Annotated in this window: 47 protein-coding genes, 1 pseudogene and 1 riboswitch (1 of these 49 running past the window's edge); of the genes and pseudogenes, 24 read left to right on the top strand and 24 right to left on the bottom strand. The window is 54.1% G+C overall.

Translation table 11 applies throughout. From position 1 onward, the window contains the following. Positions 1 to 97: 97 nt before the first annotated feature. Positions 98 to 385 (bottom strand): annotated as a pseudogene (locus tag JUJ53_RS19290) (serine/threonine protein kinase); the annotation flags it as partial. Positions 386 to 1,104: 719 nt separating this feature from the next. Between JUJ53_RS19290 and JUJ53_RS19285 the strand changes: the two are divergent. After that, positions 1,105 to 1,329 carry a hypothetical protein gene (locus JUJ53_RS19285; RefSeq protein ID WP_204153669.1) on the top strand — a complete coding sequence of 75 codons (225 nt, stop codon included), beginning with the start codon at positions 1,105 to 1,107 and terminating at the stop codon, positions 1,327 to 1,329. A 105-nt stretch (positions 1,330 to 1,434) separates the two neighbouring features. Here JUJ53_RS19285 and psaB read toward each other — a convergent pair whose 3' ends face one another. Continuing rightward, entirely contained in the window at positions 1,435 to 3,663 is a 2,229-nt protein-coding gene (gene psaB / locus JUJ53_RS19280) for a photosystem I core protein PsaB (protein ID WP_204153668.1), read from the bottom strand. Positions 3,664 to 3,688: 25 nt separating this feature from the next. Then, complete coding sequence (gene psaA / locus JUJ53_RS19275; RefSeq protein ID WP_204153667.1) at positions 3,689 to 5,944, bottom strand: photosystem I core protein PsaA; 2,256 nt, start codon at positions 5,942 to 5,944, stop codon at positions 3,689 to 3,691. 902 nt (positions 5,945 to 6,846) lie between these two features. Between psaA and JUJ53_RS19270 the strand changes: the two genes are divergently transcribed. The 5 genes from JUJ53_RS19270 to JUJ53_RS19250 all read left to right on the top strand — a co-directional run bounded on the left by JUJ53_RS19270 (position 6,847) and on the right by JUJ53_RS19250 (position 11,278). Beyond that, positions 6,847 to 8,496 carry a hypothetical protein gene (locus JUJ53_RS19270; RefSeq protein WP_204153666.1) on the top strand — a complete coding sequence of 550 codons (1,650 nt, stop codon included), beginning with the start codon at positions 6,847 to 6,849 and terminating at the stop codon, positions 8,494 to 8,496. 59 nt (positions 8,497 to 8,555) lie between these two features. Further along, a complete protein-coding gene (locus JUJ53_RS19265) occupies positions 8,556 to 8,735 on the top strand; it encodes a hypothetical protein (protein ID WP_204153665.1) in 180 nt (59 codons plus the stop codon). 164 nt (positions 8,736 to 8,899) lie between these two features. Next, positions 8,900 to 9,406 carry a hypothetical protein gene (locus JUJ53_RS19260; protein ID WP_204153664.1) on the top strand — a complete coding sequence of 169 codons (507 nt, stop codon included), beginning with the start codon at positions 8,900 to 8,902 and terminating at the stop codon, positions 9,404 to 9,406. Then, positions 9,384 to 9,842 carry a hypothetical protein gene (locus tag JUJ53_RS19255; RefSeq protein WP_204153663.1) on the top strand — a complete coding sequence of 153 codons (459 nt, stop codon included), beginning with the start codon at positions 9,384 to 9,386 and terminating at the stop codon, positions 9,840 to 9,842. Before JUJ53_RS19260 ends, JUJ53_RS19255 begins: the two co-directional genes overlap by 23 nt. 80 nt (positions 9,843 to 9,922) lie before the next feature. Continuing rightward, positions 9,923 to 11,278, top strand: a complete 1,356-nt coding sequence (locus JUJ53_RS19250; protein ID WP_204153662.1) for a hypothetical protein — start codon at positions 9,923 to 9,925, stop codon at positions 11,276 to 11,278. Positions 11,279 to 11,345: 67 nt separating this feature from the next. On the opposite strand, the gene JUJ53_RS25585 is transcribed toward JUJ53_RS19250, so the two are convergent. Further along, on the bottom strand, positions 11,346 to 12,920 hold the full coding sequence (locus tag JUJ53_RS25585; RefSeq protein ID WP_204153661.1) for a GUN4 domain-containing protein: 1,575 nt from the start codon (positions 12,918 to 12,920) through the stop codon (positions 11,346 to 11,348). Positions 12,921 to 13,123: 203 nt separating this feature from the next. Continuing rightward, positions 13,124 to 13,642, bottom strand: coding sequence for a 5-(carboxyamino)imidazole ribonucleotide mutase (gene purE / locus JUJ53_RS19240; protein ID WP_204153660.1), 519 nt, complete (start codon positions 13,640 to 13,642; stop codon positions 13,124 to 13,126). Positions 13,643 to 13,721: 79 nt separating this feature from the next. Between purE and nagA the strand changes: the two genes are divergently transcribed. Further along, entirely contained in the window at positions 13,722 to 14,894 is a 1,173-nt protein-coding gene (gene nagA, locus JUJ53_RS19235) for an N-acetylglucosamine-6-phosphate deacetylase (RefSeq protein ID WP_204153659.1), read from the top strand. A 15-nt stretch (positions 14,895 to 14,909) separates the two neighbouring features. Here the strand turns inward: nagA and JUJ53_RS19230 are convergent, their stop codons facing one another. Continuing rightward, positions 14,910 to 17,486, bottom strand: coding sequence for a tetratricopeptide repeat protein (locus JUJ53_RS19230; RefSeq protein WP_204153658.1), 2,577 nt, complete (start codon positions 17,484 to 17,486; stop codon positions 14,910 to 14,912). 331 nt (positions 17,487 to 17,817) lie between these two features. Further along, on the bottom strand, positions 17,818 to 19,101 hold the full coding sequence (locus tag JUJ53_RS19225) for a hypothetical protein (RefSeq protein ID WP_204153657.1): 1,284 nt from the start codon (positions 19,099 to 19,101) through the stop codon (positions 17,818 to 17,820). Positions 19,102 to 19,492: 391 nt separating this feature from the next. On the opposite strand from JUJ53_RS19225, the gene JUJ53_RS19220 reads away from it, so the two are divergent. Further along, a complete protein-coding gene (locus JUJ53_RS19220) occupies positions 19,493 to 20,479 on the top strand; it encodes a DUF4931 domain-containing protein (protein WP_204153656.1) in 987 nt (328 codons plus the stop codon). Between the two features lie 209 nt (positions 20,480 to 20,688). Here JUJ53_RS19220 and JUJ53_RS19215 read toward each other — a convergent pair whose 3' ends face one another. From JUJ53_RS19215 to JUJ53_RS19190, 6 genes are all read right to left on the bottom strand, one after another. Continuing rightward, positions 20,689 to 20,898: a hypothetical protein gene (locus JUJ53_RS19215; RefSeq protein WP_204153655.1), complete on the bottom strand. Its 210-nt coding sequence runs from the start codon at positions 20,896 to 20,898 to the stop codon at positions 20,689 to 20,691. Between the two features lie 192 nt (positions 20,899 to 21,090). Further along, entirely contained in the window at positions 21,091 to 26,079 is a 4,989-nt protein-coding gene (locus JUJ53_RS19210) for a PAS domain S-box protein (protein ID WP_204153654.1), read from the bottom strand. A gap of 54 nt (positions 26,080 to 26,133) precedes the next feature. Further along, positions 26,134 to 26,790 carry an imidazole glycerol phosphate synthase subunit HisH gene (gene hisH / locus JUJ53_RS19205; RefSeq protein WP_204153653.1) on the bottom strand — a complete coding sequence of 219 codons (657 nt, stop codon included), beginning with the start codon at positions 26,788 to 26,790 and terminating at the stop codon, positions 26,134 to 26,136. Between the two features lie 168 nt (positions 26,791 to 26,958). Next, on the bottom strand, positions 26,959 to 28,755 hold the full coding sequence (typA, locus tag JUJ53_RS19200) for a translational GTPase TypA (protein WP_204153652.1): 1,797 nt from the start codon (positions 28,753 to 28,755) through the stop codon (positions 26,959 to 26,961). Positions 28,756 to 29,826: 1,071 nt separating this feature from the next. Next, positions 29,827 to 30,060, bottom strand: coding sequence for a hypothetical protein (locus tag JUJ53_RS19195; RefSeq protein WP_204153673.1), 234 nt, complete (start codon positions 30,058 to 30,060; stop codon positions 29,827 to 29,829). A gap of 113 nt (positions 30,061 to 30,173) precedes the next feature. Next, positions 30,174 to 30,371: an electron transporter gene (locus JUJ53_RS19190; RefSeq protein ID WP_204153651.1), complete on the bottom strand. Its 198-nt coding sequence runs from the start codon at positions 30,369 to 30,371 to the stop codon at positions 30,174 to 30,176. Between the two features lie 435 nt (positions 30,372 to 30,806). Then, positions 30,807 to 30,888: riboswitch (Glutamine riboswitch) on the top strand. Positions 30,889 to 30,918: 30 nt separating this feature from the next. Here JUJ53_RS19190 and JUJ53_RS25210 point away from each other — a divergent pair. The 5 genes from JUJ53_RS25210 to JUJ53_RS19170 all read left to right on the top strand — a co-directional run bounded on the left by JUJ53_RS25210 (position 30,919) and on the right by JUJ53_RS19170 (position 34,508). After that, on the top strand, positions 30,919 to 31,047 hold the full coding sequence (locus JUJ53_RS25210) for a hypothetical protein (RefSeq protein ID WP_275415807.1): 129 nt from the start codon (positions 30,919 to 30,921) through the stop codon (positions 31,045 to 31,047). A gap of 695 nt (positions 31,048 to 31,742) precedes the next feature. Continuing rightward, a complete protein-coding gene (locus tag JUJ53_RS19185; RefSeq protein WP_204153650.1) occupies positions 31,743 to 32,159 on the top strand; it encodes a hypothetical protein in 417 nt (138 codons plus the stop codon). A 156-nt stretch (positions 32,160 to 32,315) separates the two neighbouring features. Further along, a complete protein-coding gene (rsmA, locus tag JUJ53_RS19180; protein ID WP_204153649.1) occupies positions 32,316 to 33,152 on the top strand; it encodes a 16S rRNA (adenine(1518)-N(6)/adenine(1519)-N(6))-dimethyltransferase RsmA in 837 nt (278 codons plus the stop codon). 34 nt (positions 33,153 to 33,186) lie between these two features. Next, positions 33,187 to 34,140, top strand: a complete 954-nt coding sequence (gene ispE / locus JUJ53_RS19175; RefSeq protein WP_204153648.1) for a 4-(cytidine 5'-diphospho)-2-C-methyl-D-erythritol kinase — start codon at positions 33,187 to 33,189, stop codon at positions 34,138 to 34,140. A 32-nt stretch (positions 34,141 to 34,172) separates the two neighbouring features. Beyond that, positions 34,173 to 34,508 (top strand): DUF3082 domain-containing protein, encoded by a 336-nt coding sequence (locus JUJ53_RS19170; RefSeq protein WP_204153647.1) that lies wholly within the window; start codon positions 34,173 to 34,175, stop codon positions 34,506 to 34,508. A 203-nt stretch (positions 34,509 to 34,711) separates the two neighbouring features. Here the strand turns inward: JUJ53_RS19170 and JUJ53_RS19165 are convergent, their stop codons facing one another. Beyond that, positions 34,712 to 36,286, bottom strand: coding sequence for a SagB/ThcOx family dehydrogenase (locus tag JUJ53_RS19165; protein WP_204153646.1), 1,575 nt, complete (start codon positions 36,284 to 36,286; stop codon positions 34,712 to 34,714). A gap of 200 nt (positions 36,287 to 36,486) precedes the next feature. Here JUJ53_RS19165 and JUJ53_RS19160 point away from each other — a divergent pair, with 200 nt between their 5' ends. From JUJ53_RS19160 to gshA, 9 genes are all read left to right on the top strand, one after another. Then, positions 36,487 to 36,933: a thioesterase family protein gene (locus JUJ53_RS19160; RefSeq protein WP_204153645.1), complete on the top strand. Its 447-nt coding sequence runs from the start codon at positions 36,487 to 36,489 to the stop codon at positions 36,931 to 36,933. Positions 36,934 to 37,121: 188 nt separating this feature from the next. Further along, positions 37,122 to 37,640, top strand: a complete 519-nt coding sequence (locus JUJ53_RS19155) for a hypothetical protein (protein WP_204153644.1) — start codon at positions 37,122 to 37,124, stop codon at positions 37,638 to 37,640. Between the two features lie 773 nt (positions 37,641 to 38,413). Next, positions 38,414 to 40,456: an elongation factor G gene (locus tag JUJ53_RS19150; protein ID WP_204153643.1), complete on the top strand. Its 2,043-nt coding sequence runs from the start codon at positions 38,414 to 38,416 to the stop codon at positions 40,454 to 40,456. A 158-nt stretch (positions 40,457 to 40,614) separates the two neighbouring features. Beyond that, positions 40,615 to 41,238, top strand: a complete 624-nt coding sequence (locus JUJ53_RS19145) for a TenA family transcriptional regulator (RefSeq protein ID WP_204153642.1) — start codon at positions 40,615 to 40,617, stop codon at positions 41,236 to 41,238. Positions 41,239 to 41,274: 36 nt separating this feature from the next. Then, complete coding sequence (gene thiD, locus JUJ53_RS19140; RefSeq protein ID WP_204153641.1) at positions 41,275 to 42,105, top strand: bifunctional hydroxymethylpyrimidine kinase/phosphomethylpyrimidine kinase; 831 nt, start codon at positions 41,275 to 41,277, stop codon at positions 42,103 to 42,105. Positions 42,106 to 42,238: 133 nt separating this feature from the next. Beyond that, the gene (locus JUJ53_RS19135; protein WP_204153640.1) at positions 42,239 to 42,718 is read left to right on the top strand and encodes a flavin reductase family protein; all 480 of its coding nucleotides are present in this window, start codon (positions 42,239 to 42,241) and stop codon (positions 42,716 to 42,718) included. 267 nt (positions 42,719 to 42,985) lie between these two features. Continuing rightward, positions 42,986 to 43,339, top strand: a complete 354-nt coding sequence (locus JUJ53_RS19130) for a phenylpyruvate tautomerase MIF-related protein (RefSeq protein ID WP_204153639.1) — start codon at positions 42,986 to 42,988, stop codon at positions 43,337 to 43,339. Positions 43,340 to 43,656: 317 nt separating this feature from the next. Then, positions 43,657 to 44,331: an HAD-IA family hydrolase gene (locus JUJ53_RS19125; protein ID WP_204153638.1), complete on the top strand. Its 675-nt coding sequence runs from the start codon at positions 43,657 to 43,659 to the stop codon at positions 44,329 to 44,331. 181 nt (positions 44,332 to 44,512) lie between these two features. Next, the gene (gene gshA, locus JUJ53_RS19120) at positions 44,513 to 45,652 is read left to right on the top strand and encodes a glutamate--cysteine ligase (RefSeq protein ID WP_204153637.1); all 1,140 of its coding nucleotides are present in this window, start codon (positions 44,513 to 44,515) and stop codon (positions 45,650 to 45,652) included. A gap of 41 nt (positions 45,653 to 45,693) precedes the next feature. Here gshA and JUJ53_RS19115 read toward each other — a convergent pair whose 3' ends face one another. The 9 genes from JUJ53_RS19115 to JUJ53_RS19075 form a co-directional block, all read right to left on the bottom strand. After that, positions 45,694 to 45,918: a ribbon-helix-helix protein, CopG family gene (locus JUJ53_RS19115; protein ID WP_204153636.1), complete on the bottom strand. Its 225-nt coding sequence runs from the start codon at positions 45,916 to 45,918 to the stop codon at positions 45,694 to 45,696. Beyond that, positions 45,899 to 46,168, bottom strand: coding sequence for a BrnT family toxin (locus JUJ53_RS19110; RefSeq protein WP_204153635.1), 270 nt, complete (start codon positions 46,166 to 46,168; stop codon positions 45,899 to 45,901). The genes JUJ53_RS19115 and JUJ53_RS19110 overlap by 20 nt, the downstream gene beginning before the upstream one ends. Before the next feature lie 222 nt (positions 46,169 to 46,390). Then, positions 46,391 to 46,588 (bottom strand): type II toxin-antitoxin system RelE/ParE family toxin, encoded by a 198-nt coding sequence (locus JUJ53_RS24800; RefSeq protein WP_343327992.1) that lies wholly within the window; start codon positions 46,586 to 46,588, stop codon positions 46,391 to 46,393. Positions 46,589 to 46,728: 140 nt separating this feature from the next. Next, a complete protein-coding gene (locus JUJ53_RS19100; RefSeq protein WP_204153634.1) occupies positions 46,729 to 46,968 on the bottom strand; it encodes a hypothetical protein in 240 nt (79 codons plus the stop codon). A gap of 153 nt (positions 46,969 to 47,121) precedes the next feature. Beyond that, positions 47,122 to 48,699 (bottom strand): B12-binding domain-containing radical SAM protein, encoded by a 1,578-nt coding sequence (locus JUJ53_RS19095; RefSeq protein ID WP_204153633.1) that lies wholly within the window; start codon positions 48,697 to 48,699, stop codon positions 47,122 to 47,124. 134 nt (positions 48,700 to 48,833) lie between these two features. Next, positions 48,834 to 49,934, bottom strand: a complete 1,101-nt coding sequence (locus JUJ53_RS19090) for a tetratricopeptide repeat protein (protein WP_204153632.1) — start codon at positions 49,932 to 49,934, stop codon at positions 48,834 to 48,836. Between the two features lie 201 nt (positions 49,935 to 50,135). Beyond that, positions 50,136 to 51,785 (bottom strand): DUF3352 domain-containing protein, encoded by a 1,650-nt coding sequence (locus JUJ53_RS19085; RefSeq protein WP_204153631.1) that lies wholly within the window; start codon positions 51,783 to 51,785, stop codon positions 50,136 to 50,138. A gap of 160 nt (positions 51,786 to 51,945) precedes the next feature. After that, positions 51,946 to 52,170 (bottom strand): ferredoxin-thioredoxin reductase variable chain, encoded by a 225-nt coding sequence (locus JUJ53_RS19080; protein ID WP_204153630.1) that lies wholly within the window; start codon positions 52,168 to 52,170, stop codon positions 51,946 to 51,948. 230 nt (positions 52,171 to 52,400) lie between these two features. After that, on the bottom strand, positions 52,401 to 54,461 hold the full coding sequence (locus tag JUJ53_RS19075) for a protein phosphatase 2C domain-containing protein (protein ID WP_204153629.1): 2,061 nt from the start codon (positions 54,459 to 54,461) through the stop codon (positions 52,401 to 52,403). A gap of 612 nt (positions 54,462 to 55,073) precedes the next feature. Between JUJ53_RS19075 and JUJ53_RS19070 the strand changes: the two genes are divergently transcribed. Both JUJ53_RS19070 and JUJ53_RS19065 read left to right on the top strand, forming a co-directional pair. Then, the gene (locus JUJ53_RS19070; protein WP_343327991.1) at positions 55,074 to 55,508 is read left to right on the top strand and encodes an NfeD family protein; all 435 of its coding nucleotides are present in this window, start codon (positions 55,074 to 55,076) and stop codon (positions 55,506 to 55,508) included. 51 nt (positions 55,509 to 55,559) lie between these two features. Then, entirely contained in the window at positions 55,560 to 56,540 is a 981-nt protein-coding gene (locus tag JUJ53_RS19065; RefSeq protein ID WP_204153627.1) for an SPFH domain-containing protein, read from the top strand. A gap of 168 nt (positions 56,541 to 56,708) precedes the next feature. Here the strand turns inward: JUJ53_RS19065 and JUJ53_RS19060 are convergent, their stop codons facing one another. Then, a protein-coding gene (locus JUJ53_RS19060; protein ID WP_204153626.1) for a PD-(D/E)XK nuclease family protein crosses the window boundary here: on the bottom strand, positions 56,709 to 56,956 show its final stretch. Its footprint extends 445 nt past the window's final position; only the last 248 of its 693 coding nucleotides appear in the window; its start codon lies off the right edge, out of view; it ends in the stop codon at positions 56,709 to 56,711.

The following is a 56,956-nucleotide window of genomic DNA, read 5'->3' as shown; positions in this document are numbered from 1 at the left end:
GGCTGTTCATCCATGACTACAATCGCCAAATCAGACAAAAGCTGGCGGAGCAAGGTAACCTCGTTTTTTCCTTTGTCCTGCAATAAAATGCACTACCCATCACATAAAAAGGAACTTCGTCGTCTTCTCGAACACCATAGTCTGTCACGCGGACAATATGAATGCTTTTTTGACCCAACAGGGCGCAGGTTGTTGCTTCTCGCTCGAAGCGATCGCGCATTTTACGGTTTAACAACGTTTGAGACAGTAGTTTCACCGCAACCGGCACGCCACCCAGAACGATGTCTTTAGCCGCATAGACGCGCCCCATGGAGCCGCGCCCAAGTAAATCGGTCAGCAGATAGCGATTTGCAAGTTTGGAACCAATGTTATAGTCCGATGTCATTGCTAAAGTGCGCTCCAATGGATCATTGCCCATCGCTCAACGGCTGGTTGAGGATCTTAGGCGTCCCTGTTATGAGGAATTGCATCATATAAAACGGTATGGCTACAGGATGCCATTGCTTGCAAAAGGGAATGAACTGTACAGAAGAAACATGTTTGTAAAGAAACCATGAGCCATGGGTTGAAGGCAGTCAGATTCCTAGCGTTTTACATCAGATGCTGTCTTGTCATACTGCTCCCGCCCTTGAGATGTTTAACGCCTAGGACGTAGCTGTGAAAAAACAGGAGCGATCGCTCATGCTCTAGAGAATCTACGGACAACTCACCCATAACTAGGTGAGCATAGGTCGCGAGCAGGTGATACAAGCTACTTAGCCATAGACCAAGCCAACTAGTCCTCAGCCCCATGGATCGTCCTGATGCCCATCCTAATGAAAATCACGTCGAATCGTCAGCACCAGCTTTACAATATCCACACAATAACTTCATGAACACTTCTAATATAATCGCCCTTAGTCCCTGTAGTCTCGATGTCTTGAAACTGTAACGGCGTGGACGTTGTCTACTCGTTCTAGCCAGATTGCTTCTAGCCACGCAGAGAGCTTTCTGAAGTAGGCTCAGTGAGTGCTTTTCGGTCACAATCCTTAGAGTGCCCTTCGATGGTTTCAGCTCAGATCTTACCTCCAACCCAACAATCAGCCGTAACCATGCGTTGAGACAATGTCTGTATATATTCCGTATATTTACAGATGTAGGTCTCAAGGGCGATCGCTGCCTCCTCCCAAGAAATACGGCTACTCCCTAGCTATCCATACCCCCTTAGTATTCCCAGCCCAATCGGAATCTACACAATATCAACAGCCCAAGCAACCAGCGATCGCACAGATTTCACCTGCCATGGATGAAATCTGTGCGGCTTCCAGAGCGATCGCCAAGGGTTCCTGATTCAGAGCGATTTCAGGGGGACGCCGATCGTAGATCCAGATCAAACATGAAAAAGAACCCCCCGACCAGCGGGAGGTTCTTCAGGCTAATTTAAGCTAGCAGCGGTTATCCAAATCGACTTGCAGTGGATGCAATCAAGAAGGCCGCATAGGTGAGGACATAGCCAACCGTGAAGTGAGCCAAACCTACCAAACGAGCTTGAACGATTGAGAGAGCAACGGGCTTGTCCTTCCAGCGAACTAGGTTAGCTAGAGGCGTGCGCTCGTGGGCCCACACAATGGTTTCGATCAGCTCTTGCCAGTAACCCCGCCAAGAGATCAGGAACATGAAGCCGGTTGCCCAAACCAGGTGTCCAAAGAGGAACATCCAAGCCCAGACCGACAGGTTATTCATGCCGTAGGGGTTGTAGCCGTTGATCAACTGGGAGGAGTTGAGCCACAGGTAGTCCCGCAGCCAGCCCATGATGGTGACAGAGGTATCGTTGAACTGAGCCACGTTACCTTGCCATACCGCCAAGTGCTTCCAGTGCCAGTAGAAAGTGACCCAGCCGATGGTGTTCAGCATCCAGAACATAGCGAGGTAGAAGGAATCCCATGCAGAGATATCGCAGGTACCGCCCCGTCCAGGACCGTCACAGGGGAAGCTGTAGCCGAAGTCTTTCTTGTCGGGCATCAGCTTGGAACCACGGGCATCCAACGCACCCTTGACCAAGATCAAGGTGGTGGTGTGCAGACCGAGAGCGATCGCGTGGTGAACCAAGAAGTCGCCAGGGCCAATGGTCAAGAACAAGGAGTTCGCGCCACTGTTGATGGCATCAAGCCAGCCACCCAGCCAGACGTTGCCGTAGTTCGGCCAAGCCGTGGTCGCAATGCTATCGGGGTTAGACAGCAGGGTATCAAACCCGTACAGTGCCTTACCGTGAGCGCCTTGAATCCACTGTGCGAACACAGGTTCAATCAAGATTTGCTTCTCAGGCGTGCCAAAGGCTTGCATGACGTCGTTGTGGACGTACAGACCAAGGGTGTGGAAGCCCAAGAACAGAGACACCCAGCTCAGGTGAGAGATGATTGCCTCTTTGTGCTCCAGAACCCGACCCAGCACGTTGTCTTTGTTGGCAGCGTGATCGTAATCCCGTACCAAGAAGATCGCACCGTGAGCAAACGCCCCAACCATGATGAAACCGGCGATGTACTGGTGGTGGGTATAGAGCGCCGCCATGGTGGTGTAGTCCTTCGCCATGAAGGCGTAAGGAGGCAGCGAATACATGTGCTGTGCAACCAGAGAGGTGACCACACCCAAGGAGGCGAGGGCCAGCGCTAGCTGGAAGTGCAGCGAGTTGTTCAGAGTGTCGTACAGACCTTCATGACCCTTACCCAATGCACCGCCAAAAGGAGTGCCTTCGGGGGGACGGTGAGCCTTCAAGATTTCCTTGATGCTGTGACCAATCCCGAAGTTGGTGCGATACATGTGACCTGCAACGATGAAGATCACAGCGATCGCTAGGTGGTGGTGGGCAATGTCCGTCAGCCACAGAGACTCGGTTTGAGGATGGAAGCCACCCAGGAAGGTCAGGATTGCCGTGCCTGCCCCTTGAGACGTACCAAATACATGGCCCGCCGTATCAGGGTTTTGGGCATACACACCCCAGTTACCGGTAAAGAAGGGCATGAGCCCAGCCGGGTGAGGAGGCGTGGATAGGAAGTTATCCCAACCCACGTGTTGACCCCGAGCTTCGGGAATCGCCACGTGAACCAAGTGCCCCGTCCAAGCCAAGGAGCTAACCCCAAACAAACCAGCCAAGTGGTGGTTCAAGCGAGATTCAGCATTCTTAAACCAAGACAGGCTCGGGCGGAACTTAGGCTGCAGGTGCAACCAACCAGCAAACAGGAAGACCGCCGCCAAAAGGAGGAGGAACACTGCGCCAGAATACAGTTCGCCGTTGCTGCGCATCCCGATGGTGTACCACCAGTGATACACACCGGAATAGGCGATGTTAACAGGGCCAGATGCACCTGCTTGGGTGAACGCATCCACCGCAGGCTGACCGAAGTGAGGATCCCAAATTGCGTGGGCAATGGGACGCACGTTTAGCGGATCTTGGATCCACTGTTCGAAGTTACCTTGCCAGGCGACGTGGAACAGGTTGCCAGACGTCCAAAGGAAGATGATTGCCAGGTGACCGAAGTGGGAGGCGAAAATCTTCTGGTAGAGATTTTCCTCCGTCATGCCGTCATGGCTCTCAAAATCGTGGGCCGTGGCAATCCCGTACCAGATCCGACGAGTTGTCGGATCCTGGGCCAGATCCTGGCTAAATTTTGGGAATTTAGTTGCCATAAGTCCTAATGAGTTCTCCTCGTGCTCATCCGACTGAAATGATTCGAGCCAGGAAGAATGCCCAAGTCGTGACAATTCCTCCTAGGAGGTAGTGAGCGACCCCCACAGCCCGTCCCTGAATGATGCTCAGAGCGCGAGGCTGGATTGCTGGGGCAACCTTGAGCTTATTGTGGGCCCAAACAATGGACTCGATCAACTCTTGCCAGTAGCCACGACCACTGAACAAGAACATGAGGCTGAATGCCCATACAAAGTGAGCGCCTAGGAACAGCAAGCCGTAGGCAGACAGTGCTGAACCGTAAGAACCAATCACCTGAGACGCCTGAGCCCAGAGGAAGTCACGCAACCATCCGTTGATGGTGATGGCGCTCTGTGCAAAGTTACCGCCTGTGATATGGGAGACCGAACCATCAGGTGACACGGTACCCCACACATCCGACTGCATCTTCCAACTGAAGTGGAAAATCACAATCGAGAGGGAGTTGTACATCCAGAACAGACCAAGGAAGACGTGATCCCAACCAGAAACTTGGCAGGTACCACCCCGACCGGGGCCGTCACAGGGGAAGCGGAACCCTAGCTCGCTCTTATCTGGCACTAGGCGAGAGTTGCGAGCGTAGAGAACACCTTTCAGCAGAATCAGTACGGTGACGTGAATCGTGAAAGCGTGAATGTGGTGAACCATGAAATCTGCCGTGCCTAGGGCAATGGGCATCATGGCAACCTTGCCGCCAACTGCAACCACGTCTCCACCAAAGGCAACACTAGCAGTCGCTAGAGCGTTGGGCGCGGTGCCCCCCGGAGCCAAGGTGTGAATGTTTTGCAGCCATTGAGCAAATACAGGCTGTAGCTGAATAGCAGTGTCTGAGAACATGTCTTGAGGACGTCCCAGAGCACGCATGGTGTCGTTGTGGATGTATAGACCGAAGCTGTGGAAGCCTAGGAAAATACAAACCCAGTTGAGGTGAGAGATCAGCGCATCCCGTTGACGGAGCACGCGATCAAGCAAGTTGTTAACGTTCTTGGCGGGATCGTAGTCACGCACCATGAAGATGGCGGCGTGAGCACCTGCCCCAACAATTAGGAAGCCACCGATCCAGATATGGTGCGTGAACAGCGAGATCTGGGTGGGGTAGTCCGTTGCCAAGTAGGGGTAGGGCGGCATCGCATACATGTGGTGGGCCACGATGATGGTCAGAGAACCGAGCAGGGCTAGGTTCAACGCCAGTTGTGCGTGCCAAGAGGTCGTGAGAATCTCGTACAGACCCTTGTGTCCTTCACCGGTGAAGGGACCCTTATGAGCTTCGAGAATTTCCTTCATGCTGTGACCGATGCCCCAGTTCGTGCGGTACATGTGACCGGCAATGATGAACAGGACAGCGATCGCCAAGTGATGGTGCGCCGTGTCAGACAGCCAGAGGCCGCCGGTGACCGGGTTGAGACCACCCTTGAAGGTGAGGAAATCTGCGTATACGCCCCAGTTCAGAGTGAAGAAGGGGGTCAGCCCTTGAGCAAAGCTGGGATACAGCTCTGCCATCAAGCTTTTATCGAGGATGAATTCGTGGGGGAGCGGAATATCTTGCGGTGCAACCCCAGCATCCAGAAGCTTGTTGATGGGCAACGAAACGTGGATTTGATGACCAGCCCAACCTAGGGAGCCAAGTCCAAGGAGACCGGCGAGGTGGTGGTTCATCATGGATTCCACGTTCTGGAACCACTCTAGCTTCGGAGCTTTCTTGTGGTAGTGGAACCAGCCAGCAAATAGCATCAGACCAGCCATTACCAAGCCACCGATGGCGGTGCAGTAAAGCTGAAACTCATTGGTGATGCCAGATGCGCGCCAGAGCTGGAAGAACCCAGAGGTAATTTGAATCCCCTGGAAACCGCCACCTACATCTGCATTCAAAATTTCTTGACCAAAGATTGGCCAAACCACTTGTGCACTGGGCTTGATCCCAGTCGGATTGGTCAACCAAGCTTCATAATTCGAGAACTTAGCGCCATGGAAGTACATACCGCTAAGCCAAACGAACACAACGGCCAAATGCCCGAAGTGCGCGCTAAAAATTTTACGAGATATATCTTCTAGGTCGCTGGTATGACTATCAAAATCGTGAGCGTCGGCATGAAGGTTCCAAATCCAAGTTGTAGTTTTGGGCCCTTTCGCCAAGGTCCGATCAAAATGACCTGGCTTGCCCCACTTCTCAAATGAAGTAGGAACGGGATCGGTATCGACTACAACTTTCACCTTTGCCTCTCGCTCCCGCGGGGTAGTTGTCATCAGAGACTCTCCTCTCTCTAGACAAGGAACGAGTGAAATGTCCGTTTCCCTGGAACGACCCTGAGTTGTTGCTGCCTAACCAATCAATGAATGTACAAGGACTGACTCACGGTGCGGCGGCGATCGCCCCGACTGATATCTCAGACATGGGGAAAACCCTTAGCAAACGTGACACAAAGCAACAAAACCAAGGCCACAAAACGAAACAAGCTAACGAGGTAGCTTACTTCATACAGGTAGTACGGCTCTGTTGTGCATTATAGAGCCGCATTTCCACCGACTTTAACGCTCGTTAACAATAATTCAAAATGATCAAACAATGAGTGGGTCTAGTGTGTGGACTATAGAGACACACATACAAAGGGGTACGAGATCTATCTATCTCAATAAAACGAAATATTTCGTGTTGCATCGTTCAGAATTGCTAAGAGGATGAGTCTGTATAGCTTCGAACAGTATGGTTTTATGTCGTTTGCTTGACATCCTATCTATAGAAGCCTGAGAAATGACCCAAAATCCAGGCAATGAAGGGGATAGAGGCCTTAAAACTGGATGCAATCGATTGGGAAAGTATCATAGATTGTCGTATTTATGATAGCCATATAGATTAGTTTTACTTAGTACATCCGTTGGGTATTTCTATGGTCAACCAACGTGACGTAATGTTGCGTTTCAACACAGTTTTGATGGAATGGCTCCATTCACGTCGAGCAATCCTAGCGATCGCTCTCTGTAGACAAGAAAACAACCCTCAATCTATAGATAGTTTCCAAAGGATTCTATAAACAACTCTTCAATGTCTACGAATTTTGTATCAGACATAACCCTAGAGACCCTGTATCGACTGGGCAGCAGCCGTAGAGCTGACATTATGCAAGGATGTCAGAGGTCAGGCAATCCTCATGCCCTGGTTTTCCTGGAATGTGAAGCGATATAGTGCCTATGACGATCAATGCGAAGGACACAACGAATTGATGATGGTGTGGCAACGACTTCTCCAACGGATGGGTATGGGTGGGCTAGCGATCGCCCTATCGGTGGGATTAATGGCCTGTGGGGGCGATCGCTCTATCGATCGTCAACAATCGATGGCCGCTACCGCCATCGTCAACATTTCCGAGGTGGCTCCTCCCATTGCCCTAGAGGAACTGCGTCAAAAGCTGGATGGTTATCAGCCCCAGGTGACGATTGTGTCTCCCCAGGCCGATGCTGTCCTAGAGAGCGATCGCGTTTCGGTGCAATTTTCGGTGCAGGATCTGCCCCTATTTAAAGATGAGCAGCTTGGCCTTGGCCCCCACCTGCATGTCTTTTTGGATGACGGCCCCTACACAGCGGTGTATGACCCCGCCGTTCCCCTGGTGTTCGAAAACCTAGCCGTTGGCAGCCACACCCTTCGGGCCTTTGCGTCCCGCCCTTGGCATGAGAGCTTCAAAAACAATGAAGCCTATGCCCAAGTCACCTTCCATGTGTTCACCAAAACCGATGAGCATCGTCCGAGTGCTGCCCAGCCCCTGCTCACCTACAGCCGCCCCCAGGGTAGCTACGGCGCAGAGCCGATCATGCTCGACTTTTACCTCACCCATGCGCCGCTCCACTTGGTTGCCCGTCAGGACACAACCGACGACATTAAAGACTGGATGATTCGCTGCACCGTGAATGGTGAGTCCTTCCTGATTGACGATTGGCAACCTATCTATTTAGAGGGATTTAAGCCAGGGCAAAACTGGGTGCAGCTTGAGCTATTGGATGAAGACGGGCAGGCGATCGCCAATGCCTTTAACAACACAGCTCGGCTGATTACCTACGAACCCGGTGGACAAGACACCCTTTCTCGCCTAGTACGAGGGGATTTAAATGCCGATCAGGCCTTGAAGATTGTGGATCCCACCGCCATCCTCCCCAGCGATGAGGTTATCCCTCCAGCACGTTCTACCCAAGAACCGGCCGAGACAGCCACCGAAGCACCGGCAGCCTTCGACGATGACGCCCCGGCACCCAACAGTTCCCAACCCGACGCCACAAGCCCCGACGAGGATGAGGTTCAGGAGCCCGATCTGGAGACAGTGCCCACCGTTGAACCTAACGACGTACCAGATCCTGTGGAATCTGCACCAGAGCCTACAGACGATCCAGAGCAAGCTTCAGAGCAGGCTTCAGGGCAAAAATCTGATACCGCCAGCCCCAATACCACCAAGCTAGAAACGGTCGAAAAAGCTCAACCTCAACCGGAGCCTGAGGAGACAGCCGCCGAGGAGGATACGCCAGCGATCGCCCCAGAGGCGGCCGATCAGCCAGAGCCCAGCAGTTCACCCTCTAAAGATCGAGCAGAGCATGGGCCAGCAGAGCATAGGTCAGAGGATCTAAACGATCCAGCCGACGATACTGCCTCCAAGCTGGCCCCAAGCAGCCCAGACGCGATCGCCCCAGAGGCACCCGATCAGCCAGACAACAGCACCGTGGAACCGCCCAGCCCCTTAGCTGATCCGGTGGAACAGTCCTTAGTTGATCGTGCCAGTGATGATGCCGTAGAGGATGGTGTGCTCATTCCCTAGACGCCCCACCTTTTGCACGGCATGAATCAAGCAGCTATCTCGGCTGCATACCTACCCCGATGGTCTCCAACCCCCAAGCTGGAAACCGTCGGGGTTTTTACTGGGATAACGGTGGGGCGATCGCCATCCCCATGACCCGTACTGCCCTGAGCCACCAACAGTCTTTAAGAAAAGCCATCATTCATGAAGTACAGATGAACTATATCGCTTGTCGTTATCGTACATATGTACTATATTAAGGTAACTCCTGTCAGTCCCCTAGGCTGCGGGAGTTCATGGATTGCAAGAGCATCGTAGGTCAGCATTCTGACTGCGGCGTTCTTGTACTCGGCATCCTAATCACCGCTGTGCGGGGAACTGGGATGCTTCATGTTGCCTAGTTATCATTCGGCATGAACAGACCATGACCACCCATCCCCAGAACGTTCATTCTCCCCCACAGAGCAAGCCACGACGGTCGCGCCAGACTGCCCATACCAGAGTCAACCACTCTAGTACAACCTCCAGCCGGATCAAGGGCGATCGCTCTGCACCACCGTTTAACTTAGTCGCGGCGTTGATCAGCAGTGCTGTCATCCTCGGTGCAGTCGGACTGCTAGGCAGCATCACCGACCGCTGGCAAACCCAGGCACCTCCACTTCCCCATACCTGCAGCAGCACACCTCGCCCCCATCAAGCGCTTTCCCGTGAAACCCTGCTGCAGCTTTTGGCCATTCCCGAGCGGCAGGAGGCTAGCACCGTACGCCAACTCCTCAGCGAGCCCTACTGCCAACTACCAGCGATTGAAATTCGCGCCGGAGTATCGGCAGAGCGATCGCTCTATACCTTGGAGTTTGATCCCAAAACCTGGTTGGTGATTCTCTATGAAGAGGAGGAATATGCGGGCTATGCCTTTGATATTCAACCCTAGACTCTGGCTCTGGGTCATAGGGCTTGTCCTTGTATCTTGCGGTAGCCGCGATCGCCCCATCGCTCCCCGAGCCTTCACCATTCAACAGGCCTGGCAGCTTGAGCCAGGTAGTCAGATCGGGACGTATCCGGTTGTTGCAGGACTAGGAGATATTTCTATTCAGCTCAAGGGCGATCGCGTCTATGCCCCCTTTGATGGCCAGTTGCAGCCCCATGCCGAGAGTGATTGCCTGATTTTTTCGAGTCCGGAGGTGCCCGCTTATCTACTGCGACTGTGCGGCTTGCACAATCCTCGACTAGGCGCTGTGAAGCAAGGAGAGGCGATCGGCACGGGGCAACTGCTGCACTTTGCCGCGTTACGCAAACAGCCCGATGGCACATGGGCCCTAGTGGAACCCGCTAGCAGTCTCATTGAAGGACTGTTTCAAGATCGTTAAGGGCGATCGCTCGACCATTCCGAGACGTTTTCGGACTTGACCCAAGACATCGTCCAGCTCAAGTTGAGCGTCCAACCTTGATGCAATCGCGTTCACGATCGACAATCTCCCACCGGAGCGATCGCCTCGTGCCCCGTCTACCGTTCTGTTCTCTCAAGCTAGTGTCATCCATGATTGCCGGACTCACACCCACTCCACCATCATCTCGCGCAGCCTTCATAGCGATGCCAGCTCACGCCAACCCTGACGACTGGGATCAGCCCAGGCTGCAGATCACGATTCCCGCAGGTTTAAAGGACTGGATCCATCGCTGGCCCACCATAGCCATGGGTTTCCTAAACTACCTCCCCTCCTTCCTGCTCTCCATCGTCATTGTTCACCTAGCATTCACCGACATCTCCTCCCGCGATCGCCCGGTGGTCGTGCAGGTCGACGTCAGGGTCGTTCAACCGGTCAGCCCCCATCCCAAGGCGATCGCCCTCGACCTCAGCCAACCCCGCCTCACGCCTGCCCCCTCGACCTTAGCCGATGCTAGCGCCAACCCTGGAAGCCGGGAAGCCGCAGGCACAGATATGGGCGAGATTGTGGCCAAAACCCTACGCCTATTCAGCCGTCCCGAGACAGATGCACCGGAGGCCGAACCGCGATCGCCCCATCCAGATCTCCACCCCAGCGGCCTCTATGCCTGGATTTCTGGCGAACCCTGGGAGGGCGATCGCCTCTTTCAAGGCGGCACCGATTCGATTATTGCGAAGGCGATCGGCGCGGCAGAAGGAACCCGTACCGTGACAGGCGATCGCACCCCAGCTTATTACGGTCATCGCGATCCAGGGAATGGCGTTTGGAATCTTGGTACATTCTCCTACCAGCACGGTGCCCAGTCTCCCGAGGAGGCCGATCAAAAGCAACTAGAGCGGCTGTATAGGCAAACGCAACTGCTGCGATCGCTGGCCAGTCGTCGCAACCTAGACCTCACCCAAGAGGTGATCATCAACGGCATTGACCTAGCCAACCAAGCCCCGCTTGCGGCCCTGAGTGACGAAGGCGGCTATGTGGATCGCCTACAGGAAGCCTATCGCCAGGGCCACCGCGGCTCGGATGCTGTCCTAGAGGCGCGGGTGTATTCCTACCTCAATCCATCCACCAACCGCTGGGATGCACCGGGGCTGGGCAATACCTATCAGGGCATCAAAGCTGACCAACTGCGCCGCCAGCAAGCGATCGCCCGAGTCCTCGACCATAGCGGCATCATTGCCCACCAGCCCATTTCCAACCCTGAGCCTGCCACTCCTTTGCCCCAAGAGATTGAGCCTCAGCCTGCCCATGCTGCTCCAGCTCCTATCCCCACCTACGATATTGCGGCCGTGCCTTCAGCCGAGCGATCGCCCCACCCTGATCTAGATCAGCAGGGCGTCCTAAGCTTTGGCCTCCTATAGGTATCCGTACCTTTTTCCGGATCAAATAGATATCTGTACCTTTTTTCCGGATCGATAGGTATTGTCGTCACAAAGGGGGAGCTACATCGTCATGAACCTCATACACCCCGAGGCACGCCATAAACGTACTCAACGTTCCTGGATCCGTATCGCAAAACCCGCGCCCAGTGCCAAAGCCCCCAGCCAAAATTGATTCTAGAAAGGGAAGCTGCCAAAACCATAGGGCAGGCAGGTGCCCTGACTGGGCCCGAGCATCATCAAAATCGAGCCAGGTGTAGACCTTGAACACCCGCAACGACGTTGACCACCAACCCACCTCCTTGGCAAAGGCGATCGCCCGCCTAGGAAGCTTTTGATGATCCGGCACCAACTCTTGGTAGATGCTACGCTGAGCCAAAAATCCAAACTTACCTTGGCTATTGACACTCCACAGGCGATCGATGTCGCATAAATCCTGAAACTGCAGCTCACGGATCGACGATGGATCCAGACATTTCTGATCCTCCCGCTGCGTTAGCTTGAGTAAGATCACGAGCGTTTGCCGATCAGCATCTTGCCAGCGTTTCTGGGCTAGGGCAATCTCCAAGGCTTTGTAGTCGTCTGGAAAATCATTGATATGTGGAACTGAGGGCAAAGAGGGACTAACTTTGGTCTGTCCATCCTCATCCTTATAGCTAAAGGCCGCACTGGGTCGTCGCACCTCAACAGACGGCTCCTGGTTCGACGATTCGGGAGACGCCTCTTCCCCATCCCTCGCCTCCCCATCAGCAGAAGGCTGGTCAGAAGGAGGGGGCTGGCCTTCCGTTCGCACAGCGCTCACAATCGGATCTGTCAACATCGACAGATCCTTATCGTGGATACCCAAGTCCTGTTGTCGCTGTTTGAGATAGTGCTCGGCATAGGCTCCGGGGGGCCATTCAACCGCGCAGATCTCTCTCACCACATCTTGATACTGCTGACAACGATGTTGATACTCATCTTCCTCCTCTTTAACCTGGGCAATCACCTCCGCCTCAAAGCGAGTTGCTTCATCTAAGGTGAGGCCGAGTTCCTGCCGCTGAGACTCTAAATGATGCCGATCCTCATCGCGAATCGGCAGGGCCCGCTGGGTGGCATCCCAAACCGCTTTTTTATAGCGCTCCACCCAGTCTGGTTGAGGATCCGTCGGTTCTACGGAAAAGTCTTCTTCTGGCGGCAACTCCGGTTGCGATCGCTCCTCTACCTCTGACGATACCTCTGGCGATACTTCTGGCGATACCTCTGGCGATCGCCTCTCTTGCACCCCAGGGGTCGAGGGAGATGGATCGGCGGTCGGGAGGCGATCGCTCGGGGGTGGGGGCGTATCTTGGGGCTCGGGCGATCGCTCCTCAGCCAATACCACAGGGCGATCGCTTGGAGACTGGGGCGTGTTGCGGGGCACCAGATCACCCAGCCCAGCCGGATCAGCGGCAGACAGATGATCTTGGATGATACTCTGCTCCAGCTCACCCACGGTTAAAGGATTGAGATCCAAGGTTTGACGCAGCTCATTAAACCGCGATCGCATCTGTGGATCACGATGGGCGTTTTGGGCAACCGCCTCAGTAAACTGTTCTCGATACTGCTGCAGCCGCTGTTGGTAAGACAAATGTTCTGTGTCCACCGCTGAAATCTACTCCATGAGCTATGGACAGGCGATCGGTGAGGGCAGGCAGAGTCTGAGCCATCAGGATCTTAGGCATCAGAATCTTAGGCGTTAAGTGAGATGGACGTCATCCTCCTACCTTCTACCTCCTACCGGCTAATCTTCCTATTTCCAAGATGTTCTAGCCTCAATCCCCGATCGTGTTGGATTAAGCCAATCTTCTACATCTCCTTTAAATATGCCTGATATCCTAGCTCATCAAGCTGAGCCTGTTTCTCCATGACGCTGGTTTGTAGAGCTTGCCGATACTGCTGCACCTTTTCCAGCAGCGCAGCGTCATGGCTGGCTAACATTTGCACCGCCAGCAGTCCAGCATTCTGGGCATTGCCGATGGCCACGGTGGCCACCGGAATCCCCCTTGGCATTTGCACAATGGAGTACAGGGAATCGACACCGTTGAGGGTGCGGGTGAGCACCGGTACCCCAATCACCGGCAGGGGCGTGAGGGCGGCCACCATACCTGGCAGATGGGCCGCGCCACCGGCTCCCGCAATGATCACCTTCAGCCCTCGGGTGTGAGCGGTTTGGGCATAGTCCACCATGCGCTCGGGGGTGCGATGGGCCGAGACGATCGCCACCTCATGGGGTACGCCAAAGTCTTCACAGATGGCGATCGCCGCCTGCATGGTAGGCAGGTCGGAGTCACTGCCCATGATGATGCCAACAAACGGATGGGTCATAGAATTCAACACCAGATACCCCATGCGGGGCAAGCGACTGTGGGAAGATTGGAGCAGATCGGCGTTTAGATACCTGCCCATGGCTGCCCAATCCTCCACTATTATCAACGCTCGCCTGCCCGACCGCGACGGCCTTCACCAACTTTGCTTGACCGCTGGACGACTCACCCGCATCCAGTCCATGGACGAAGCGATCGCCCCCGATGATGCCAGCCTGGATGATGCCAGCCTCGATGTAGACGGCGACTGGATTTCACCGGGCGGGGTAGATCTCCAAATCAATGGCGCGCTGGGCCTGGCGTTTCCCGACTTAGCGATCGCTCACCTAGAGACCCTAGACAAAATCTGCGGCTTTCTCTGGCAGCAAGGTGTGGATGCGTTTCTACCCACCCTGGTGACCACCTCGCTGGAGAATATTCATCGCGCCTTGGCGGCCGTAGCAGCCTTTGGTAATCAGGGGAGCGATCGCGGCGCGCGCATTCTAGGCGTTCACCTAGAGGGGCCGTTTCTCAATCCCCAAAAACGGGGTGCCCATCCCGCCGAACATCTGCGACCCCTCACCCTAGAGCAGGTCTCCCAAGTCCTCGCCAACTATGCATCCTTGGTCAAAGTGATCACCCTAGCGCCAGAACTCGACAGCAGCGGCCAGGTGATTCCCACCCTCGTCAACCAGGGCATGATCGTCAGTCTGGGACATTCCCAAGCTACGGCAGAGCAGGCCAAACGAGCTTTTGACCAAGGTGCATCCATGGTCACCCATGCCTTCAATGCCATGCCCAGCCTGCATCATCGCCAACCGGGCCTCTTAGGCGCGGCCCTCACCCATCCCCAGGTTTTCTGCGGCGTGATTGCCGATGGGGTGCATGTAGCTCCCACCATGCTTGATCTACTCCTACGCATAGGGCGCGGCGGGCGATCGCCCCAGTCCTATCCCCAGGGGCTCTTTCTGGTCAGCGATGCCCTGGCTCCCCTAGGGTTGCCCGACGGTCGCTACCCCTGGGATAGTCGCGAGATTGAGGTGATTCAAGGCACGGCCCGATTAGCAGACGGCACCCTCTCGGGCACAACCCTGCCTCTGCTAGCCGGTGTGCAATATCTCGTGCGGCAGGGCATCTGTGCGCCATCGGAAGCGATCGCCCTGGCCACCCTAGCTCCCCGCCGTGCCCTAGGGCTCCCCGCTTGGCCCCAGCAGGAACCTATCCATCTCCTGCGCTGGAAAGCTCAGACCCTAGACTGGCAGCGCCTTCCCTAGACGATGTGGAGCACGTTACTGATTCTGCAGCTTTTGCCAACAGGCCTTGGCCCGCTGGGCATTGGCTTGGCTACCTCGGGCGGCAAACAACTGGGCGGCCCGCTCAAAATCTGTCAACGCACTGAGGCGATCGCCCAATTTCTGTTCCATGATGGCGCGGTGGTAGTAAGCGATCGCTGCACTAGGCTCTAGGCGAATCGCTTCGTGGTAGTCCGTGAGAGCAGCGGTGGCATTGTTGAGCTTTTGGTAGCTCAAGCCTCGGTAAAAGAAAGCAATGGCTAAGTCAGGCTTGGCCCAGATGGCCGCGCTATAGTCAGCGATCGCTCCATGATGATCCTCCATCTCTGCCCGAATTAATCCCCGATTGCAGTAGACCGTCGGCTGATTAGCCTCTAGGTTCAAAGATTCATCTAAGTCTGCAGCAGCCCCAGCTTTATCACCCAAGTCATAGCGCACCGCAGCTCGATAGGTATAGGCCAGCGCATCATCAGACGCCAAACATAGAATATGTTCAAAGTCAGCCAGGGCCCCGGACTTATCGCCCAGATCGTAGCGGGTCACGGCTCGGTTCCAATAGGCATCCAGATCGTTAGAATCCAGTTCCGTCGATTCAAAGCGATCGACCAAGCGTTGAATCACCAGCGAATCCGTCGTGCGCAACTTCAGTTCTAAATGGGGAAAGGCCGTTTGGGTAATCAGCGTATCCTTGATGCCCAATACCGCAAACTGTTGATCGGATACAAAGAAGTTTTCAATGGTACCCAAGATCTTGAACTGGAAATGCTGGGGATATTGGCGCTTGAGGGTGAGGAATTTTTGCAGCGTATTGTGCAAAGTCCCGCGTTCTAGAGGATTGATGAACCACCGCTGATTAATCACACTCAAAAACCGAGGCTCCGTGCGATCGGCCAAATGACACCAACCCATATCCAAATGACAGCCCCGATCCAGCATGGCGCGAAACTGGGCCAGCATGGCGTCATCTAAGTCGCACTGGCTCGACCAAGGCCAAATCAAAATCAGCCGCTCTTGGGTCTGGGCCAATGCCGCTTCTAGGGTGGCTCGGTTGTTGGCGATCGCTTCCGTCACCTGCGCAGAGGTTGCGGGCGATGGTGAATGACCGAGATCAAACACAAACTCATAGTCAGAGCCATCGGGTAGCGATTGCAGCTGCTGATTAATATCCGCCAACTCTTGGCGCAGCATCGACTCAATCCGCAACTGAAACTCTTCCTCCGAATGCACCGGCTCTAAGGTATCCAAACCTTCTCCATCCATCCCTGAGGGAGTCGTTAGCGCATGGGACTTACCGTTGCCGTTGGTGAGCGACATCGACGGCAACCGCTGCGGTGACGGCGGGCGCTGGCGCAGTTGGCGGTGCAGTTGTTGCCCCAATTCCTGAAGCTGCTGCCGGAGAATTTGCTCCACATGGGATCGCATTTGCGGAGCTGCGGGCATGTCTTGCAGTTGCTGCTCTAAACGTTGCACATCCTGCTGCAGTTCATCAGCCACGAGCTGCTGCTGTTGCTGCTGCCGCAACAGTCCCTGAACATGCGCCTGCAGCACCGACCAATCTTGCCTCGGCACCGAATCCTGCACCGCTCCCTTCACGGTATCCACCAAACGTTCCACGGTCTTGGATAGAGCCGCAATATCCACCGGGGGCGGCATGGAATCAAGACGCTGAGCTAAGTCTTGCACTTGCTTGCGCAGGGAAGAGACATCCACCGGCGTAATCGGTGACGTTACTTTTAAATGGATAGATTTCAGATCTTGGCGAATGGCTTCATCCACTTGAGCCTGCATTTCCTGCTGACGGTGCAGCGCCTGCATCTCCGCCACCAGCGCCCCCCAATCTCGCTTGGGCACCATGTCTGACACCATTTTGATCAGCTCACCCACCTCTTCCTTCATGGCGCTGGAGTCAAAGGGCGGCGGCAACTTTTGAATTTGGCGATTGAGATGACTCACCTGGTCTTGCACGGAGGTGAGCGTGGGGCGGGTTTGATCGGCCAGTTTTTGTAGATTGGCCTGAAGCTGCCCCACCTCCGATTTCAACTGAGCAATATCACTGCCCACACCATCGGTATTCACGGATGTGGACAGTCGATGGACTTGAGCGGTCACATGCCCGAGGGAATCTGATAGAGCGCTATATTGCTCAGCAATCTGCACAAGCTGTTCTGAGTTTAGGGTTTCGCTGCGTTTTTCCACCGCTTGCAAACGCCGCTGCATCTCTTGCTGCATTCGTTTGACGCCATGGGCAACCTGCTCCAGCCCCTCACGATTTTTTCGCAGAACCGACTGACGCAGATGGCCCACCGCCTCCACCGTTGGCAGCGATCGCACCTGCTGATCCAGAAGTTCTAAATGCTTGTTGACCTTTTGATCCACCTGGGCAATGGCGATCGCCATATCGTTGCCGGTCATGGCTTCCAGTCGTCGTCGATTGGCAAGGTTCAACAACACCAAAAAGGAGAGTGGCGCTGAGGTAAACAGCATCTGCTGCGACACAATCGATGCGACGGTACCCACCCCCAAGCCCACCAAGGATGCATATTCCGCTAGATTTAGCCAATGAAATTTTTTCAAGGTGTCCCCCGCTCATTGTGAATCATTGATTCCATGCCATGGGATCGCCTGCCCAAGGGCGATCGCCCAGATCCCCAATCCTGCCACGCCCCCCATGAATCGAACGGTGGCCCTGGCTTAAAATCTTGCTCTGTCTAGCCAACACCGCCGGCGCAGGCCACTGAGCGTCTATCCCTATCTTCCCCACCTAGCATGGAAGATCAGGATAGGGATCCGGGGAAATCCACAACTCCTGTCAACCCTGAGCAACATCCACGGCAAACCCAATTCAAGCCATAAAATAGCCCGGCCGTTGGGCCGGGCGATCGCTGATTAGAGCAGACGACAAACCTTAACGAGTAGGTGCATCAAAGCGCAGCACATAGTCGCTCACGGCCTGATGGCTACCGTCAAATTCAAAATCAGGGAAAGAGCTCACCGCCAGCGTGACGGTACCACTGGGAGGAACCGTACCCACCATGCGCGGATAGACCCCTTCTCCACCGTCGTCATCCACGGTGATCAACTGTCCCTCATCATCAAACCAACCCAAAACGGGATCAAAATTAGCCAGGGTCACCTCTGCCACAAACTCGCTGCCGGGCGTCAGATCTGGAAAGACCAAGAAATCTATATCGCCGGGCAGGGAATCAATCCCCAATTTCACGTAAAGCTCATACGCACCTTCCGCACCGTGAGGCCCTGGCTCAAAGGGAGGAAGCTCTCCTGGCCCCTGGCTCATGTATTCACCGGTAAAGTCAAAGTCGGGAAACAGGGTGACGCGCACATCAACCGATCCGTCATCGCCCACAAATCCAGTCAAGATGGAGCCCAGTCCGTTACCCACGGGACTACCGTCGTCGTTGAGATCCAGCAGTTCTCCAGATGGGTCAAAGATGCCCACCATGGTGTCAATGCCGCTGTCGGTGTTGTCAATCCACACCACAAAGGGCTCACCCGCAGGCAAATCGTCTAAGGTAATCATCCCCACTTCACCGGGGATCAGGGTTTCGTTAAAGCTATAGTCGGCACTGGCAGCATCCACATTGGCAACAGAGTTGGTACCAAGCTGAACGTAGACGCTGTAGTCTCCTCCCTGGGGCGTGAAATCACTGGGGGGCATGGGATCCATGCCGAACCCTGGATCATCGGTCATGCCGTCGAAGTTGAAATCAGGGAAGCCTGTTACGCCCAGACGAATGGTGCCGTCAGCGCTGACGGTGCCGCCCGTAGCCGATGCTAGGCCAGTACCAACGGGGCTAGCATCATCATCGGTTTGCAGAACAGATTCCCCATCAAACACGCCTAGCACCGTATCAACACCACTGGCGGTGTTATCGATCCATACGTAAAAAGGCTGGTTGGGAGGCAGGTCTGGAATGGTGTAGAAATCAGCTTCATCCGGCGACAGTTGTCCCGAAAATTGATAGTCGTAGGCCTCTAGATCAGTACCAAAACTGAGGCTGCCGAGCACATGGGAGGCACCGGCGGGCACCATTTCTCGGGTAGCAAAACTATCATTGGTGCCCGCCGTGGTTTCAGCTTCTACCACGGGATTGGCGGTGGCGACCATGGTGGGGGCGATCGCTCCCAAGGTGCCAAGGGTAAATGCAAGTAGCGTAGTCTTAACAGTCATAGATGGTGGTCTCTTAGGGTTAAAGCAAACTATAGAAGATGAACGTAACGCTCTAGGGTTGTGGTTGTGCCAGCCTCAATACCATAACAATGGATGACCTGAAGCACATGCTCCCATTTGATGGATTCAGTGCATTGAAAAGCTATTTCGCAGGGTCACACTCTTCCCCAGCACGATTTAGAACAGCATTGACAAGCAGCAGGAGCCACACTTAGATCTGGCACTCGCACAGCCGGCTGACGTTGCAATATCTTAACGCTCGGTTGTGATCGTCCCTGTTCCGGAAGAACAGCCTAGATAATTGAGGAAGCACATAAGCCACGATCGAGTTCAGCCCCTAGCGATGCAGACGGAGCGATCGCTCCTTGTAGTCGTTGCATCAAACGTTCCCATGAATAATAGCCACATTCGTCTCAACCGAGCGACCCATGAATGGGTGATTTATGCGCCCAGTCGCCGTCAGCGCCCACAAGACTTTCCCATCGCCAGTGAACTGCCGTCCAGCGATGTGGAGCGGGCCCGCTGCCCCTTTTGCCACTACCATGACGAACCCATTTTGCTGGAGCTGATGGATGCTACGGGTCAAGGCTGGCAAACCAGGGTGGTTCCCAACAAGTATCCGGCCCTGTCGCCCGATGTTAAACCGCTGCGATCGCTCACCGGCATTTATCTAGAACTGCCGGGTTATGGTCATCACGAAGTGGTGATTGAAAGCCCCCACCATGACCAAACCTTAGCAACCATGCCCCTAGAGGCCGTCAGCGCCGTGGTGGAAACCTATCGCCAGCGCTATCTGACGCTGATGGCCATTCCCCAGAACCTGTTTATCATCATTTTTCGCAACCATGGGCAAACGGCGGGAGCCTCCCTACGCCATCCCCACTCCCAGATCATTAGCACCCCCATTGTGCCGCGTCATTATCGCTGGCAAGAAGATGAAGCCCAACGATATTTTGATGACTGGGGGCGCTGCGCCTACTGCGACATGTTGGAATTTGAGCTGTGCGATCGCCAACGACTGATTGCAGACAATGACGAGTTTATTGCTTTTATCCCCTATGCAGCCGAGGTGCCCTTTGAGGTGATGATTTTGCCTAAGGTTCACAGTGCGGACTTTGGCACCATCAACCCCCAGCAAGTGGTACAGTTTGCCAGCATTCTTCAGCAGGTGTTGCTCAAGCTCCACCAAAAGCTCAACAATCCTGCCTATAACTTTGCCATCATGACCGCCGCTCGCTACAAGGCCAATGAGCCCCAGCTTCACTGGTCTTGCCAGATCCGCCCGCGTTTGGGTACACCGGCTGGGTTTGAAATGGGCTCAGGCATTAGCATTAACCCATCGCTACCCGAAGCAGATGCGGATTATCTCAACAGTTAGCGTCGCAGGCTTGCCCCCGTCTAGACATTTTGCCTAGGCAGGCAAGACTTCTAGCCGCCAGCATTGAGATGTTCGTCCAGCAACCGGCGAGCAGAGCATAACGTCATGGAACTCACCGGCAAGCGAGTCCACCGTCCAGAAGGTTGAGGCTCCTTGCCCAAGTGTGAAACAGGTTGAGACTAGACCGGTTTACATTCAACCGGCTCACCCTAGACCGGCTCAAAACAGAGTTGCCAAGAGCGATCGCCTCCCTGTTCAACAATTTGAATTGATGTCAGCGTCATCACCTGATTGAGCACGGGGTATTGATCCCCCACGGTCAAACCCGAGACCCGCTGGCTGTTGGCAGGGTAGGTCAAAACAACGCTGTAGCTCTGGGCATAATGTTCTAGCCCGTGAATGGCTGTGCTGGCATCCATGTAAGATTCCTCCTCTGTCGAAACAAAACATCCTTACCAAAAGGCTATTCGATCCGTTTTAAGAGATATCCGTAGACATTCTTAAAAATCCAGCGCTACCAGGCAGCGCTGACGATCCGCCGGATAGCGCAACATTTTGCATCCGGTGGGTTTCTAGGCAAAGATGTATATCTTGATTCAGACGCACCCCATCTAGGATGGAGCGATCGGCAGTCGTAGGGTAAACCACGTTTGATGGTCACCACTATCCACCTGGATCGTTCCACCCAAACAGGTCGCGAGTTTTTGAACCAGCGCCAGGCCAAGCCCTGTACCGCCGTGCTTCCAAGGATCATGATTGGGAACACGATAAAAACGATCAAAGATGCGATCGCGCTCAGATACCGGAATTTCCACGCCGGAATTCGTCACAACTAGCTCCAAAATGCCTAAGTTAGCCCGCACCGAAAGATTCACCGTGCCGCCAGCCGGGGTGTATTTACAAGCATTGCCCAGCAGCTCATGAAGAATGCGCTGGAAGTAAGGCAAATCTGTCACCAACAAAGGCAAGGATGGATCAAGAGTAAGGGTAAGGTTTTGCTGTTGCTGCTGCGCCTTCACCATGAAGGGTTCTAGGATATGAGGCAACCAGTCTTGTAGGTGCAATGAGGTGAGCACCAAGGGTTCTATGTCTGCATCCAAACGGGTTAAATCAAGTAAGTCATTAATTAAGTTGATCTCCCGATCTTCTTCGTCTTTGAGGATTTGAACGTAGCGTGCTAAGGGAGTATGTACCAACGGATCTGTTGATGGATAGGACTCATGGGGTAGTAGTCCCATCTGTCGAAGCTGCATTTCCAGTAAATCCGTCGCCATTTTGATGCTCGACATGGGTGTACGCAGTTCATGGGACACAGTGCTGAGAAAATCATCCTTGAGGCGATTCAGCTTTTCCAGCGCCAACACCTGGCTCTGGGCTGCTTGGTAGAGACGTGACTGCCGCAGAGCGATCGCACATTGCTTGGCAACCTGTTTCACCAAGCGCACCTCCGCATCAGTGAATACAACGTCACCCACGCGGAAGAGCCATAAATCCCCCAAAATGTTTTGGTCATCTGAGATAGGGCAAGCTAGCACGGTCAGATAAGGGTAGTCTTCACTAACGCGACGGATAGCTAAGCTGCAAAACTGACACGTTTGCTTCTGGAACAGAGTAGCATAGACCTCAGGATGGACATTGCTTTGAATCAAAAGGGATGAACCCTTCTGAGGTGGCAGCGATCGCACAAATTCGTGAGCGATTGTAGAAACGGTGCAGTCATTACTATATAGACCCGTATCACAACATTCCACGTCCAAGCGCTGCCCTAGCTCTAACACCACAGCTTCTAGGATTTGCTCTTCATCTAGGCTATCCCGCACCTTATCAGTAATGGAGGTGAGGGTGGCTTCAAAATCTAGCGACTGCTGAAGATCTGCCGTGCGTTCCTGCACTTGATGTTCTAAATTCAGGTTCCATTGTTTGACCTGTTGATGCAGTTCTGACTGCTGGAGGGCGATCGCCAATTGACTCGTCAAACGGTTGAGCAAGTCTTCTTCCCAGGGCTGCCACACATGGGGAACTGCACAATAATGTACACAGAACAAACCCCAGAGATTGTTCTCCCATGCAATGGGGACAGCCAGACTCGCCTGAATCTGCAGTTGTTCGAGCAAAGCTACATAACACGGTGCTAGGCGTGAGTTTTGAAGATCATCGATTCGGTTAACCTTACCAAGCTGATACTCATCTACTAAGGTGCCAGTAAAACAAGGATCATGAAGACTGCTGCCTAGAATCTTCTGCCAAGGCGGTACAACAGACTCGGCGATCATGTTGCCGCTCCAGTCTGGGTTAAATCGATAGACAACGACGCGATCAGCTTGCAGCAAGGATCGAACCTCATGCACAGCCGTCGATAGGATTTGATCTAAGTTTAAGGACTGTCGAATATGTTGAGTAATTGTATTCAGCAAGCGTTCCTGTTCTGCCTGCTGTAGTAACTGTTGCTGAGCATGTTTTAGATTAGTAATTTCACGAATCATAATCAGCACCGAGTTCACTTGGCCGTCTGATGAAAACTCCGGTGCAATGCGAGAATAAAAAGCGTGATTGTTCCCCAGCAGTGGAAATTCATATTCAAGGGTTTGTTCTTGAGCCTTTGTGAAGGCTAGATCCATAGCCGACTCCCAGCGCTCAACGACGGCATCTGGAAATCCTAGTTCACGACTGGTGTGTCCGAGAAAGTCTGAGGCTGACATCCCACTCAGTTCTGCGCCCTTGGGATTAGCGTAGAGAAAGCGAAACTGGCGATCGCAGCGGAAAATCATATCAGGAGCATTTTCGGCTAGGGCGCGAAACTCCTGTTCTCGCTGGCGCAGTGACACCTCTGCCGCCCGCTGTTCAGTGATGTCTTCAACAATACCAATGACCCATTGGGGCTGTCCATCTGCGTCATACACGGCAACCTTACGATTGTGGATGATGCGAAAACTGCCATCCTGGGTGGCAATCACTTCCTCAGGTACCTCTATCAACAGTCCGCTAGCGATCGCTTCTCGATCTTGAGATACACAAAGATCGGCTTGCTCAGCAGGAAATAAATCATAATCCGTTTTACCCAGCACGGCTTCTGGTGAATAGCCCATCAGTTGAGTACAGGCAGGATTCCAAAGCACAAACCTGAGGGTCTGGGCATCTTTGGCAAAGACTGCTACAGGTAAATGATCGAGAATACGCTGCAAAAACTGACGGGTGGTTTCTAACTCTAGCTCTGCCTGCTTGCGATCGCTAATGTCGGTATGGACATTGGTCACATACCATCCCTGTAGCTCTTCCTGCCACTGAGACGTGACAACGACCGATAACCAGCGCCAAGTACCATCGCCCCGGCAAAACCGATATTCAAATTGGCAGGGCACTTCCGCAAAGATCTTCTCAAAGCAAGGTGGAATGTGCTGTTCTATATCTTCAGGATGCAACCGCGACAACCAAAGCTGTGAATCTGCAATCAAAGCTTCTGGGCTATAGCCAAATATGGATTCACAGCCTGCCGAGCAGTAGTCATACCGATAGGAGCGATCGGCAAACACTTGGACACTCAGGATAGCAGCAGCCGTACTGTTGAGAATGGCGTTGAGCTTAGCCTCAGAAGCCTGTAGCGCCTGTTCTAGGAGAACGCGATCGGTCACATTCCAGCACAGACTCTGAATGCCAATGATCTGCCCATCGGCATCCCGCAGGGGAGACTTCAGCACTTGAACATAAGATAAGCCTCCCTGGGGCAACGGGCAGGTAACAATGTCATCTAAACCTTGCCCAGTGTCTAGAATATAGGCATCCTCAGCCGCAAACTGATTGGCAAGGTCTGGCGAATATAAGTCATGGACGTTGCGCCCCAAGACCTCGTCCTGTGGCTTGTTGAGTTCGGCTAAAAACGCTGGATTAGCGAAGGTAATGATCCCGTCTCGATTCTTGCGCACCAGAGCTTGAGGCATGGCGGTGGTCAAGGATTCAAAATAGGCTTTTCCTTGCCGTAGCTCCTCCTCTGCTAGTTTGCGATCGGTGATGTCGAGCATGATGCCCACCATCCGTTCCGCTGTCCCATCTGCCCCATAGATGCCTCGCCCTCGATTGAGCATCCAGCGCACCGTACCATCGGGATGGATCACCCGATATTCCACCTCTAGATCCGTCTGAGTCTCCAAAGCTAGGTTAAACACAGCTTCTGCTTCGGCTAAATCATCGGGGTGAACGCGATCGCGCCATGTTTGATAGTGACTTATCCCTTGCAGAGGCGATAACCCCATCAACAAAAATTGGTTGTCATTCCAGCAAGCCTCGCCGGTGGCCACGTTAAATTCCCAGCAGCCGGTTTTAGATAGATCGACTGCTAGCTTACGCTGCTCCTCACTGCGGCGCAGAGCTTGGCTCGTCTCTTTTTGCTCCGTGATATCGACAAAGGCGATCGCCACCCCATAGTCATCCAGGGGAATAGGAGCAGCACTCACACTGACCCAGCGAATCTGGCCATCCGGGCGCACAATGCCCTGCTCTTGCCCTCGAATGACCTGATGTCCCAGCAGCGCTTGGGTGCTGGCATAGTCTGAGGGCAGCATGGGACTGCCATCAGGACAGATGATCTGCCAAGACGAAGCATCATAGGTAAACTGGGTCAGATCTTCTACGGACATGCCCAAAATGTCCTCAGACGCTGGATTCACCTCCGCTAGATATCCCTCCGCATCAGTGATGGAAACGCCCACCGGCAAAATCTGAAAGAGGGTCTGATATTTTCGTTGGCTGTCTTGCAGCGCTTGCTCAAGCCGATGGCGATCGCTCAGATCCAAAATCACCGCATAGTAGCCCTGGACTTGCCCTCGGGAATCGAAATCGGGCACCAGGGTGCCATGAATATAACGGACATCGTTAGGAAACGGCACGGTTGCTTCATAGGTCACCGTTTCCCCTGCCAGCACCCGCTCAATATAGCCCTGGACGACCTTATAAGCAGCCGCGCCGATGACCTCTGCTACGGTTTTTCCGTCAAACTCCGCCGGGGTCTGCCCAAACCATACCTGGTAATTGGCATTGACATACCGATAGCGTTGATGGCGATCGATATAGGATATGCATACGGGCAGAGCGTCGATTAAGACATGGAGCTGGTCTTGATTTTGCCGTAAGGCAGCCTCAACTCGTTTTTGCTGAACATGTTCAGCCTGCAGCCGGTCATTGTGCTTCTCTAGGTCTTGAGCGCGCCGTTCAAGCTGCTGCTGCAGATCCTGCACCTGCCGCTCTAGCCGCTTGCGTTCCGTTATATCTCGCAGAATAGACAGGTGGTGATGGGGCCATACATCTGCCGTTGCCGCATAGTCCACATCCCGACGTGAACCATCGCCCCGCAGAATCTGGATTTCGCCTCGTGCCTGCCCATGCTGCTGAAACTGCTGCCATGCCGTCTCAAAACACAGGTCTGGCGGCATAAAGTTGGCAATGTGTTGCCCAATAATGTGCTCACGCGATCGCCCCAGCAGGTCACAGGCGGCAGGGTTAGCCTCCACATAGTACCCCTGATCATCAGCAATGAGCATGGCATCCAGCGACTTGTCAAACAACGCCCGAAACTGAGCGTTGCCTAGCCCAACGTTTCCCCCTGTCATCACTATTTGTTTTCCTCCTGATTCTGCGGAAGCAAACGCTCAGGTATTGGCAGGCTATGGAAGACTCACCAATTGCTGACTGTTTACATGGGCAACAAAGTTAGCCAGAAGCTGTAACCCTGATGTTGATGACTTTTCAGGATGAAACTGCACCGCCATCAGGTTATCCTGGGCGATCGCAGCGGTCACGGTTTGGCTGCCGTGGGTGATGCTGGCGGCGGTGACTCGGGCATCCGTCGGATCGGCATAGTAGGAATGCACAAAATACATCCAAGGGCGGTGGGGCAGGTCTTGCCAAAGAGGATGTTGGGGTTGGGTGAGATCCAGTTGATTCCAACCCATGTGGGGCACGGTAATCCCCGGTTCATAGCGAAAATGACGCACCATCCCCTTGACGATTCCTAGCCCGGCCTCACTGCCTTCTTCACTACCCTCCAGCAAAATCTGGAGACCTAGACAAATTCCTAAGAACGGCTTGCCGCTGGCCACCACATCCCGGATGGGCTGAATCAAATCTCGCGATCGCAGATGGCGCATAGCCGGGTCAAAAGCACCCACACCGGGCAGCACCACTGCATCCGCCGCAAACAGATCTTGAGCGGAATCGGTCACGTGGGTGATGGCCCCGGCTCTTTCCAACCCTTTACAAGCGGAATGTAAATTGCCCATGTCGTAGTCAATGACGGCAATCTGAGGGGAACGAGTGGCCATAGCTTACCCTTTCTGTAGACCTACCTTTCTACTATACTCTGAGGTTCTTCAGAGGCGATCGCCCCCAGCGGCACCTAACGCAAAACCCCCATCCGAGGATGAGGGTTCTGGTATCGAGGAGCGATCGCCCGTCGGTCTATCATCGGGCGATCGTCAGGTGATCAGGTCTTAGCGCTGCTTCGCCAACTTTTTGTTCGACACCTTACGCAAGCGGATAGACTCCGGCGTCACTTCCAGCAGCTCATCCGAGCCGATATATTCCAGAGCGCGCTCTAGGCTCATGTCTACCGGCGTTTGCAGTTGCACCAGCTCATCCCCGGTGGCAGAACGGTGGTTGGTCAACTGCTTGGTTTTACAAACATTGAGTTCCAGATCCTGCTGGCGGTTATGTTCGCCAATGATCATGCCCTTATACACCTTGGTGCCCGGTGTGATGAAGAAAACACCCCGGTCTTCAGCGTTCTTCATGGCATAGAAGGTGGCGGTTCCTTCTTCAAAGGCAATCAGCACACCGTTACGGCGGGTTTCCACATCCCCCGACAGCGGCCGATAGTCTAGGAAGCTGTGGTTCATGATGCCGTCGCCCCGCGTCAGCCGCATAAATTCACCCCGGAAGCCAATCAGCCCCCGCGCTGGAATCACAAACTCCAGTTGGGTACGACCATTGCCGCCCACGCGCATATCCTGCATTTCGCCGCGTCGCTGACCTAGGCGCTCCATGCAGCCACCCACCGCTTCTTCCGGCACATCTAGCACCAGCAGCTCGTAGGGTTCGCAGGGCTGCCCCGTCACTTCCCGGTAGATCACCTGAGGCTGAGACACTTGAAACTCATAGCCTTCCCGGCGCATGGTTTCGATGAGAATGCCCAAGTGCAGCTCACCCCGACCCGATACCGCAAACTTGTCTGGCGAATCGGTTTCATCCACCCGCAGCGCCACGTTGGTTTCTAGCTCTCGCATAAGGCGATCGCGCACCTGCCGCGAGGTAACGTAGGTACCCTCTTGCCCGGCAAAGGGAGAATCGTTGACGCAGAAGGTCATCTGCAGGGTTGGCTCGTCTACCTTAATCAACGGCAGCGCCATCGGCTCATTGGGACAGGTGATGGTTTCCCCAATGTTGGCATCAGCAAATCCTGACACCGCCACCAGGTTACCCGCCGACGATTCCTCTAGCTCAATCCGCTGGAGCCCTTCAAAGCCCATCAGCTTAGTGATCTTCGAGGTCACAATCTTGCCAGACTCGGTGACCAGTGCTGCCTGTTGCCCCGAGCGAATAGTGCCATTGTGGATCCGCCCAATCACGATCCGTCCGAGGTAGTCGGAATAGTCGAGGGTGGTCACCTGAAGCTGGAGCGGCTTGGTGGGATCGCCCACCGGCGGCGGCACATGCTCCACGATCGCTTCAAACAGCGGCTTCATATCCGTACTGTCATCTTCTAGGGTCATCTTGGCAAAGCCCGACAGCCCCGAAGCAAACAGGTAGGGAAACTCGCATTGGTCATCATCAGCTCCCAGCTCGATGAACAGATCCAAGACCTTGTCCACCGCCGTATGGGGATTGGCGCGGGGGCGATCGATTTTGTTGACCACCACAATCGGCCGCAGCCCTTTTTCGAGAGCTTTTTTCAGCACAAACCGAGTTTGGGGCATGGGGCCTTCGTTAGCATCCACAATCAGGATGCAGCCATCAACCATACCCAAGACGCGCTCCACCTCGCCACCGAAGTCGGCGTGTCCAGGCGTATCGACAATATTGATCAGAATATCTTTATAGTGAACGGCGGTATTTTTTGAAAGGATCGTAATACCCCGTTCTCGCTCCAAGTCGTTGGAGTCCATCACACAGTCTGGAACCTCTTCTCCCTCGCGAAATGTGCCGGACTGTCTTAGGAGTGCATCAACGAGAGTCGTCTTGCCGTGGTCAACGTGGGCAATGATGGCAACATTGCGAATGGGAAGTGTCATAGGTTCAGGGTAAGAAAACAGACTGTAGGGTGAATAGCGCAACGGTGTAGACCCAAACCGCAGTATCGAGGGGCTTTCCCCCGTCCTGCCTTGTCGGGGCATGGGAACACCATTGATTGGCTATACCAAACCCGGTCGGGACGTCACACTGTAAAGAAGCTGTAACGATCCTATCCTATCCTTTCTTGGAGCGAGTGGCGATCGCCTCCCAGAAATTAAAGGATGGAGGACATCACTACCAAGCCCAAGGTTCATCAATAAACCTCTATGGTTGGCACGGCCGCCGCTGGCTATGGAGTCCGAGGTTACCAGCCAGGAGCGATCGCCATGATCCCCACCCAGCACCTTGAAACAATGAGTATTTTTACTGAACAATTATGAGGATTTAGACCTAGCAAAGCTCGTCACTATTACCGATCATTTGGGACTAGAAACATAGGAGCGATAGCTACTGTTGATATCCACAGCTTTTTCCAGCTTTTCTACAGTCCTGCATCAAGGGTTGCTCGATGGAACATCTGACATAACACCCAGCAGCTAGACAGATCAGTACTCTATCAACTAGGTAGAAAGTCTCATTAAAACCTCTGATAAACCCTATCGTAAACTTTGATTTCGAGGTTGGGGATCAATTGGAGACAAGCGTTATTCTAATAACAAGGAGGTTAAAAACTCCTTTTCCAGAAACAGTTCAATATCAATAGATAGGAGGTCAATATCGATTTCCAGTTGAATTGGTTCCGGTTTAATCCAACAGCACCCAACCAGGTCGTTGATATTTCCTAGAGCTGCACAATAGAGAGGCTTGTTGACTACTAAAACACCTCTATGTAGACTCAATACTAAACAGGAAATCCCTCGATGTCGCCGTTCTGGGTGCTGTTGTTGTATGTATGGTATGGCGTCAATCCTGTTCGATCATCGAGCGATCGCCCACTCCTCTTCAGGTGCGATCAAAAAAAAACACCCCAGTGATCGCTGGGATGTTGAAGGAGAGTCGTCAGTTTGACGGATTAGGAAGTTTGGTTGAAGAAATTCGAAATTTAGACGTTATTGGACGCTGCCTGGGCGTTATGCGCTGGGCAGGTTGCCGCTAGCATAGGCATCCATAGCGCCATAGCCAGGGGTGCGGGTGCCGTAGTCGGTTTCTTGACCCGTGACGGTGATAGCAACCATTTCGAAACCATCAGAGCGCCAGTTGCGTTCGTGGATAGGCTTGGTTTGTTCACCACGGAAGTAGGCTTGGGTTCCGATCACTGCAACAGCGACCCAACCGATTAAGAACAATGCACCGAGAAGAAACATATCCATAGTTTGTATCCTTTGAAATGTTGAAGGGTTGACGTGAATTGAGTTTGGGCGCTAGGCAAGGGAGTCACATATCCCACCATCGCTTGCCTAGCCGTTCCGATCGGGAGTTAGGCAAGTAGCCCCAGCTTTTTACCGTTGTCCCGCGCTTGGCGAATCCAGTTCTGCCGACGGGTGCGATCGATACCAAATTTGTTACAAAAACGGGTGATGGCTTGCGAGTGAAGAGCGATCGCTTGACCACGAACCTTGATGAATTTGGGATCACCCATAACGCGGCGAACTAGGACAACAACTGGTGCAAACATGGCGCAACTCCTTTCAGGGATAGTAACAGTGAGCCTTTGAGAACCCGCCGTTGGGTGAGCGTAGAAACCTAGTTAGCATCATTAACTGCGGTTCTACTGATTCGGGCGGGGCGGCTAGCGGGGTGTTGGTTCACCTTGCTGCCTCATGTAAATAAATGTAACAGTAAATGTTACGAAGTGTCAAGCAATGTTGCCTAAACTTTAGTGAGATGGTAAAAGCAGGCTGTTTAGAACCCGGATGTGAGGGCTGGAACCCGTGGCCTATGGGGGCAAGTAGGCTCTTGGGTCACGGCGCGCATCCTGGGGAGCGATCGCTCTCTATATATAGAAGGCTTGTGTCAATGCCCTGGGGGGTAGATCAACGTATAAGCAAACCTTGACACATGGCATTGCATCTGCAGCGCAACTCTGTGATGATGAATACAGAAAGCAGATTTCGTTCATTCTCTTAGTCCTCACGGGTTCACCTCAGGCAAGAAGAGAACGGAAGTAGGGAGACATCCCGAAGGAACGCGCCTCCGTCCAACAATCCACAGGAGAGGCGACTATGATCACCACCGATTTGATGACAGGCTTAGAAGTTATTGCAGTTGTTACGATCGCAACCGGCTTGTTAGTTCCGCTGTTCTGCTGGGTGCTCTTCCACCCCTTGGCGACCCCATCAACTCTCCACTAGGGCCGCCCCTTCAAGATTGGATGACTATCATCCTCTAGTTCGAGACATGAGAACATAACGTCATTCTGCCCTGGGTTCGCTACGATCCCAGGGCTTTACTTTGTCCGGCAAAAAAATCAGCGTAGATGTATGGATCGCTCTACAACAAAAGCCAAGAAGGCTGAAAACTCTCTTCTTGGAAAATTTGCAGCCCAAGGTTATTGGCAGGATCTTTCCTCGCGTAGATGAACTAAGAGTAACCTGCCTAAGATCATCACCATGGCTGTGGAACTCAAGGATAAAATCTAAATAAGATATGTATTAGGGCAACGGGTTCAAAGCACCTCATTTTAATATCCTATTCCATCTGACTCAAGCTGTAAGATAGGCTGATTGCCCCCCGATAGGCTCAGATCTTGGGTAGATAGATCAACCTATGGCCAAGCTGGCTGGGTGCGCGATCGCTAAGTTGGAATACTTAAAACAGTAGCGATATTGTGACAGGAGGATTGGGCAGTCTAGATACAAGACTCCACCATCAGAGTTCAGCCCCCATTTCCCCGAACGTTCTTATAAATTGGCACATATCGTCAAACGGTTGAGTTTATCTTAATGCTACTCAAGGATACCAACCTATAGCCATCGTAACTGCAGTGGCGATCGCTATCAGTGCCAAGCTAGAACAATTGGCAATCCTATGAATATATCCAAAGGTCATGGAATTTATGGTCTCAACTCAAAAGCTTCAGATGCTTATTCTGCCTGCATTAATTTTGACGGCGCTAGGCATGCTACAAATCTTGTTTCCCCATGCACTTAGCGCATATGTTATTGATATCCCTGAAAAAAGGGGTGGTTTCATTCTGCTAATTCTTGAAGCGTTTCTCGTGTTGACATGGGGCAAGGTGGAAGGCACGATCTTAATTCTGATGGCGTTAGGACTCATGTCCCTATGTTTTTTCTCCTCCGACGATGAGCCAGAGCCAGAGCCAACGATTAAAAGAAAAGCCACAGTCGCAGCAACAAAAATGGCTTGGGTGGCTGGAAAACAGTATTTTGTTCATCGTCGCGAGAAAAGAAAATCCCTGCAAAGTTTATCTGATGAGTCTGACGATCGCTCCTCCGAAAATTGATTTTATAGAGAAGCGATCGCTCCTCTAAGACATCGATCCGTCAAGCATGTATGAGCAAAACCATGACGACCATAGCGATGCTCCCTCGGGAAAATGAATCAAGCCATACTCGCTAGGTCTTGGACGAGCGATCGCTCTCCGGGGTAGGATCATTCCATGAAACATGTTCCTCGGAAACAATTTGGTCAGCACTGGCTGCGCAGTGAGCGGGTGCTCAAACAGATCCTAGATGCCGCGCAGTTGACATCGAGCGATCGCGTCTTGGAGATTGGCCCAGGCACGGGTGTTTTGACGCGAAGTCTTTTGCAGCAGGCGGAAAGCGTTGTGGCGGTAGAGGTTGATTGGGATCTGGTGCGATCGCTGCGGCGGCAGTTTCCGTCAACCAGCCAGCTTTTGTTAATCGAAGCAGATTTTCTGAACCTAGACTTAGCGGCAGCGATCGCTCCATCTGGGCAAGAACGCCCCAATAAGGTGGTTGCCAATATTCCCTACTACATCACCGGCCCGATCGTAGAACGGTTGCTGGGCACGATCGCTAAACCGGCGGCTGTGCCCTACGAATCCATTGTGCTGCTCACCCAAAAGGAAGTAGCTCAGCGGCTTTGTGCCAAGCCCGGCTCTCGTACCTTTGGCGCATTGTCGGTGCGGGTGCAGTATCTGGCCGACTGTGAGCTGATCTGCACCGTGCCACCCTCTGCCTTCCAGCCACCACCCAAGGTAGACTCCGCCGTGGTGCGGCTCGTCCCTCGTCCTTTCGAAGCCGTGGCCACCCTCCCCAAACACCTAGAGATGATCGTCAAGCTAGGATTTGCCACCAAGCGGAAGATGTTGCGAAATAATCTGAAATCCATCGTCGATCGCGATCGCTTGGGTCATTTGCTGGAACAATTAAAAGTGTCCCCTCAGGCGCGGGCGGAGGAGCTGGGGGTTGCCCAATGGGTGGCGCTCAGCAATGTGCTATCCCAAGAAGCGATCGCTCCCTCCTCTGAATGAATGCGCCCTGTTCTCTGATCGTGATGGAACGTCCATGCAGGCCTATACACTGTCCGCTCCGGGCAAAATTAATCTATACCTAGAAATTATTGGCGATCGCCCCGATGGCTTCCATGAGATGGCCATGATTCTCCAAAGCATTGGCTTGAGCGATCGGGTACATCTAAAATCCATTGGCGTTGACCAAATCCGGGTGACCTGCGATCATCCCTTAGTGCCCAATGACTCTAGCAACCTAGCCTATCGGGCCGCTGCCTTGATGGCAGACCAATTTCCCGAAGCCTTTCAGCGCTATGGCGGCGTGGCGATTGCTATCGATAAACATATCCCCGTGGGCGCTGGGCTAGCCGGTGGCTCCACCAATGGTGCAGCGGTGCTGGTGGGGTTGGATTTGATGTGGAACTTGGGGCTAACTCAGGCAGATTTGCAAGAACTGGGCGCGCAGCTCGGTTCAGATGTACCGTTTTGTATTGCTGGCGGCACCGCGATCGCCACGGGACGCGGGGAAGTCCTGTCACCGTTGCCCAGTCTAGATTGCCTACATTTGGTGCTTGGTAAATATCGCAACCTGAGCATTTCCACCCCCTGGGCCTACAAAACCTATCGTCAGCAGTTTAGCCACACCTACGTGTCTGAATCTGACGGCATTCAAGGGCGGCAGCAGCGAGTGCATTCTGGGCCCATGGTGGCAGCGATCGCCTCCCGCAACCCAGAAGAGGTGGGTAAACTGTTGCATAATGATCTAGAAAAAGTGGCCCTACCGGCCCATAGCGTCATTGGCGACTTGAAAGCCGCCTTTGCTGCCTGTAATCCGCTTGGGGTGATGATGTCAGGATCTGGGCCCACGGTATTTGCGATCGCCCAATCCGCTGACCATGCTGCTCAGATCCAGGCCAACGTCCGGGCTAGCCTGCCCGATCCCAATCTAGAGCTGTGGGTGACCCAATCCACCGCCAGCGGCATCCATATCGCCTATCCGGGTGCCTAACTGCTATTTCGCTGAGCCATGAGGAACTGACTATGTCATCCGATCCCAAAACGCCAACCTCCAGTCCATCCAGCTCCATCGATACGCCACCCACGCCCCTACGGTGCCTCACCGGAGCAGCGGTATCCGGTGGGTTGGGTACGGCGCTCTATTTCCTCACCCGTTCAATTATCGATACCTTTGCCCATAAACCAGTCCCCACCGGCAGCCCCTTCGCAACTAATATCGCCATTGCTGTGCGTACCTTAGTCATGGGGCTCAGCACCTTGGTGACGGCCCTATTTGCGATCGCTACCCTAGGACTCATTGCCCTCGCTATCCAGTTGTTGATTCAAAATGGGCGATCGCCCCAAGCTGGCGAGGACTAAAGCTCCCACTTATTTTCTTTGTTACAAATCGAGCTAAAAAATCACTGGAAATCTGTTTTCCTATTTATTTGTAGAATGCGTTACGGCTTCGCCTAACACACGCTACTTTTTTTAATCCGAACGCGCAATCGATTAAACAGTAGTAGTTTCAATCTGATGGATGCGGAAATCTTACCTAATATCAGGCTATGCGATACCTGACATTACTTCGGACGTCCCAACGTCGTGATGTATAGCACCGCTTCATCGGCAGGAATGCCTAGAACTTCATTCACCGAATCATCAAAAAAGCCAGCAATACCGCTCACCCCTAGACCTAGGCGAATGGCACCCAGGTTCAGACGCTGGCCTAGATGGCCGGCATCCATGTGTAGGTAGCGATAGACGCGATCGCCATATCGAGCGATCGCCCGTTCTAGGTCAGCGGTATGGAACACCACCGCCGCCGCGTCGCGCCCTAGGTCTTGCCCAAGGCAGAGGTAATGCAGCTCTCGCCGAAAGTTTTTGAAGCGAATTTGTCGCAGTTCTTCGGCATTGGGAGCGTAGTAGTAGCAGCCTTCTTCCAGACCATCCACCCCAGATACGGCCACGAAGGTCTCAATCAGGCTGAGGTCGAAATAGTCGGGCTGGCGATCGAAGCTTTGGTCGATGTAGTGCTGGGGTTGGTAGGTGAAATCGAGCAGCGCCCGCAGTTCATCAAGGGTTAGGTCAGCTCCGCTGTAGGCGCGGGTGGAACGGCGCTTGAGCATAGTGGTCTCTAGGTCAGCGAGGCGATCGCCCCATTGAATTGCCTCAGACACCGTGGACACCTTCAGGCAAAAGGGAAAGTTGTATTTATCGGGAACAGGTTCGGCAGGCGGGGCTATGGGTTCGGGCTGTACCGGACGAGAGGGGCCAATCAACACTCGCTTAATGGGTGGAGCGGGCTCGGGATGAATCTGGGTGGCTTGGTGCAGATAGCCCAGGAGGTCACCCTCCGAAATTTTAGGATAGTCGCTATGGGTTTTAGACGGCAGGGCCGTGGCAGCGATCGGGAGATTTTGCTGCACGTCTAGCAGATCGGCGAGGGGAATGACGGCTGTTGCGCCTTCCTCGTCTGAGTTGAGATACATCAGTTGATTAACGGCTTCATCCACAAAGCCACCAATCAAATGGGGTCGATAGTCATTGAGGGCGCAGGCTAGTTCAATATTGCCCAGCAGATGCCCCGTATCCAAGAAAATGCGTCGATAGGCCCGAGCTTGGTAGCGCCAGGCCGATCGGAAAAAGACCGCCGTGGTTACCAAGGCCATCTGGGTTTGCTGGAGGGCAGAGTGCCACAAACAAGCATCCTGCAATCCCGACCACACTTCACTGTCCCAAAAATGCAGCAGGGAATGCGATCGCGGCTGATAGTTATACAGTCCTGCTGGCAAGAGAGGCGTGCCTCGGGAGATCAGGTAGAGTTCCGCCGGATAGAGACCACCGGCCGAGGGAGCCGACCGAAAATAGATCGGTTCGCCGCTCATGGTCACCATCTTCACCGTTAGCCCATAGCTGCAGAGAAACAGCCGAGACAGCCGCCGCCAGGCTTGGTGGGTGGCATCGGTTGGGTCAAACTCATCGGTTAGATAGGGTTTGAGATCCACCGAGGTGCCTAGCTTATAGTCCTTGAACGGAACCGGCTGCTGATTCCAGTCTAGGGGCTGAGATTTGGCGGCGATAGTATCGGGGTCATACTTGGTGCGTTCGTGATAATGGCGAGCGATAGACGGTTGAGAGTCTGGCGTAGCTGGCATAAAAGGACTCACCTGCGGTCGTTGAGGATGCGATTAGTTTGATCTTGACACGCCCAATCGTAGAATGTCCGAATGGTGACCTGATGTATCACAGGGCAGAATTCAGCCATCTACCCTGACCTTAGCGAATAGATCGGGCGATCGCCCACAGAGGTTTTTCCCATGGCACTGCCCATTCCCGTCCTGAATTGATTGAACCTATGTCTTATACCTATCGCCGCACCGTCCGATTTCGTGAAACTGATGCTGCAGGCGTCGTGTACTTTGCCAATGTATTAGCCATGTGCCACGATGCCTACGAAGCCTCTCTGGCCGAGGCTGGCATTGATCTCCCCTCCTTCTTTTGCTATCCCAAGGTGGCCTTTCCGATCACCAATGCCACGGTTGATTTTTTCCAGCCAATGTTTTGTGGCGATCGCCAAATCATTCAGCTTAGCCCGCGACAACTAGGCAGCAGCGAGTTTGAAACGCTTTACGAAATCTTCATCGATCCTGGCGAAGAACCCGCCCCTATGACCTGCGTGGCCCGAGCCAGCACCCGCCATGTATGCATCAATGCGATCGCCCGGGCCAAGGCTAGCCTGCCGCCGGAGGTGCTGCAATGGCTACGGCGCTGGGGTAAGGTCTTAGACGAAGACTTGCTCTAGCAGCTCTGCCCGAATAGCCCCCACCGAGGACGTATCCCACGTTTGCAACTTCATGCCCCTCATCCCCCAACCCCTTCTCCCAAAAAGGTAGAAAGGGAGCCAGATTCAACGTCTCTTGACCGACTTGGGCAAAAGATTTAGAAGGATTTAGGGTGTAGCTTGCTTCCCGCAGGGTGGGGTCACAAACCGTGGGACGCTCCCCCACCGATGCCCGCCGTCTCCCCAGATATCCCATGAGCAGCAGCGTCGATCGCTTTATTCAGCTCGCCCTCAGCAGCCTCCGCCGCACCGTCACGGAGGCGGTACAGCAATGGTTTGACCACCATCCCCTCATGGCTTGGTTTCTAGGGCATCCTTGGGTATCCGTAGCGCTGCTAGGCATCACGGTCATCCTCCTCTGGGGGCTGCTAGGGGCGATCGCTCGTCTGGCTCAATATGCTTGGATCAGCGCCCTACGGCTACCGATTTGGCTAGGCTGGTGGATCATTCTCCGGTTAGGACGCTTCCTCCAATCCCAGTGGATCACCTCCGTTGCCCGCCAACAGCTAGACGCCGACTCTCCCCAGCAGCGCCTCACCGATATCGCCCAACGCCTCGATGCCCTGCGGACAGAACAGGACGCCCTGCTCACAGAAGTGCGATCGCTCCTCGATCAACTTCCCCCCATGCCCAATCTGCCCCCCAGCAACGACAAAAGCAGTGATTAGCCCCACCAAGGTCTTGATCACTGAACTCAATCCACCATGGTGTAGCGTGCTGTTAGGCGAAACCGTAACGCACCTGTAGCTGAGCAATCACTCAGGGCGATCGCCCCCATGATCAATCCACTGTATAAACTTTCCTTGCTGCTTTTTGAGCAGTGTTTAGCAACAGGTTAATCTAAGAATAAGCAGTTAGAGACATTTCGAGGTTTAATCACGCTTCAACATACGAAATTGTCATCGGTGCCTACTCAAAAAGCGATCGCATTATTGTATCAATTCCGTCACTAATCTATAGAAAACATGATGGAATAAAACATCCTGTGATAGCCCGTTTTTTGAACCTTGCAGGAGCTATCTATCCTAGCAACATCCACGCCCCAACAGCCGCTTTAGTTCGCTAGAAGTCCTGCAAAGTAGATGAGATCTGAGGATCTTGATGACTGATCTGATGATGATTGAGCAGGCGATCGCCCTCAGCGATTGAGCCATTGAGGTAGGTTTATAGCAACCTTAGATCAACAGGTATCATCCTAGAAAACATCCAAAACTTTTAATATCTGTTGAGCCAAAGATCTCGTAGTCTGAACTGTAATAAAGCCCGTTTTCTCGAATTGCATTCGTTTATTCATGATGCTAAACGCGGACAATTACCATTCCAAACATTCGTGAAACTTTATGACTATTTATGGCAGTCATAGGGTAACCGCAGCTAAGGAATAAGACCATTGCTCAGCGCTTAGTACGTTACTTTGATTCCATAAAGGAGTGAGCGTCGTATGAGTGGCAATGTAGTATCTGGCTCACGAAATGTGGCGATTGTGGGGCCCTACTTGAGCGGTAAAACCACCCTGCTCGAAAGTATGCTTTCGGTGACGGGAGCCACCTCCCGCAAAGGGAGTATCAAAGACGGTAATACCGTTGGTGATGCAACCCCCGAAGCCCGCGATCGCCAGATGAGTGTGGAGGTGAATGCCGCCAGTACTGAGTACAGCGGTATTCGTTTTACGTTTGTGGATTGTCCAGGGTCGATTGAATTTGCCCAGGAAGCCTATAATGCGCTGATTGGCGTTGATGCAGCCATTGTGGTCTGTGAACCAGACAGCGATCGCGTCTTGACCTTGGCAGCCCTGTTTCAATTCTTAGATGACTGGGAAATTCCTCACCTGCTGTTCATCAACAAAATTGATAAGGCCCATGCGGGTTTTTCCGATCTGCTCAACGCCCTCCAAACCGTTTCAACCCGGCCCCTCGTGCTGCACCAATATCCCATCGGTCAAGGAGACGCCACCGCTGGGTTTATTGACCTAGTGACCGAGCAGGCCTATCACTACCACCCCGGAGCCCCAGCCGATCCCATTCCCTTGCCCGATGACTTAAAGGAGCAGGAGCATCTAGCCCGCCAGGACATGCTCGAAGCCTTGGCAGACTTTGATGATCATCTGCTGGAAGAGCTGATAGAAGAGGTTGATCCTCCTGCCGACGAAATTTGGAGCGATCTGAAGCTAGAGCTTGGGGCAGATTTAATCGTGCCCGTGTTTGTCGGCATGGCCGATCAAGACTATGGCGTGCGTCCTCTCCTCGATGCCCTCGTACGTGAAACCCCAGAACCCTCGATTGCAGCGGCTCGTCACCCCATTGCAGCGGCCGACGACATCCCTGTAGCCCAAGTCCTCAAAACCTACTACACCCAGCAGGGCGGCAAGCTCTCCCTGGTGCGCGTCTGGCAGGGTACGTTTCAGGATGGGGCGATCGTCAACGGTACGCGCTTAGGCGGCATCTATAGCCTCATGGGACAGCAGCAAACGCCTCTGCAGGTGGCCGAAGCTGGCGCGATTGTGGCCATGGGTCGCTTGGATGGCATCAGCACCGGCGCTACCCTGAGCACCGATGCCTCCGTTGCCGCTCTACCGCAGGCCGAGCATTTGATGCCGGTCTACGCCTTGGCGATCGCTCCCGAACGCCGCAGCGATGATGTCAAACTCAGCACGGCGCTCGGCAAGCTGATGGACGAAGATCCAGCGATCGCTTGGGAACAGCACGGCGACACCCATGAGGTGATCCTCTGGGGGCAGGGCGACATTCATCTCCAGGTAGCCCTCGATCGCTTGAGTCGTAAGCATAACCTGCCCATGACCACCCACGCACCTCAAGTGCCCTACAAGGAAACCATCAAGCAGGCGACCCAGTCTATCCACGGACGCTATAAGCACCAAACCGGTGGACATGGGCAGTTTGGTGATGTCTACCTCGACATTCGTCCCCTCGATCGCGGTGCAGGCTTCCAGTTCAAGGAAACGATTGTGGGCGGCGTCGTGCCCAAGCAATATATTCCCGGTGTGGAAATGGGCGTGCGGGAATTCCTCAGCCAAGGGCCCCTGGGCTTCCCGGTGGTGGATGTGTCGGTGACGCTCACCAATGGTTCCTACCACGCGGTGGATAGCTCGGAGCAAGCCTTTAAGCAAGCAGCCCGCATCGCCATGCAGGATGGTCTACAGCAATGCCAGCCCTCGCTGCTGGAGCCGATTCTATCCATGGTGATATCGGTGCCCAATAGCTACACCTCCAACGTGCTGCGGCTAGTGAGCACCCGCCGGGGGCAAATTCTCGGCTATGCCAGCAAGCCCAACTGGCGCGACTGGGACGAAGTGACCGCCTACCTACCGCAGTCGGAGATGCAGGATCTGATCGTCGAGCTGCGATCGCTGACCATGGGGGTTGGGTTCTTCCAGTGGCAATACGATCATCTGCAAGACGTCCCCGACAAGCTGATGGATCAAATGATTGCCCGTAGCCAAGCGGCTGCCAACGGCAACCATTAACGGCTGATCAACGGCTTCAACCTAGGTCGCCCATCATAGCGATCGCACCACACCGCTGGGGTATGTCAACGACTCTGGCGGTGTTATTCTGGCGATGTCTTCACGAAGGTAGCTAAGTTCGCTACCTTAAGTAGGCGTCTGTTTACCAGTTGACCACCATGCCCTTAACCTGTCATCAGCTCATCACCCTCCATCCCCAAGCCTGGGACTCAGCCACGGTGCATCCTTTTCTGGATCAATGCGCGAACAGCACCATCCAAACGCAACAGTTTAATACCTGGCTGGTGCAAGATTATTTATTTGTGGTGGACTTTACCCGCATGGCAGCGCGGCTCTTGGCGATCGCTCCCGTCGAGCACTATGATGTCTTGCTGAGCGGCATGATTGCCCTTAAAGACGAACTTCAGTGGTTTCGTGCCAAGGCCCAAGAACGACGGCTAGAACTAGACGTGCGTCCCCAAGCCACCTGCACCGAATATTGCGCCTACATGGGCAGTCTCGCCGATGCGCCCTACGCCGTGCAGGCCACGGCCTTCTGGGCCATTGAGCTGGCCTATAATCAAGGCTGGCAAAAGCCCGGAGCCATGGATGCACCCTATGCAGAGTTTGCAGAGCGCTGGGGCAATCCAGGCTTCACCGCCTACGTACAGCAGTTGGAGCAGCAAGCCGACCAAGCCCTGACCACCGCCCCTGACCTAGCCCAACAGCAGGCAGAGTCTGCCTTTCTAAAAATCACTCGCCTAGAGCGCGATTTTTGGCAGATGGCCTTTAACGCCGCGTAGTTTTGGCAGCAAGCCACCCCTCAACCCATGATCGCGATGAACGTTCCATCTATCCCCGTTGCGCTCACCATTGCCGGATCGGATAGCGGCGGTGGAGCTGGCATTCAGGCCGACCTGCGCACCTTCGCCATGCACAAAGTCCACGGCACCAGCGCCCTCACCTGCGTCACCGCCCAAAATACCCTCGGGGTGACCCGCGTGGATGCCTTGCCGCCGGAAGCGATCGCTGCCCAGATGCAGGCGGTGATCGAGGATATTGGCCTGCACGCCGCCAAGACGGGAATGCTGCTGAATATCGGCATTATTGAACAGGTTGCCCAATGTCTAGAAGCCTGGCAGCTAGAGCGCTTGGTGGTTGATCCAGTCATGGTGTCGCGCACCGGAGCCCAGTTGATCGACGACGATGCGATCGCCTGCCTGCGATCGCGCCTGATTCCCCTGGCCGCCGTGCTAACCCCCAACCGCTACGAAGCTCAGATCCTCAGCGGTCTTGAGATCCAAACCCTGTCGGACATGAAAACTGCTGCTGAGCTGATCTATGGCCTCGGAGCCAAGGCCGTGCTGGTAAAAGGCGGCAGCATGGACGCAGAATTGCGCGGTGTGGATGTATTGTTCGATGGCGATCGCCTACAGATTTTACGCACCCAGCAGATCCAGACCCAAGACACCCACGGCACCGGCTGCACCCTCTCAGCAGCGATCGCCGCCAACCTAGCCCTGGGTCACGCGCTCAACACCGCCGTGCGCCTAGCGAAAGACTACGTCACCACTGCGCTGCACTATTCCCTACGCCTAGGCCAGGGTCAAGGGCCGGTTGGGCATTTCTTCCCGTTGCTCAGCCCCGTCATCCCATCGGAACATCCCTAAGCACCCCGCACGGCCCTAAGCTGTCCTAAACTGACAATAATTATGAACAACAAGACGAACCTGATTGGCACCCAGTCTGAGGCACCCTCAGGGGCACCATCAGGATCGGTATACCCCCTAGGAGGAGATCTTCGTGCTCGACGAACAGGCCAAGAAAACTATGCTTCGCAAAATCCCCCACGGGCTTTATGTCTGCGGAGTTCAGGATGGCGATGAGGTCAACGGCTTCACGGCAAGCTGGGTGATGCAAGCCTCCTTCCAGCCGCCCTTGGTGGTCAACTGCGTGAAAAATGACTCCGGCTCCCACGCCATGATCAAAAGCAGCCAAGTCTTTGCCCTAAGTGTGTTGGAAGAAGGGCAAAAGTCCATGGCTCAAACCTTCTTTAAGCCCCAACGACGGGTCGGCAACAAGTTTGAAGAGGTAGAGTTTTACCTCGGAGAAACCGGCTGCCCGATCATCACTGACTCCCTCGGCTATGTAGAATGCCGCGTTGTTGGCGCTGTGGAACATGGCGACCACACCGTATTTGTGGGTGAAGTGATCGCCGCTGGCATCCACCGGGAAGGCAATCCGCTCCTTCTAGAAAGCACCGGCTGGCAATACGGCGGCTAGTACCGCAAGACAGAAGAACGAAGACAGAAAAACGAACATGAAGTCCAAGACACACAAGGTTTTTCGCCTCAACATAGGCGAGTTACTTCCACCTCAGAGTCCTAGGACTTTCTCGATCTAATAGCCCCGTAGATCGAGGTGTGAGTAGGTTGGGTCAAGCATCTAGCACGATCCAACCCCCACCCATCGATTCAACCGGTCGATCTACCATGGCTTGGCAGATGAGTCCCAAGATAAACCGACGTTTGACGTGATCACCCTTGACCTATGCCCTTAATCAAACTTCAAACTTCCCTCCCCTCCCCGGATGCGGCCGCGGTTGAGTCCCTGCTGAAGGATCTGTCCGCCAGTCTGGCCAAGCATTTGGGTAAACCCGAGTCCTACGTGATGACCTCCTTTCAAGCCGACATCGCCATGACCTTTGGGGGCACCACCCAACCCACCTGCTATATCGAAATTAAAAGTGTGGGCACCATGGGAGGCGATCGCACCCGCGCCATGAGCCAAGATTTTTGCGCCAAGATCCATACTGCCTTGGGCATCCCAGCCAATCGCACCTACATCGAATTTGCTGATGCCCCAGGAGCCATGTGGGGCTGGAATGGTTCCACCTTTGGCTAGGCACGTTAAGAGACGTTATCAATAAGACAACCACTAAATCATGATTTCGCTATGCTGAGAGCAGGCTTGTCCGTTCAGCACGTTTTAGTCAACCTGCTTTTTGATCATGGTGTGATGAAGTTTGATGAATGCGGACAGGTACCCCTTGCCCAAAGCAGCGCCATGCTGAATCCCTCGCAATCTGCCAAATAGGCAGTGACGTATAGATAGTAGGGAATGGGTTTTCAACGAGCACCTGTATCACCTGGTTTCGACTTATCAGGAGCTGAGCACAGTTGCGATCGCCCTGATCCGTATTTCATTTCTCTTAGGTACCTATGTTAAAAGCCCTCCTATTTGATCTTGATGGAACCTTAACCCACAGTGATCCGGTACATTTTGAGACTTGGGCAGAGCTGCTAAAGGGCTATGGCTTAACCATCAACCTGGATTTCTATAAAGTACATTTCAACGGCCGTCTGAATGAACATATCATCCAAGACCTGTTGCCCCAACTGTCTGTAGATGAAGGTATTCAGCTTAGCCGCTATAAAGAAGCTGAGTTTCGCCGCCGTGCGGCCACGGTTCTCCGTCCCCTAGCCGGTCTAGATGTGCTGCTGCCCTGGATGAACCAGCGTGCCCTCAAGCGCGCCGTGGTCACTAATGCTCCCCGAGATAATGCTTACTTCATCCTACAAACCCTAAATTTTGACGAGATCTTTCCGGTAGTAATTTTGGGGGAAGAACTGGAGCGCGGTAAGCCCGACCCCTTACCCTATACCTTCGCCCTCGATGGTCTTGATATTGCCCCAGAGGAAGCGATCGTGTTTGAAGACTCGCCCTCCGGTGTGCAGGCCGCCGTGGCAGCCGGCATTCCCACCGTGGGCATTGCCTCCAGCCAGCCGCCGGAGATTCTCTATCAAGCCGGAGCTACTCTCGTCGTGTCTGACTTCAGCGATCGCCGCCTGTTTGAACAACTCCTAGAGCCAACGGAACCCTTGCTTTCTGTCTAACCATCAGCCCATTTCTCTGGATCCCCTCATCCAGAGGTCGTGGCCATACCGGATAATAGAATCATTGGTAATCCTATGGGCATTGCCAAGCATCACCGTGGGGCAAGGCTACACCCAGATTCCCAGTCGCCTAGACAACACCTCACGGGTAATCATCCCTGCGCAATGAAGGAGAACGACCGTGCTACTATCCAAAGGCTTTGAGGTTGAGATGTACACGGGCACCCCCCAGGGGGAGATTGTGGGACTCTCGGATAAGATTACCGCCGCCCTGCATGGCTTCGTCCGCGAACCCGATAGCCGCAATGTGGAATATACCACTCCCCCTCTCTACGGCTACGATCGCCTCCTGTGTAACCTCGTGCGCCCCCGCCGCGACCTGCGCGCCTACCTGCAAACCTTAGGAAACTACACCATCCACCCCGGCAGCACCCTCTCCCTCGGCGATAGCCAACGATTTTGGCGCTCCGACCCCAGCAATCCCTACCACGACTACATCGAACAAACCTACGGAGCCACGGTAGTCACCGCTAGCATCCATATCAATATCGGCATCGAAGATCCAGAGATGCTGATGCGGGCCTGTCGCCTAGTGCGATTAGAAGCGCCGCTATTCCTGGCCCTGAGCGCATCCTCACCCTTTTTAGATGGTCAGGTGACCGGTGCCCACTCGCGCCGCTGGAGCGTTTTCCCTAAAACTCCCGCCCAGGTACCGCTGTTTACCAGCCATGACCACTTCATTCAATGGACGGAGCAACAGTTGGTGCTCGGCACGATGCAAAATGTGCGCCACCTATGGTCATCGGTGCGACCCAATGGCGATCGCCGTCCCTATAACCTCAACCGTCTAGAGCTACGCATCTGTGACCTCGTATCTGATCCGATCGCTCTCTTAGCCATCACCGCTTTCCTGGAAGCTCGACTGATGCAGCTCTTTGACCAGCCCGACCTCGATCCCCTGGTGAGCAGTAGCCTATCTATCGAAGAACTAGGGGCGATCGCTGATGATAATGAACAAGCTGCCGCCTACCACAGTCTCGATGCCGAACTGCGCCACTGGCAGGATGGTCGCACCATCATCGCCCGCGACTGGATTGAGGAACTCTACCCAGAACTATGGGCGATCGCCAAGTCTCGGGGCTTTAGCTGCTTTTTATCTCCGCTGAAGAAAATTCTCCGGGAGGGGAATGAAGCCCAGCGCTGGCTAGCGGCCTATGAGCAAGGGCAGGATATCCGCACGATCATCCAGCAAGGCATTCAAGACATGAGCGATCGGGAAGCGATGCTGGAAGAACAAATCTGTCAGGGCATTGCCGCATAGTTAACCCGGATAAACTAGAACTGAAACATCCAAGCTTTCCTTCAACTCACTCGTTCAAGCCGTTCAGCCAGCCAAACTTTAACAATTGATTCGCGAGTCACTCCAAGCCGTCTTGCCTCCCGATCTAATGCCTCCAGCATCCATTCAGGAAAATCGATTGTCACCGCTCTAGATTCATGTCCCGGGCGACGAGCTTGAGCGAGCTCCAAACATTCAGTCATTGTTTCACCTTGCTCAAAGCGCTGATCAAATGCTTCTGCCTTCATAAATATCTACCTCCTCTATTCGTGCCCGTCGAACGGATATGATTCGGACTCTTGATTCTCGATAGGTAATCACCGCTGACCAATGTTTAGCCTTAACTTTACCGATCACTAAAAACCTGGCTTCATCCTCGGTTCTAGCAGGGATTTCAATACGATCAATATCCATCCACAATTGTTGAGCTTCTGTAAAGTCAATGCCGTGCTTTTGCTGATTAGATTGACTCTTGTGTAGATCAAACTCAAACTCCATGTCCCTGTCAATTGGCTCACCTTGTACAGGTCAGCATGTCCCCATTCTATCGAATTATGATTCAGGTTCCCTTGGTGCTTCTACTCCGTTATGGCAAACTCTATAGCGATCGCTCCCTTCATTACCCATATCATACCCAAGGAGCGATCGCATAGAGCTTGGGTAGCTCAGGAATGAGCGCCCAACCATCCAATCCAATAACCTTAGGGCAAGCACGTCTCCTTATTCTTCCTGCTCGATGATTGCTCTGATTTCATCTGCATCAATATCAGCCTGCTCAGACTTTAGATAGATCGTCAGAAGAATAATTCCAGTCGTAGTTTGAAGATAGTAAATCAGGCGATATCCACCACTTTTACCCTTCTGAATATCCGTGTTGCGAATGCGAACCTTGAAGACCGAATAACCGATGTTCGAGATTTGATCGCCAATGATATTGCCGTTCTGGAGTTCTTCAATAATCGGTTGAACATCCTGGTAGATGCTGCGATATTTTTTTTGCCAGAGTTCTTAAATTACGAGTAAAGATTCTAGCCGCTTCAACCTGTACGATCGGTTGATCAGTCATGCTCAATCCCGTCCCAAAGTTGGGAAACGGGTACGGTTTGTCCGGTCATAGCTTCGTGCCAAGCCTGTCGAAAATTCGCCAGGATTTCATCTTTCGAAACCCGATCGGATTCAAGCTCAGTTTCACCAATCAAAATGATCACTTCGACTCGACCATTCACATCCACAAGAGGCTGATCTAGATGAATCTGCCCCCACTCATCAACGCGACCTATGGCCTTAACTGCTCTCATGGCGCTTAACTGCATTTAGTTTGGTACTCAAAATTATAGCAGTCGTACATCAGCCACCAAGTATTGCGATCGCACCTCTTGTAGACAGAATCGATCGAGAAGGGGCGATCGCTCTCCTAACCCAAAGAGCGATCGCTTCTTAGCTGACTTGACTTACTGACCCACCGATGCCGCAACCGGATCAGGAACAGACTCATCCTTAGCTGCCTTCAGAGCTGCCAACTGTTCCTCAATTTCCTGACGAACAATATCGCGATATTCTAGGAAATGTTCATTGTGGGCGCAGACGGTTAGGTATTGAACTGCCACCTCAGGGTTCTGCTGCAGGATACCCCAGAGATTACGCCAAAATTCCCAGCGGGTGCTGCGTTTCATACCTTGCCGCCAAATGACGATCAGTAGGGCACGCAGATCCACTAAGCTGGGCCACTGGAATGCTAGTTTATAGCGTGGCTTACCCATTTTCAGGAAATAGCGATAGACGCGATTCAGATACGTATGAGGTTCATAGAGCGTGCTGAAGGCCTCTACATATTCCTGGGCAATTTGTTCAATCGGGCGAGTCGGTTCGAAGTTCATCAAGGTAGTTTGGTTGATGCCCGCTTCTTGACCGAGTAAGCGTCCTTCTTTTTCTAACCGATGCCACAGGGCTGTATTCGGTAAAGCCTGGAGCATGGCAAAGGTAGTGGCAGGAATGCCGGTTAATTCAACGAAGGTAACAATGCGATCGCCGGCCCCAGCTTCTTCGTTATCAAAGCCGATGATAAAGCCCGCCATCACCCGGAGACCTGCAGCCGTGATCTTATCAACGGAATCAGCTAAGGAATCGCGGGTATTTTGAAACTTCTTGGTGAAGGTAAGACTTTCTTCGTCAGGCGTTTCAATGCCTACGAAGATCGCATCAAAGCGACAATCGGACATCATAGCCATCATCTCTTCATCCTGAGCTAAGTCTACCGATGCTTCGGTGACAAAGCTGAAGGGATAGCCGCGCTCCTGCTGCCAGGCTTTGAGCGCCGGCAGTAAGAGTTTTACATTGCGCTTATTGCCGATAAAGTTATCGTCTACCATGAAAACGCTGCGCCGCCAGCCGAGTTCATAGAGATAATCTAATTCTTTGAGCAACTGCTCGGGCGTCTTGGTGCGGGGTTTACGACCATAGAGAACAATGATATCGCAAAATTCGCACTGGAAGGGACAGCCTCGGGAAAACTGCACGGACATCGAGTCGTACTGATCGAGGTCGAGCAGGTCGAAGCGCGGCACGGGGGTATGGGTCACGTCTGGCTTTTCGCCACCGGAACGGAAGACACCGCTGCGATCGCCCCTTTCTAGGGCTTCAACAAACATGGGTAGGGTAATTTCCCCTTCATCCAGCACCAAGAAATCGGCACCGGCAAATTCCATATCCTGGGGAATGGAGGTGGGATAGGGGCCGCCCACCGCCACGAGCTTGCCGCGCCGCTTCGCTTCTTGCACTTGGGCAATCATGTCGTCTTTTTGCACAATCATGCCGGAGAGGATGACGATGTCGGCCCAGGCCCATTCTTCTTCCGTGGCTGGACGGATATTGCGATCGACGAGCTTGAAGTCCCAGGTTTGCGGCAGCAGGGCTGCAACCGTGACCAACCCTAGCGGCGGTAGCAAAACTTTGCGATTAACCAGTTCTAAGATTTTCTCGTAGGACCAAAAGGTTTTTGGAAAAATGGGATAGATAAACAGTGCTCGCATGGGTTTAGCCGTTCCTCACAGTACCGTTTGCTTCATTGTAGGGTAACCGCCCGCCTGCTGTTGTTTCGTGCAAAACGCTACCCAGGGGAGATTGACTGAATGCCTTGCTCCATCTTTGATCTAGCTTGGCAACCCTAGGGCGATCGCGACAGGTTATACAAAAATACTAGGCTGCTATAAAGATGGAAGGCGGGATCCCAGGTGCTCTCGGATTTACGCAGCAGGTCTAAATAATGGGGCAGCCCCATCACTAGATCAAGTTGGTTAATGGCGCTTTCTGCAAAGGGTGTGAAGTCTGACCACAGGGGGACGGCATCTAGGGTGTGATCGAGAAACTGCGATAGGCGATTCCAGCTCAGACGCAGCGATCGCCCTCCCATAGCCGCATCATCCTCAAACATCACCCCCGACTGAAACTGGTAGGTGCAGTCGCAAAAGCGCACGATGGAGTTGCGCCCTGGAATATGCAGGTCATACACCTGGGCATAGTCTTGGGTGGCATCTTTCCGCCGCACCTGCCGCCGCGAGTTGAGGTCTACCACCTGTTCAAAAATGGGCAGCAGGCCCTTAACGCGCTGGGTGACTTCTGACCAGGCAAAAGTGAGCGCGCCGGTTTGGCCATGCTCGTTTTGGCAAATCACCGTAGACTGGTTCGACAGATCTTGGAAATACTGCACCCGAAACACATGCAGTTGACGAACGGCATCTAGGGGTTGCCAAAAGGCGGGAATGCCCGCATCACGCAGCTCTTGGCCATACACCTGCAGTTCGCCGATCGCGCCCATGCGGTAGAGCCGCCAACCTCGGTTGGGCATCTGAAAGCGGGCGGTGTAGGGATCGAGTTTAAAAATGCGGGCAAAGTGCTGGGCGGCGGTCTGGCGCTGGTCTGGGGCGATCGCTTCTAGGATCAAAAAGCCTGGTTTGCTGTGATCCGGATCGGCCGTGGCGGCGGCGATCGCTTGCCGGCGCTGGTCTTGGATCTGCTGTTCAAGTTGCTCAAGCCCTTGGCGAGCCTGCATGGCCAGCTTGGGGTTGGTGGTGGCCTGCAGCACTTGACGATAATATCGCTCCGCCGCTTCGCCGTGATTCGCAACGGCCTGCAGCTTGGCGGCATAGAGCAACACGCCAGGATCGGGGGGCGATCGCTGCAGTAAAGGCTTGATCAGCCGCGCCGCTGTTTTATAATCTTTGCTCTGAAAGGCAGCAATGATGGGATCTAAGTCGGCATGGGCCATAGGACTCCACCTCGGTATAGGTACCCAACCCTTGGGCTGTCTTAGTATGGCTCAGGGTACCCATGGTTCACAAGGGCACATCCCTCCTGCCTACCTAGTTCTCCGAGGTGTAAGGAATCCACCTAGGTGCTGAGGTGGGAAACCTTGTGTGTCCTGGAAGTCCTTTTCGTTTTTCTGTCTTCGTTCTTCTGTCTTGCGGTACTAGCGACCCACATGGAGAAAAATCTCGCCGCGCTGGGCGGTGGAGTCGTTGCCGTAGCTGGTGAAGGTGATCTCGTCTACGTCGGTCACTAATGGCGTTTTAGGGCTGGTGATGAAGGAGAGGAGGGGAATTTTTTGGGCGATCGCCCCTCGCAGCAGACTCCAATTGAGGTACAGGTAGCCGTCGTTGGGGGTATGGAAGGAAGCGATCGCTCGCTGAAACGTAGCATCCCCCAGAAACGATTGGGTGGGAGCCGCTAAGGCCGCCTGCATAGCCCTTAGGGAGCTGGCCACCACGGTATAGTTGCCCAGGCTGGTATAAACGCCCTGCACCTGAGCGGCAAGCTGCAGTTGGGGTTCACTAACCGGCTGCAGGGTCGCCCAAGCGGTGATGGCCTGTTCACCCAGGGGAAAGCGCCCGAGGCTGACGCCCTGCTCGGTGGCGACAGCATCTAGATTCTGCAGCACCTCGGCTAAGTCGGGGGAGGACTGGGTCACCAAGACCCAATCGCTAAAGGCAGGCGTAGTGGGCAATAGGGCGATCGCATATTCCCCGACTAAATGGGACAGAATATCCTGCGGTAGGTCAATCCCCCATTGGGTTTGGCGATCGCTCACCAGGGAGCCTAACCATTGCTGCGGCAATCGGTAGCCCGCCAGCCCGGCATTGAGCTGCTGCCAACTGCTGAAGAGATCCACCCCCGCCGCCACCAGCGCACTCTGGCGAGGGATGTACTGCAACGCGCCCACGGGGGCAGAGAGCAGCGGTTGGCTCAGGGGCATGTGCTGCCCGGCAGCGGAGAAGAGAGATCCTTCGATCACCAAGCCCCCGGCCGTCGATCGCACGCCCGCTAGCAAACTGGTCAAAAGGGGAAAGGGAGCCGGATCCGCCGACGGCACCAGCCAATCGAGCAACTGCGGTACGTTCACAAACACCACCGCTAAGCGATCGCCCCCATGGGCCAAGGCTTCCTGGTAGCGGCGATCTTGGGCGATGCTCAAATTGGTCACCTGCACCGTATTCAGGGCCTGCTGCAGCACCTTGGGGTGATTGGCTAGCAGCACAAAGGAGTCAACGGTGGCGCTGGCCAGGGTGGGCGCTTGATCTGGATCGCTGGGAGCATGGGTGGTAATGGTCACCCCGGCGTAGCGTTCAAAAACGAGATCAGAGCCAGCGATCGCTTGATTGCGCCAGAGTTTTTGCACAAATTGCTCCGATCGCTGCAGGTCGGTGCTGCTCAGCGCCAGCAAATAGCCCGGTTGCTCGCCGTTGTCAGGATTGCGATCGAGGTCGGCAGTGGTGACTGCCAGGGTGACTTCATCGCCCACCCAAGGCTGGATATCGCGGCCATAGCTCAGCCCCGTATCGGCTAACCAAGACTGTGTCAGTTGCTCGGCCGAGAGGGGCGATCGCCCTTGGGCAACCAGTTGGGCATCGATGGCGGCTAGTTCATCCGGACGCACCAACACCGACACCATCAGGGGAGCCTGCTTAGCCACAAACATCGCGGCCTCAGGACTTGACTTACCCTGAATCTCCGCAAGCGGAATCGTAGGACGAAGGTCAGTTGTGCTGCAGCTTGATAGCCCCAAGCCCGTCACCGCCACCGTCAGCAGCGCCAGCAGGGAAACCAAAAAACGAACGATCATGCTTGCTCATCCAGTCCGTGAGTGGGGCGGGTTTTCCTGAGAAAACGCCACCCCCTAGTGTAGTGCTGAGCGGGAACCCCAACGGCGATCGCCACCCATCGTCTTGGCTAACCCATCGTCTAGATCGCCCATTTAGACCGCCCATCTAGACCGCCATGCCCTACTCCACCACCTCTAATTCTGTATCTCGCAGATGGGCCTTAAATCTACCGTCGAACTTCACCAGCCAAGGAAAGTTTGCGCTGATGGGCTTGTCTTTCCATTGGCTAGCCAACCCCACAACTTCGCCTTCTTGCCCCTCTAGATCAAAAGGCTGGTTGCGATGTTTGGGGTGATGATAAACCACAACGGATTGACAAACTCGGACGCGATCGCCAACTTTCATAAATCTCTGTATCCCTCGTTCAACGGTGCACAATGCCAACGTACCCTTCACCGCCCCTGCAACATTAGCGACCTACCCCACCTCCATACTTAGACGCTAGGGCAAGGCGATCGCCCGCCATCCCTACATCCAGCCCATCATGACAGTCAGCACAACTCTGAGGCAGGGCGGAAAAGAACCTCTATTATCTTTGCATAGGATGGGTACCCTTGAACGATTGGCGGCTGGAGCTAGGGTTGGGGCTCGCTTTCATCGATCTCCTCAGGATTGGCCTCGTCAGGCTGTTCAGGAATCAGCAATTGCTCCAGCCCATCGCGTACGCCGTAGGTGTTCACATACCGCCAAACCAAAATGCCCACGCCACCCACCAAAAAGCAGAGCAGCGCTAGACCGAGAATCACCCCCCAGATGTTGCTGTGGTGCTCAGGGGAGCGATCGCCCGCCTCTTCTTCTAAACCGCTATCCCAGGGCAGATCTGGTTCATCTTCATCCTCGGGATAGAGCAAGGCCCGGGCCGTGTCAGACAGGTCGGTGTCTGATGGTTGCAGCGGCACATCCCCCGGCTCAAACAATTGGGGACTCGATAGCGATGCCCGACAGTCGAGCAAGACCACCGAGGCATTGTCGTGACCATTGCGCTGATTTGCCAGTTCTAGCCAGGAGCGCATAGCCGCATCCAAAGACATCTTATCCTTGAGCACCCTCTGGGTAGAGTCTTCCCACAGGGTCTCCACCCAGCCATGGTCACTCAGCCCATCGGAACAGAGCAGCAATACCCCATCTTCTTCGAGAATGAAGCGCTGGACGGTGGGATGGATATAGTCCGCATCTTTGGTGCCTAGGGCCTGGGTGAGTGCGCCCGCATTGGGCTGCAGGCGGGCAGCGCGGGGTAGGCTATTCCCCAGCACCACCTCACGGTTGGCCATATCGTGGTCGAGGGTGAGCCGATGGCAGGATTCTTCCGTCAGCCAGTAGGCGCGGCTATCACCAATATGGGCCAGGTAGAGTTCGTGGGTATTGCGATCGCCGGTTTCGGTGCGAATGCGTTGGGGCAACTGCAGCGCCAGCATGACGGTGGTGGCCATGCGCTGACGGGCCGTGCGCCCCTGGCTATCGTTTTGGGCCGCGATCATATTGTTGGCAATGCGCAAAATCGCCTCAAGCTGCTGGCTGACAATGTCTGGTGACAGCACCTCGCCCTGGTCTACCACCTCGGTCAACAGGGCGGAAAGCTGGAGCTTGAGCGATCGCAACGCCAGCCGACTCGCCACTTCCCCGCCAGCATGGCCGCCGATACCATCACAGACGATCGCCACATGGGGCTTGAGGATCACATCTTCGGCAAGATTGCTCTCTGGGCCATTGGGGTAACAAGCATCTTCATTGTGCGCTCGCTGGGGCCCCGTCGTTGTGCCGCCCGCCACCCGCAGCTTAATCGGCAGTTGACTCGCCTGTTCGAGCAAGAGCTGGTTCAGCTTCTGGGCAATGGCCGCCACGGGCGGTGCCGTGCGTAGATCCTCCATGGATCCTCCCGTTGTCGATGCGTCGGCATCCACACCAGACTCGCCGCCGACGGCCACCAAGGTGGGAGACAGTTGCCCCACGGACTGCATTTCGTAGCAGATCGAGCGTAGCCCTTGGGCGATCGCTCCCGGTTCATTGCCAATCCACTGCAGCCACAGGCTCGCCAACTGTCCTAAACTCGCCGGCGCATCCAAGGCTTGGCTCACCTCAAGGTCACGTAGCTGTATCCGCCAGCCATCCACCCGAATCTGTTCAGGATTCAGCAACGCCTGGGCCACCCCCTGCTGGGCCAGCGGCAGCCAAAGCTGGAACAGTTGCCAGAGCCAATAGACCCGCCGCACCGGGGTGGCGGCATCCCAAGCGGTGGCGATCGCTGGATGCAAAATTCCTTGGCGGTGTAGGGGGCCCTGTTCTAGCAGCAACACCGGCTCCGGATCGCCTTCTAGGTGACAAACGCCGTAGACATCAGGAATGTGGAGATGGTGGGAGCGTAGCTTTAGATAGGGGATCGCAGATGGAGGCGGCTGATCAGGCAAATCAGGCAGCCGTCCTGGTTGAGTATCCAGCCAAATGTGGGGGGCGACCACCGCATAGCGATCGCTCACCCGCGTACCCACCGGCACCGCCTCTGCCCTGGTTCCCACCGCCCAAAGGTAGCGATGCACAAGCGGCTTACGGCACTGACGGCAGAGAAGCTGATCCATGGAATTGCCCGGCTGGGCACAGGATGGATCGGCGCACTCGATAGATAGGGTAGAAGGGCTCATGGTGGCTCAACCGGCGAACAATGTAAGATGACTATAATCAACAGGGCTTCCTACTTAGCAGTCTAGCGCTCTACCTCGATCGTGATGCCATCCGATTGATCAAGGGCTCAAGCCCAAGCGCAGCTCTGACTCACCTCAATCTAAAGATACACAACTCGCTGACCGCGATCGCCCCAGAGGTGAGCTAGATTGAGTCTAGGTAGCTAGGGGTGACACCCAGACGCCATGGCAGACCTGCTGCCAGAGTTCAAGACTCCGCATTGCCCGCCCCAACGCCACCGATCTGCTCGACGTCCGATCTGCTCGACATCTGATCCAGCTCCACCAGCAGCTTACTAGAGAAAGGCATCCATCCAGGGTTTCGCAAATTTTGGCAAATCTTTGCAGAAATGACCACTGTAGTCCCATCAGCCGTCACGGCCCATGATCAGGACTTGCATCAGCCAAACCTCCAAGAAACCAAGCTAGCCAACGTGGTTATGTGGTTATAAGGAACACCTACGATTGAGCGCGTAGTTAACCCTCAAGCGATCGCTTCCCTGCGGACATCGATCGTTGTGATCCAACAGCTTTAATTGACGCTTCTTTTGACGATGATTTGATGATGAATTGATGGTCTCTATGGAACCTCCGCTAATTTGGCTGATTGCTGGCGTCATCCTATGCGTCATGGAATTTACAATCCCCACCGGCTTTACCGAGTTCACCCTGGGCGTGAGCGCCATCATTGTGGCGATCGTGGCCCTGGTGGTGCCTCAGGTTTCCATTCAAATTGTGCTGTGGCTGGTGCTATCCGTCGTTGCAACGCTGATGTTACGGCGATTTATGCCACCCCAAAGCGCCAGAGTGCTGGAAGATGCCACCGATGCCAAAACCTTAACGGAGATTCTGCCCGGCGAAACCGGCCGGGTGCTCTACGAAGGCAACTCTTGGCCCGCCCGCTGCGAAGATGACGTGGCGATCGCTCCCAACCAACTGGTGTACGTGGTGGGGCGGCGGGGCAATACCCTGCTGGTGATGCCGGAAACCTCCATTCATCCCCGTTGATAGCCAAGCCTGTTGTTTCAACGACCCTTCGCTACTTAGGAGACTGATCCCATGAATCCATTAATGTTTCTGATTGTGATTGCCTTTGGCGGCTCGATTACCCTAGCGAACTCCGTCAAAATCATCAACCAAGGAAATGAAGCCCTTGTGGAAATGCTAGGGAAATACAACAACAAAAAGCTGAAGCCCGGCATGAACTTCATGGTGCCCTTTATCGAACGGGTGGTCTATCAAGAAACCATTCGGGAAAAAGTGCTGGATATTCCTGCCCAGCAATGTATTACCCGTGATAACGTGTCCATCTCCGTGGATGCCGTGGTCTATTGGCGAATTATGGATCTAGAGCGAGCCTACTATAAGGTGGAAAACCTGCAGGCAGCCATGGTGAACCTGGTACTCACCCAAATTCGCTCAGAAATGGGCAGGCTAGAACTGGATGAAACGTTTACAGCTCGCTCAGAAGTCAACGAATCGCTCCTGCGAGAGCTAGATACGTCCACCGACCCCTGGGGCGTCAAGGTGACGCGGGTAGAACTGCGCGACATCATGCCCTCCAAGGCCGTGCAGGAATCCATGGAAATGCAAATGACCGCCGAGCGCCGCAAACGGGCCGCCATCCTCACCTCGGAAGGGGAGCGGGAAGCTGCGGTGAACTCGGCCCGAGGTCGGGCCGATTCGCAGTTACTCGCAGCCGAGGCGGATCAAAAAGCGGTGATTCTAGATGCAGAAGCTCAGCAGAAGAGCATCGTCCTGCGGGCCCAAGCCGTGCGCCAAGAACAGGTGCTCAAGGCTCAAGCCACCGCCGAGGCCATGAAAATTATTTCCAACATCCTCCAATCTGATCCCAATGCTCGGGAGTCGCTGCAATATCTGATGGCTCAACAATATATTGAAATGGGCACCAAGATTGGCGAAAGCGATAGCAGCAAGGTGATGTTCATGGATCCCCAAAGCATTCCCGCCACCGTGGAAGGGATGCGATCGATTATTGGCGACGGCATGCCCCAAGTTCCCATGCCTCCCAATCGCTAGGGATTTGATGGTGAACGAATGCCATTGTCCTGGCAACCATCCGAGACGCTCTTCTATCCCCCGAGTCCTTCAGATCCGGGGGATTGTCAGGTATGGCGTCATGCAACCATAGCGCTGTGCTGATCAACGCCGAGGGTCACCCACTATCCCTAGGATCAGAGCAGAATCTTAGCGATAGCGGCGATCATACTGGCCCAGGCGATCGCACCATTGATGCCAATACTCTCGAAGCTGGTCGGGGCCAAACCAAAACACCTCCGCAGGCTGATCGGGCAGAGCCACGACCAGTAGAGCATGGCGCAGGTGCAGGCGATCGCCATAGCAATGGTTCACGGCCCCACAGTAGGCAGCAAGCTGGAGGGGCTGATCATAGAGGCGATCGCTCGACCGCTTGGGCACATCGGCAGTTTTCCAAT

Source organism: Leptolyngbya sp. CCY15150 (assembly GCF_016888135.1).
Lineage (GTDB): Bacteria > Cyanobacteriota > Cyanobacteriia > RECH01 > RECH01 > RECH01.
Note: the sequence above shows the minus strand (reverse complement) of the source record. Positions and strands in the feature narration are given on the sequence as shown.

Excerpts from the sequence above, each read along its gene's own strand:
- JUJ53_RS19285 (WP_204153669.1), top strand. The coding sequence starts at position 1,105 with ATGTCTGTATATATTCCGTATATTTACAGATGTAGGTCTCAAGGGCGA.
- psaB (WP_204153668.1), bottom strand. The coding sequence starts at position 3,663 with ATGGCAACTAAATTCCCAAAATTTAGCCAGGATCTGGCCCAGGATCCG.
- psaA (WP_204153667.1), bottom strand. The coding sequence starts at position 5,944 with ATGACAACTACCCCGCGGGAGCGAGAGGCAAAGGTGAAAGTTGTAGTC.
- JUJ53_RS19270 (WP_204153666.1), top strand. The coding sequence starts at position 6,847 with ATGCCCTGGTTTTCCTGGAATGTGAAGCGATATAGTGCCTATGACGAT.
- JUJ53_RS19265 (WP_204153665.1), top strand. The coding sequence starts at position 8,556 with ATGGTCTCCAACCCCCAAGCTGGAAACCGTCGGGGTTTTTACTGGGAT.
- JUJ53_RS19260 (WP_204153664.1), top strand. The coding sequence starts at position 8,900 with ATGACCACCCATCCCCAGAACGTTCATTCTCCCCCACAGAGCAAGCCA.
- JUJ53_RS19255 (WP_204153663.1), top strand. The coding sequence starts at position 9,384 with ATGCCTTTGATATTCAACCCTAGACTCTGGCTCTGGGTCATAGGGCTT.
- JUJ53_RS19250 (WP_204153662.1), top strand. The coding sequence starts at position 9,923 with ATGCAATCGCGTTCACGATCGACAATCTCCCACCGGAGCGATCGCCTC.
- purE (WP_204153660.1), bottom strand. The coding sequence starts at position 13,642 with ATGACCCATCCGTTTGTTGGCATCATCATGGGCAGTGACTCCGACCTG.
- nagA (WP_204153659.1), top strand. The coding sequence starts at position 13,722 with ATGGCTGCCCAATCCTCCACTATTATCAACGCTCGCCTGCCCGACCGC.
- JUJ53_RS19225 (WP_204153657.1), bottom strand. The coding sequence starts at position 19,101 with ATGACTGTTAAGACTACGCTACTTGCATTTACCCTTGGCACCTTGGGA.
- JUJ53_RS19220 (WP_204153656.1), top strand. The coding sequence starts at position 19,493 with ATGAATAATAGCCACATTCGTCTCAACCGAGCGACCCATGAATGGGTG.
- JUJ53_RS19215 (WP_204153655.1), bottom strand. The coding sequence starts at position 20,898 with ATGGATGCCAGCACAGCCATTCACGGGCTAGAACATTATGCCCAGAGC.
- JUJ53_RS19210 (WP_204153654.1), bottom strand. The coding sequence starts at position 26,079 with ATGACAGGGGGAAACGTTGGGCTAGGCAACGCTCAGTTTCGGGCGTTG.
- hisH (WP_204153653.1), bottom strand. The coding sequence starts at position 26,790 with ATGGCCACTCGTTCCCCTCAGATTGCCGTCATTGACTACGACATGGGC.
- typA (WP_204153652.1), bottom strand. The coding sequence starts at position 28,755 with ATGACACTTCCCATTCGCAATGTTGCCATCATTGCCCACGTTGACCAC.
- JUJ53_RS19195 (WP_204153673.1), bottom strand. The coding sequence starts at position 30,060 with ATGTTTCTTCTCGGTGCATTGTTCTTAATCGGTTGGGTCGCTGTTGCA.
- JUJ53_RS19190 (WP_204153651.1), bottom strand. The coding sequence starts at position 30,371 with ATGTTTGCACCAGTTGTTGTCCTAGTTCGCCGCGTTATGGGTGATCCC.
- JUJ53_RS25210 (WP_275415807.1), top strand. The coding sequence starts at position 30,919 with ATGATCACCACCGATTTGATGACAGGCTTAGAAGTTATTGCAGTTGTT.
- JUJ53_RS19185 (WP_204153650.1), top strand. The coding sequence starts at position 31,743 with ATGGAATTTATGGTCTCAACTCAAAAGCTTCAGATGCTTATTCTGCCT.
- rsmA (WP_204153649.1), top strand. The coding sequence starts at position 32,316 with ATGAAACATGTTCCTCGGAAACAATTTGGTCAGCACTGGCTGCGCAGT.
- ispE (WP_204153648.1), top strand. The coding sequence starts at position 33,187 with ATGCAGGCCTATACACTGTCCGCTCCGGGCAAAATTAATCTATACCTA.
- JUJ53_RS19170 (WP_204153647.1), top strand. The coding sequence starts at position 34,173 with ATGTCATCCGATCCCAAAACGCCAACCTCCAGTCCATCCAGCTCCATC.
- JUJ53_RS19165 (WP_204153646.1), bottom strand. The coding sequence starts at position 36,286 with ATGCCAGCTACGCCAGACTCTCAACCGTCTATCGCTCGCCATTATCAC.
- JUJ53_RS19160 (WP_204153645.1), top strand. The coding sequence starts at position 36,487 with ATGTCTTATACCTATCGCCGCACCGTCCGATTTCGTGAAACTGATGCT.
- JUJ53_RS19150 (WP_204153643.1), top strand. The coding sequence starts at position 38,414 with ATGAGTGGCAATGTAGTATCTGGCTCACGAAATGTGGCGATTGTGGGG.
- JUJ53_RS19145 (WP_204153642.1), top strand. The coding sequence starts at position 40,615 with ATGCCCTTAACCTGTCATCAGCTCATCACCCTCCATCCCCAAGCCTGG.
- thiD (WP_204153641.1), top strand. The coding sequence starts at position 41,275 with ATGAACGTTCCATCTATCCCCGTTGCGCTCACCATTGCCGGATCGGAT.
- JUJ53_RS19130 (WP_204153639.1), top strand. The coding sequence starts at position 42,986 with ATGCCCTTAATCAAACTTCAAACTTCCCTCCCCTCCCCGGATGCGGCC.
- JUJ53_RS19125 (WP_204153638.1), top strand. The coding sequence starts at position 43,657 with ATGTTAAAAGCCCTCCTATTTGATCTTGATGGAACCTTAACCCACAGT.
- JUJ53_RS19115 (WP_204153636.1), bottom strand. The coding sequence starts at position 45,918 with ATGAAGGCAGAAGCATTTGATCAGCGCTTTGAGCAAGGTGAAACAATG.
- JUJ53_RS19110 (WP_204153635.1), bottom strand. The coding sequence starts at position 46,168 with ATGGAGTTTGAGTTTGATCTACACAAGAGTCAATCTAATCAGCAAAAG.
- JUJ53_RS19100 (WP_204153634.1), bottom strand. The coding sequence starts at position 46,968 with ATGAGAGCAGTTAAGGCCATAGGTCGCGTTGATGAGTGGGGGCAGATT.
- JUJ53_RS19095 (WP_204153633.1), bottom strand. The coding sequence starts at position 48,699 with ATGCGAGCACTGTTTATCTATCCCATTTTTCCAAAAACCTTTTGGTCC.
- JUJ53_RS19090 (WP_204153632.1), bottom strand. The coding sequence starts at position 49,934 with ATGGCCCATGCCGACTTAGATCCCATCATTGCTGCCTTTCAGAGCAAA.
- JUJ53_RS19085 (WP_204153631.1), bottom strand. The coding sequence starts at position 51,785 with ATGATCGTTCGTTTTTTGGTTTCCCTGCTGGCGCTGCTGACGGTGGCG.
- JUJ53_RS19080 (WP_204153630.1), bottom strand. The coding sequence starts at position 52,170 with ATGAAAGTTGGCGATCGCGTCCGAGTTTGTCAATCCGTTGTGGTTTAT.
- JUJ53_RS19075 (WP_204153629.1), bottom strand. The coding sequence starts at position 54,461 with ATGAGCCCTTCTACCCTATCTATCGAGTGCGCCGATCCATCCTGTGCC.
- JUJ53_RS19070 (WP_343327991.1), top strand. The coding sequence starts at position 55,074 with ATGGTCTCTATGGAACCTCCGCTAATTTGGCTGATTGCTGGCGTCATC.
- JUJ53_RS19065 (WP_204153627.1), top strand. The coding sequence starts at position 55,560 with ATGAATCCATTAATGTTTCTGATTGTGATTGCCTTTGGCGGCTCGATT.